At 43.9% G+C, this 41,225-nt stretch carries 35 protein-coding genes; 15 read left to right on the top strand and 20 right to left on the bottom strand.

The window, feature by feature from the left end:
• Nucleotides 1-236 precede the first annotated feature (236 nt).
• From H4I94_RS14135 to ppx, 5 genes are read right to left on the bottom strand one after another with little or no spacing between them, the layout of a single operon-like run.
• On the bottom strand, nt 237-806 hold the full coding sequence (locus H4I94_RS14135) for a YggT family protein (RefSeq protein WP_131273848.1): 570 nt from the start codon (nt 804-806) through the stop codon (nt 237-239).
• 27 nt (nt 807-833) lie between these two features.
• Nucleotides 834-1,664 carry a pyrroline-5-carboxylate reductase gene (gene proC / locus H4I94_RS14130; protein WP_131273849.1) on the bottom strand — a complete coding sequence of 277 codons (831 nt, stop codon included), beginning with the start codon at nt 1,662-1,664 and terminating at the stop codon, nt 834-836.
• Nucleotides 1,665-1,692: 28 nt separating this feature from the next.
• Entirely contained in the window at nt 1,693-3,042 is a 1,350-nt protein-coding gene (tilS, locus tag H4I94_RS14125; protein WP_261183506.1) for a tRNA lysidine(34) synthetase TilS, read from the bottom strand.
• Complete coding sequence (locus H4I94_RS14120; RefSeq protein WP_131273851.1) at nt 2,979-3,803, bottom strand: acetyl-CoA carboxylase carboxyltransferase subunit alpha; 825 nt, start codon at nt 3,801-3,803, stop codon at nt 2,979-2,981. The genes tilS and H4I94_RS14120 overlap by 64 nt, the downstream gene beginning before the upstream one ends.
• A 50-nt stretch (nt 3,804-3,853) precedes the next feature.
• Complete coding sequence (gene ppx, locus H4I94_RS14115) at nt 3,854-5,374, bottom strand: exopolyphosphatase (RefSeq protein WP_092820881.1); 1,521 nt, start codon at nt 5,372-5,374, stop codon at nt 3,854-3,856.
• A 261-nt stretch (nt 5,375-5,635) separates the two neighbouring features.
• Here ppx and trxA point away from each other — a divergent pair, with 261 nt between their 5' ends.
• The 3 genes from trxA to H4I94_RS14100 all read left to right on the top strand — a co-directional run bounded on the left by trxA (nt 5,636) and on the right by H4I94_RS14100 (nt 8,228).
• Nucleotides 5,636-5,962, top strand: coding sequence for a thioredoxin (trxA, locus tag H4I94_RS14110; RefSeq protein ID WP_092820879.1), 327 nt, complete (start codon nt 5,636-5,638; stop codon nt 5,960-5,962).
• Nucleotides 5,963-6,290: 328 nt separating this feature from the next.
• Nucleotides 6,291-7,559, top strand: coding sequence for a transcription termination factor Rho (rho, locus tag H4I94_RS14105; protein WP_005007569.1), 1,269 nt, complete (start codon nt 6,291-6,293; stop codon nt 7,557-7,559).
• Between the two features lie 420 nt (nt 7,560-7,979).
• Nucleotides 7,980-8,228 (top strand): hypothetical protein, encoded by a 249-nt coding sequence (locus tag H4I94_RS14100; protein ID WP_092820877.1) that lies wholly within the window; start codon nt 7,980-7,982, stop codon nt 8,226-8,228.
• Between the two features lie 177 nt (nt 8,229-8,405).
• On the opposite strand, the gene H4I94_RS14095 is transcribed toward H4I94_RS14100, so the two are convergent.
• The 3 genes from H4I94_RS14095 to pheS form a co-directional block, all read right to left on the bottom strand.
• A complete protein-coding gene (locus H4I94_RS14095) occupies nt 8,406-8,702 on the bottom strand; it encodes an integration host factor subunit alpha (protein ID WP_086197465.1) in 297 nt (98 codons plus the stop codon).
• On the bottom strand, nt 8,699-11,080 hold the full coding sequence (pheT, locus tag H4I94_RS14090) for a phenylalanine--tRNA ligase subunit beta (RefSeq protein WP_261183504.1): 2,382 nt from the start codon (nt 11,078-11,080) through the stop codon (nt 8,699-8,701). The genes H4I94_RS14095 and pheT overlap by 4 nt, the downstream gene beginning before the upstream one ends.
• A gap of 135 nt (nt 11,081-11,215) precedes the next feature.
• Nucleotides 11,216-12,196, bottom strand: a complete 981-nt coding sequence (gene pheS, locus H4I94_RS14085; RefSeq protein ID WP_086197467.1) for a phenylalanine--tRNA ligase subunit alpha — start codon at nt 12,194-12,196, stop codon at nt 11,216-11,218.
• A gap of 157 nt (nt 12,197-12,353) precedes the next feature.
• Between pheS and H4I94_RS14080 the strand changes: the two genes are divergently transcribed.
• The gene (locus H4I94_RS14080; protein WP_261183503.1) at nt 12,354-13,397 is read left to right on the top strand and encodes a hypothetical protein; all 1,044 of its coding nucleotides are present in this window, start codon (nt 12,354-12,356) and stop codon (nt 13,395-13,397) included.
• A 90-nt stretch (nt 13,398-13,487) separates the two neighbouring features.
• Here the strand turns inward: H4I94_RS14080 and H4I94_RS14075 are convergent, their stop codons facing one another.
• Both H4I94_RS14075 and orn read right to left on the bottom strand, forming a co-directional pair.
• Nucleotides 13,488-14,264 (bottom strand): tRNA threonylcarbamoyladenosine dehydratase, encoded by a 777-nt coding sequence (locus tag H4I94_RS14075; RefSeq protein ID WP_261183502.1) that lies wholly within the window; start codon nt 14,262-14,264, stop codon nt 13,488-13,490.
• A 147-nt stretch (nt 14,265-14,411) separates the two neighbouring features.
• Nucleotides 14,412-14,966 (bottom strand): oligoribonuclease, encoded by a 555-nt coding sequence (gene orn, locus H4I94_RS14070; protein WP_092820870.1) that lies wholly within the window; start codon nt 14,964-14,966, stop codon nt 14,412-14,414.
• A gap of 125 nt (nt 14,967-15,091) precedes the next feature.
• Here orn and rsgA point away from each other — a divergent pair, with 125 nt between their 5' ends.
• The 4 genes from rsgA to secB all read left to right on the top strand — a co-directional run bounded on the left by rsgA (nt 15,092) and on the right by secB (nt 17,425).
• Entirely contained in the window at nt 15,092-16,156 is a 1,065-nt protein-coding gene (gene rsgA, locus H4I94_RS14065; protein WP_261183501.1) for a small ribosomal subunit biogenesis GTPase RsgA, read from the top strand.
• Between the two features lie 94 nt (nt 16,157-16,250).
• Nucleotides 16,251-16,658: a rhodanese-like domain-containing protein gene (locus tag H4I94_RS14060; protein WP_092820866.1), complete on the top strand. Its 408-nt coding sequence runs from the start codon at nt 16,251-16,253 to the stop codon at nt 16,656-16,658.
• Between the two features lie 18 nt (nt 16,659-16,676).
• On the top strand, nt 16,677-16,931 hold the full coding sequence (gene grxC, locus H4I94_RS14055) for a glutaredoxin 3 (protein WP_086197473.1): 255 nt from the start codon (nt 16,677-16,679) through the stop codon (nt 16,929-16,931).
• Between the two features lie 38 nt (nt 16,932-16,969).
• Nucleotides 16,970-17,425, top strand: a complete 456-nt coding sequence (gene secB, locus H4I94_RS14050) for a protein-export chaperone SecB (protein ID WP_166169354.1) — start codon at nt 16,970-16,972, stop codon at nt 17,423-17,425.
• 157 nt (nt 17,426-17,582) lie between these two features.
• Here the strand turns inward: secB and H4I94_RS14045 are convergent, their stop codons facing one another.
• The 8 genes from H4I94_RS14045 to H4I94_RS14010 form a co-directional block, all read right to left on the bottom strand.
• The gene (locus H4I94_RS14045; RefSeq protein WP_131273857.1) at nt 17,583-18,389 is read right to left on the bottom strand and encodes an enoyl-ACP reductase; all 807 of its coding nucleotides are present in this window, start codon (nt 18,387-18,389) and stop codon (nt 17,583-17,585) included.
• A 173-nt stretch (nt 18,390-18,562) separates the two neighbouring features.
• Nucleotides 18,563-19,297 (bottom strand): Bax inhibitor-1/YccA family protein, encoded by a 735-nt coding sequence (locus H4I94_RS14040; protein ID WP_261183499.1) that lies wholly within the window; start codon nt 19,295-19,297, stop codon nt 18,563-18,565.
• 173 nt (nt 19,298-19,470) lie between these two features.
• A complete protein-coding gene (locus H4I94_RS14035) occupies nt 19,471-20,292 on the bottom strand; it encodes a TatD family hydrolase (protein WP_261183498.1) in 822 nt (273 codons plus the stop codon).
• On the bottom strand, nt 20,292-21,287 hold the full coding sequence (locus H4I94_RS14030) for an RsiV family protein (protein ID WP_261183497.1): 996 nt from the start codon (nt 21,285-21,287) through the stop codon (nt 20,292-20,294). Before H4I94_RS14030 ends, H4I94_RS14035 begins: the two co-directional genes overlap by 1 nt.
• A gap of 67 nt (nt 21,288-21,354) precedes the next feature.
• Nucleotides 21,355-22,179 carry a hypothetical protein gene (locus tag H4I94_RS14025; protein WP_261183496.1) on the bottom strand — a complete coding sequence of 275 codons (825 nt, stop codon included), beginning with the start codon at nt 22,177-22,179 and terminating at the stop codon, nt 21,355-21,357.
• Nucleotides 22,180-22,335: 156 nt separating this feature from the next.
• Nucleotides 22,336-23,928: a peptide chain release factor 3 gene (locus tag H4I94_RS14020; protein WP_092820852.1), complete on the bottom strand. Its 1,593-nt coding sequence runs from the start codon at nt 23,926-23,928 to the stop codon at nt 22,336-22,338.
• 124 nt (nt 23,929-24,052) lie between these two features.
• A complete protein-coding gene (locus tag H4I94_RS14015; RefSeq protein WP_261183495.1) occupies nt 24,053-26,122 on the bottom strand; it encodes a putative bifunctional diguanylate cyclase/phosphodiesterase in 2,070 nt (689 codons plus the stop codon).
• A gap of 356 nt (nt 26,123-26,478) precedes the next feature.
• Nucleotides 26,479-28,680, bottom strand: a complete 2,202-nt coding sequence (locus H4I94_RS14010; protein ID WP_261183494.1) for a carboxy terminal-processing peptidase — start codon at nt 28,678-28,680, stop codon at nt 26,479-26,481.
• A gap of 197 nt (nt 28,681-28,877) precedes the next feature.
• Here H4I94_RS14010 and nagZ point away from each other — a divergent pair, with 197 nt between their 5' ends.
• The gene (nagZ, locus tag H4I94_RS14005; RefSeq protein WP_261183493.1) at nt 28,878-29,900 is read left to right on the top strand and encodes a beta-N-acetylhexosaminidase; all 1,023 of its coding nucleotides are present in this window, start codon (nt 28,878-28,880) and stop codon (nt 29,898-29,900) included.
• Between the two features lie 187 nt (nt 29,901-30,087).
• On the top strand, nt 30,088-30,948 hold the full coding sequence (locus H4I94_RS14000; protein WP_261183492.1) for a class I SAM-dependent methyltransferase: 861 nt from the start codon (nt 30,088-30,090) through the stop codon (nt 30,946-30,948).
• A gap of 29 nt (nt 30,949-30,977) precedes the next feature.
• On the opposite strand, the gene H4I94_RS13995 is transcribed toward H4I94_RS14000, so the two are convergent.
• A complete protein-coding gene (locus tag H4I94_RS13995) occupies nt 30,978-32,309 on the bottom strand; it encodes an alpha/beta fold hydrolase (RefSeq protein ID WP_092820842.1) in 1,332 nt (443 codons plus the stop codon).
• Between the two features lie 303 nt (nt 32,310-32,612).
• Between H4I94_RS13995 and H4I94_RS13990 the strand changes: the two genes are divergently transcribed.
• The 4 genes from H4I94_RS13990 to pta all read left to right on the top strand — a co-directional run bounded on the left by H4I94_RS13990 (nt 32,613) and on the right by pta (nt 38,137).
• Nucleotides 32,613-33,878: a glutamate-5-semialdehyde dehydrogenase gene (locus H4I94_RS13990; protein ID WP_261183491.1), complete on the top strand. Its 1,266-nt coding sequence runs from the start codon at nt 32,613-32,615 to the stop codon at nt 33,876-33,878.
• 126 nt (nt 33,879-34,004) lie between these two features.
• A complete protein-coding gene (locus H4I94_RS13985; protein ID WP_092820838.1) occupies nt 34,005-34,406 on the top strand; it encodes a hypothetical protein in 402 nt (133 codons plus the stop codon).
• A gap of 313 nt (nt 34,407-34,719) precedes the next feature.
• A complete protein-coding gene (locus H4I94_RS13980; protein WP_092820836.1) occupies nt 34,720-35,940 on the top strand; it encodes an acetate/propionate family kinase in 1,221 nt (406 codons plus the stop codon).
• A 55-nt stretch (nt 35,941-35,995) separates the two neighbouring features.
• Complete coding sequence (gene pta, locus H4I94_RS13975) at nt 35,996-38,137, top strand: phosphate acetyltransferase (protein ID WP_261183490.1); 2,142 nt, start codon at nt 35,996-35,998, stop codon at nt 38,135-38,137.
• A 110-nt stretch (nt 38,138-38,247) separates the two neighbouring features.
• On the opposite strand, the gene H4I94_RS13970 is transcribed toward pta, so the two are convergent.
• On the bottom strand, nt 38,248-38,859 hold the full coding sequence (locus H4I94_RS13970; RefSeq protein ID WP_261183489.1) for a class I SAM-dependent DNA methyltransferase: 612 nt from the start codon (nt 38,857-38,859) through the stop codon (nt 38,248-38,250).
• A gap of 659 nt (nt 38,860-39,518) precedes the next feature.
• Here H4I94_RS13970 and H4I94_RS13965 point away from each other — a divergent pair.
• On the top strand, nt 39,519-41,045 hold the full coding sequence (locus H4I94_RS13965; RefSeq protein ID WP_092820830.1) for a fumarate hydratase: 1,527 nt from the start codon (nt 39,519-39,521) through the stop codon (nt 41,043-41,045).
• Nucleotides 41,046-41,225: the final 180 nt, after the last annotated feature.

Below are 41,225 nucleotides of genomic sequence, written 5' to 3'. Positions count from 1 at the left end.
TCTGTCCAACATGGTGTACTTTAGCAAGTTGTTCAAAATCCTGTCGCACAACAGGTTTAATTAGCTCATGAAATACGGTATTCTGATGTGACAAAACCTGAATCCTGGTCGTTAAAGTGTTTGTTTGCACTCATATTTTAACTGTTAGGACTCAGGTTTTTTTATTTAAAGCAAACTATGGGACAGCAGTGCTCCATCGAGTCCTTTTTTATTCGCCAAATTTTACTGTTTAAACTTTAAAGCCCAGTCAGAAGCACAATCGCCACTTCATTCATAATAATTTCGGCAATATACAGCGCCAGGAATGCAACAATTGGTGACAGGTCAATCATGCCCATATTCGGCAAAATACGGCGGAAAGGTGCCAGTAATGGTTCTGCCAGTTCTTGAATCACTTCAATATAAGGTGAGCGAGATTGAGTAAACATCACCACCCAACTTAAAATGATCGTTGCAAAAATCAGGTAACGGCAGAAACGGATCAGGTCCTGAATCATGGTGACAAAGGTTAATATCACCAGATGTACCGGACTGTTCGGCATGGCCCCTGAAAGATACATCACCCCAAAAATTTTGAGTAAATATAAAAGCACCACCAAGGCCAAGGCTGCCGAATTGACACGACCTTTTGCCAGGGTGGGAAAAATACGCCCAAATACATCGACAATTTTCGTCGCTTTCACAGTAGACATGACGACGGGATTATAAGCGTTCACCGCTGCAAGCTGCATGAGAAAACGGAAGAATACGAGCAAAATCGCTACGTTAATGATAATGCCAAAAATCAGCGCAGAGTTTGCACCCATACTGGAACTTTCCTAAATAAAAACGAGTTATTTGCTACTTTCACTTAGCTCTTGAGCAAGTTCTTGACTGCGCTTTTGCGCTGCAGCCAAAGCGGCCTGAATATTTTGAGAGATTTGCGCACGATCGAATACTTCCAGTGCAGCTTGGGTCGTACCATTTGGAGAAGTCACATTTTTACGAAGTTCTGCCGGTGTATTTGAACTGGTAATCGCCATTTGTGCGGCACCCAAGGCTGTTTGCAGCGTCAATGCAGTCGCCACTTTTTCATCCAGACCCAGGTTTTTCCCTGCACGAATCATGCTTTCCATCATATAGAAGAAATAAGCCGGACCAGAACCTGATACTGCAGTGACAGCATCAATCTGTGCTTCTGAATTGACCCAAATGGTTAAACCGGTTGCAGCCAAAACCTGGCTGGCCAATTCACGGTCCTGTGCATTTACAGCTTCAGTTGCATACAGACCATGGGCCCCTGTTTGTACTAGAGCCGGTGTATTCGGCATGACCCGAACAATACGGTTGGTATCTAGCAGGTTAGCGATAGTCGCGATTTCAGCCCCAGCCACAATCGACATCACCAGTTTGCCTTCCAGCAAGCCCTTGAGCGGTTTTAATACGCTGGCCAGGACTTGCGGCTTCACTGCAAAAAGGACAATATCGGCATCACGAATGGCAGCAATATTGTCATCCGTCACGTGTACATCTTTTTCTGTTAATAAAAGACGGACTTTCTCGACCGGATCAGAAACTGTAATACGAGTTGGCGGCAAGCCACGTGAAATCAGCCCGCCAATCAAGGCCTGGGCCATATTGCCGCCACCAATAAAACTAATATTACAATTTAAAGCTGCACTCATGGATTTATACTCGACTTAGAATTTTTAACTAAGAGATCAAATTTGGTTGCCATCCACCGATTTCACAATACTCAGATTGAGCTAACCAAAACCCTTTTGGTGTAAAAACACCAAGCATAACATTATCTATGCTTAATATTTGAATTCTATAACGCTGCCAGGGAAAAATTTGTGCTTCCTGAATGGCTTTTTTTAACGGCCAAGCCCCCACTCGTCCATACAAATGAATTTTTTCGCCGCCTTGACGCATGACCAGATCCAGTTTTTGACCCAGCAATGCTGTTGACAGGCCTACTTTTGCAGTTTCAGCCAGATAATCACCTGAAAGCGTTTCAACCTTTTGTCCTAACTGCAGCAAGATTGTCTGTTTATTAGCAATCGATTGATTTTTTTCAGCCAAATATTCTGTGGTACTTAAGCGGAAAAGTTTTTGCTGATAACGCACATAATAATATTGATTCCAGTGCAATGCAGCCTGTGCATCAGATTTAGACTCAATGACTTCATGCAACAAGCGTTGCACCATCTCAAAACTTGGGCGATAAGTATCTTGCTCTTTCATCCAGGCAGAGAGCAGTTGCCTTTGTCTCGCACTTGATAATTCAGCTAATTTTTTTAAATCCAGTTCAGTGGCCGATCCGCAATGCTTTAAATCCTGCTGTAAAACGTCCAGCAAAATATCTTCCGCATCCTGCATCAGATAGCTGGTGCGGCTGAGTGCCTGCTGCATTTTCGGATAGCGTTTTTGCAACAGCGGCCACAGTTCATGACGGCACCAGGCCCGATCGTAGTGGGTATCCAAATTGGTGGGATCTTCAATATTTTGCACACCCAGCTGGGTTGCCCATTGGCAAATCTGCTCACGTGAAATATCAAGCAGCGGTCGCCAAATGGTAAATTGCTCTCGTACATCGACCTGTTTCATCGCAGCGAGCCCATGCACGCCGGCACCGGAAAGCAGACGCAACATCAAGGTTTCGGCCTGATCCTGCTGATGATGTGCCAGAACCAAAATTTCATTGGATTTTAGATGTTTTGAATACGCTTGATAACGTGCGTTACGTGCCTGATGTTCCAGGTTGCCGTCTTGCACTTCAACCGCTTCAACAATACACGGTACATTCAGCGCTGCGCATTGATCAGACACAAATCGTCCCCAATCTGCACTGATACTTTGCAACTGGTGATCGACATAGATTGTACGGATTTTTTCAGGAACTAAATCAGACATCAGATGCAAAAGCAGCATGGAATCCATGCCACCGCTACATCCAATCAAGAAAGTGCTTTCAGGAGGAAAGCACTGGATTTGCTTTAAGACGCCAGACCGGAATTGTCGCTGCCAAACTTCATTAAACGCTGGTAACGTGCTTCGCATCTTTCATCCGCATCCATCGATTGCAATTCTTCTAAAGCCTGTTGTAACACATCTTTAAGATCTTGCATCACTTTTTCAGGCTGCAAATGCGCACCTTCACCTTCATCAACTACGTATTCAACAATACCGAGTTGTTTTAATTTCTCTGCAGTTAATGCCAGGGCTTCGCTGGCTTGTTCCGCTTTCTCTGCTGTTTTCCATAAAATGGATGCACAACCTTCAGGAGAAATCACTGAATAAATACTGTGAGACAGCATGATCACACGATCCGCCACACCAATACCAAGTGCACCGCCTGAACCGCCTTCACCTAAAACGGTGGCAACTACCGGAACTTTCAGGCTAGAAAGCTGTGCAAGGCTGGTGGCAATCGCTTCCGCCTGACCACGTTCTTCCGCACCGACCCCTGGATAGGCACCCATGGTATCGATAAAAGTAAATACCGGCAGGTTGAAACGTTCAGCCATGTCGAGTAGACGCTGTGCTTTACGGTAACCTTCGGGATTACTCATGCCGAAGTTGTGTTGCAATTTTTCACGGGTGCTGCGACCACGATGTTGCCCAACAATCATCACTGGCTGACCATTAAAACGTGCCAAGCCACCGATCATCGCACCATCGTCACCAAATACCCGATCTCCATGTAAAGCATCGAATTCAGTGAAAATTTCACCAACATAATCCAGGAATTGCGGACGTTCCGGATGACGTGCAATTTGAACCGTTGTCCATGCTTTAGATTGAGCAGCTTTATTTTTCATAGGTCGACCATTATCCCTAAATTAACAATACCTTGTTAACCAATCACTTGTTAATAGATAAATTGTTCCGACTGAATATTCAATTCAATATCCCAATGCTTAAACTGCACCTGTTCATCATGCAAGTCTGCTACAAGCAAAGGCCATTGTTTGGCATCGCCAGAAACGCTGAGTTGCCATTGTTGCTCATTGATGACACTTAATTCAATGGCAGGAAGCATCTCATCGCTACGACTATGATTCAGTAAAACAGCTAAACGCAGCAATAGACATAAGTACACAAGTTTGCTACCACCGACCTTTGCAACATCTACGCGCGCATCGCCACGAAGTTTACGACGATGATGAGCGACCAAATGTGACAAATGGTTTTGATCAATTTGCGAGAAACCGGGAATATCCGAATGTTGCAATAAATAAGCCCCATGGCGATGGTAACCACTGTGACTGATCGCCAGGCCAATTTCATGCAAACATGCAGCACGACGCAGTAAGTCACTGTCATCACTGGTTAAATTTAGCGATTGTGCAACGCCATTAAACAATTGCTGTGCGGTATTGACTACACGTTCAGCCTGTTTGCTATCGGCGTTATAGCGTCCCATTAAGGCATGTACAGAACGGTCGCGAACGTCTTCATGCTGGAAACGGCCCAGCAAGTCATACATCACGCCTTCACGTAAAGCACCATCTGAATAGACCAGTTTATCCAGACCCAGCACATCAAATACGGCATATAAAATGGCAATCCCTGCTGGCAAAACTGCTCGACGGTCTTCTTTCAGGCCATCAAATTCCATTTCAGCCACGTGCCTATATTTAAGCAACTTGTCTTTAAGTTTTTCCAGGCCTTCACGGGTGAGTTCTTCTTTTTCATTGCTCCAGCCCATATTCACCGTAATCTGACGGCAGGCTTTAATCGTTCCGCTTGAACCCACTACCGTATCCCAACCTGCAGCTTTATAGGTATTGGCAATCCCTGAAATTTCTTTACGTGCAGCGGTCACCGCCTTATCAAAAACTTTCTGGTTAATTTCGCCATCCATAAAATAGGCTTTCGTAAAGGCAACACAGCCCATTTGTACAGATTCGGTATGAATCGGTTCGAATGCTTCACCAATAATCAGCTCGGTCGACCCCCCGCCAATGTCAATCACCAGACGGCGGCCGCTATTGGCCATGGTATGGGAGACCCCCAAATAAATCAGACGGGCTTCTTCACGACCAGCAATAATTTCGATCGGTTTAGGTAAAATGTCAGCAGCTTTCTGAATGAATTCATGACCATTTTTAGCCTGACGTAAAGCATTGGTTGCCACAATACGCAAACGGTTTGGCTGCACTGAACTTAAACGTCCGACAAAACGTGCCAGACAGGCCAACCCACGTTGCTGAGCCGCTTCGGTCAAATTTTTATTTTCATCTAAGCCAGCTGCCAATTGTACTTTTTCTGACATCGAAGCCACTTTTTTTACTTCGCCATGATCTACACGTGCAATTGCCAGGTGAAAGCTGTTCGACCCCATATCGATGGCAGCAAGTAACTCTTCATCAATCAAAAAATCAGACATTATTCAAACAAACCTATAAGAATTGTGCTTAGAGTAATTCACATGCATGCAATTTAAAAGCCATTTATCAGTTCAACTGAACCAGTTTTTAATTTTTTTAATACCGTAAACCATTGTAGGACACGATAATCAATATCGTGAGCATCAATTAGACAAACTCAATATAATGATTGAAAATTTACATATCCCCCTACATAGTTAAACGAGGCTATGTAATACTTATAGTTATAGAACTAACTTAAAATTTATTTGGAGCATTCCATGTCTGGCAATATCGTAAATACAACTGATGCGAACTTCGAAGCTGACGTTTTACAATCTGACATTCCTGTACTGGTCGATTTCTGGGCAGGCTGGTGTGCACCTTGTAAAGCCATTGCACCTGTACTTGAAGTATTGTCTACAGAATTTGAAGGCAAAGTAAAAGTTGTTAAAGTTGACGTAACTGCTTGTGAAGCGACTGCCGTAAACTACAATATCCGAAACATTCCTGCACTATTGATGTTTAAAAATGGTGAAGTTGTCGCTCAACAAGTCGGTGCTGCGCCAAAATCTAAATTGACTGCTTTTATTGAAGAAAATATCTAATTTAAAACAGCTTGATTGAATCCAATACGCTATCGCCCGATAGCGTATTTTTTTCGTCTATAAATTGACAAAAATACGATTAGCTCTTATATTGCTTGTTCAAGGAATACAGGATTTCTGATCCGTCATTTTCTTACAAGACACAACACATAAGATCGCCGCTCGGCAACAGAAATTGTTTTTACACTTTTCTCTTCGAAACAATGAATCAGACCTCTGAATTGTTATTGTGCAAATACAATTGCGTTACGTTTATTGCGTGTAAGCGGCTGAATGTTGCTCCCTTTTCTCATCTCTATCCCAGAATTTTAATTCTATCTGACCCCCTATGAATTTAACTGAACTCAAGAAAAAACCGATTGGCGAACTCATCAAGATTGCCGAGTTTATGGGCCTGGAAGGAATGGCCCGTAACCGTAAGCAAGACATCATTTTTGCCATCTTAAAACGCCACGCAATGAATGGCGAAGAGATTTTTGGTGATGGTGTTCTGGAAATTCTGTCTGATGGTTTTGGTTTCCTCCGCTCAGCAGCGGGCTCTTATCTTGCAGGCCCGGATGACATTTATGTCAGCCCATCGCAAATTCGCCGCTTCAACTTACGCACCGGTGATACCATTACTGGCACAATTCGCCCACCTAAAGAAGGCGAACGCTATTTTGCTCTTTTAAAAGTTAATCAAATCAACTACGACACACCTGAAAACTCGCGTAACAAGATCCTGTTCGAGAACTTGACCCCATTGTTCCCGACTGAACAATTGGTCATGGAACTGGGTAACGGTACCACTGAAGACTTAACTGCACGTGTCGTTGACTTGGTTGCGCCAATTGGTAAAGGTCAGCGTTCGATTATTGTTGCACCGCCAAAAGCGGGTAAAACCATGTTGCTACAGAACATCGCGCAATCGATTGTTCGTAACAACCCTGAATGTTTCCTTATCGTCCTTCTAATCGACGAACGTCCTGAAGAAGTGACTGAAATGGAACGTACGGTTCGTGGTGAAGTAATTGCCTCAACCTTTGATGAATCTCCAGCCCGTCACGTACAAGTGGCTGAAATGGTGATTGAAAAAGCCAAACGACTGGTAGAACACAAGAAAGATGTGGTGATCCTGCTGGATTCGATTACCCGTCTGGCGCGTGCTTATAACACTGTAATTCCTTCATCTGGCAAAGTGTTGACCGGTGGTGTGGATGCGCATGCGCTTGAACGTCCAAAACGCTTCTTCGGTGCTGCACGTAACATTGAAGAAGGTGGCTCTTTGACGATCATCTCTACTGCCCTGATTGAAACAGGCAGCAAGATGGATGAAGTGATCTACGAAGAATTCAAAGGTACCGGTAACCAGGAAATTACGCTTGATCGCCGCATTGCCGAAAAACGCGTGTTCCCTGCAATGAACATCAAAAAATCCGGTACTCGCCGTGAAGAACGCTTGATGAGCGAAGATAACCTTCGTAAGGTCTGGATTCTGCGTAAATTGCTGCATACTCAAGATGAATTGGCAGCCATGGAATTCTTGCTGGATCGTATGAAAGAAACCAAAACCAATGATGATTTCTTCGATCAAATGAAGCGTAAAGCGACCAACTAAACGGGTCATTATTGTTTTTCCATAAAAAGGCTATCTCTCGGGATAGCCTTTTTATTTGGTTGACTTTATTTACATAAAGCTACAATCCACCCTTTTCTTTGTAAAGTTAATAGACAAGTTAATTATTCTTAAAAATATTAGATCTATAAAACCATAATTTTTAGCAAGTTATTTAGTATTTATCCAATATAAATCTTCCAATTGATTGTTATTTTCTGTTAAAAAAATGCTCATTTTTTATCTTTTTTTGCATTTTTTAATAAGCACCTAGTAGTAATTCAAAATGCGCAGTGATAGCATATTCGCAGACCAGTTAGACTGCCTCTGCATTGTTACTGCCTAACAAATTTTAGGAAGAATAAAAGCACTCAACAGGCTAACATAGGTTTTTTTTAATCTCATATTTTAGAGAGTGATGCCATGTTATTCAAAAAAATCGCTATTGCTGCTGCAGTTGCTACTACTTTAGCTTTCGTTGGTTGTGCTAAAAAAACTGAAGAAGCTCCTGCTGCTGATGCTGCTGCATCTGAAGCTGTTGTAGCTGCATCTGAAGCTACTGCTGCTGCTTCTGCTGCTACTGTTGAAGCTGCTTCTGCTACTGAAGCTGCTGCTTCTGCTGTTGACGCTGCTCCAGCTGCTTCTGAAGCTGCTGCTTCTGCTGCTAAATAATCTTTACGATTATTCAGTAAAAAAGAGAGCCAATGGCTCTCTTTTTTTATGACTAAAATAAAGGTCAATCAAATCATATTGAATAAAAATATCCAATTTTCAAACAATACGCTTCCTTGCCTATCCTAGATAGAAAACCAGAATCCTTTAAAAAAACTTAAAACAAAAAAAAGCAGATCAATCGATCTGCTCATTTCCTACGCGCTGACGGAATTTCTGTCCTGCGCGGAATGTGACTACACGGCGTGCTGAAATTGGAATTTCCTCGCCGGTTTTCGGGTTACGGCCTGGACGTTCACGCTTGTCACGCAACTCAAAGTTACCGAAACCCGAAAGTTTAACCTGTTCACCCGAGATTAGCGCCTGGCTAATCTCATCGAAGAACAATTCGACCATTTGTTTAGCTTCACGACGGTTTAAACTCGTGAGCTCACTTAAATGATCAGCCATTTCTGCTTTTGTTAGTGCTGTCATGAAGCCCTCAATGTCGCTTGGTAAGTGTTTTCCAACACTTGAAGGATATTATCCATACCTGATTTAATTTCAGCATCTTCCAATGTACGGCTTGGATGCTGCCACAGAAGGGCAAATGCCAGTGAGCGTTTCCCTTCTTCTACTCCTTGTCCAGTATACACATCGAATAACCATGTCGAGTCTAGCAGCTCCCCACCTGTTTTTTCGATAAGTCCCTGAATTTCGCTAACATTAATCTTATCATTAATTAAAAGCGCAATATCACGTCTTACCGATGGAAAACGTGATAATTCTGTAAAATTAGATACATAAGTTTGCAAAACAGCCTTTTGATCAAGTTCGGCAACCCAAGTCATGCCCAAGTCGAGTTCATCTTCCAAAGAAGGATGTAAACGACCGAGATAACCCACAGACTGACTATCTACTAAAATTTCAGCCGACTGTCCAGGATGTAACCAACTACGCTCTGAACGAACATATTCAACTTTAACCCGTCCTGCTGCCAAAATTTCCTCAACTTCACCTTTTAAGTCAAAGAAATCCATTGGCTGAGCTTTGCCATGCCAAGATTCAGCTGTTTTGGCACCCACTGCAATTAAAGCCAAAGTCGGGATCTGTTTAAGATCATGAATGCTTTGCGCATTTTGATAGTCAAAACGTAGTCCTAACTCAAAGAAACGCACACGGTTTTGCTGACGATTGATATTGTATTGCACGCATGGAATCAGGCTGGATAACAGTGTAGAACGCATTGCTGCCAATTCACTGGAGATTGGGTTCGCCAACATCAACGGATTTACCGTAGGATTCAGCTGTTTTTCAAGTTTGGCATCGGCAAAGCTGAAACTGATCGCTTCCTGATATCCTAAAGTCACCAGGGTTTGACGAAGTTGAGCCACTTCAAACTGATCTTGATGTTTGGCAAGTTTCACGTCAATCACAGGCAGGCTGATTTTAATATTGTCATAACCGTGAATACGGGCAACTTCTTCAATCAGGTCTTGATAGATTGCCATATCATAGCGATGTGATGGAGGAACGACGCTCCATTGACCTTCAGCTTTAACTGTCACATCACAGCCCAAACGCGTCAAGGCATCGGCAATAAAGTCAGATTCAACCTTATAACCCAATAACTGATCCACCTGAGCTTGATTCAGTTCAATCGCTTCACGTTTTGGTAAAAGCTCGGTTTTTTCTGCCACGGTAATTGGACCAAACTCACCACCCGCCAGTTCAGCAATCAACTGTGATGCGCGGTGCATGGCAATAAGCGGCAATTCAAAATCTACACCACGTTCATAGCGCTGAGATGCATCAGTATGTAAACCAAAGCTACGCGCACGGCCCGCAATATGTAAAGGCGCGAAGAAAGCAGATTCTAGGAAGATTTCCGTAGTTTCATCAGTCACAGATGAAGACAGGCCGCCCATGATGCCCGCAATCGCCAATGCCTTTTCATCATCAGCAATCACCATCACGTCATCAGATAGCTCAACTTCCTGTTCATTGAGTAGAACCAGTTTTTCGGCAGCAGTGGCTTGACGTACATGGACTGAACCTTGAACTTTTCCGCCATCAAAAGCATGCAGTGGTTGACCCAGTTCAATCAGTACATAGTTGGTAATATCCACCAAAATGCTGTGCTGACGGATACCTGAACGGGCAAGCGCACGCTCCATCCATTCTGGTGTAGGGGCTTTGGTATTGACGTTTTTGATGACACGACCTAAATAGCGTGGGCAGCCTTGAGTTTCCACAACGACTTTTTTCTCGTCAGTAATGCTTGCAGCCACTTCTGTGATTTCAGGTGCAGTCACAGGCAATTGGTTAATTACCCCAATCTCGCGCGCGATACCGCGAATACTGAAACAGTCACCACGGTTTGGCGTAATACTGATGTCAATCACGTGATCGTCCAGATCCAGATATTCACGGATGTTGACACCAACAGGTGCGTCGCCTGGAAGCTCTAACAGACCATCAATTTTATCTTCAAGGTCAATTTCAGAAGCACCACACAGCATGCCTTGTGATTCGATACCACGCAGTTTGCCTTTCTTGATTTTAAAATCGCCCGGCAATACTGCACCAATGGTCGCTACAGGGGCTTTCATGCCTGCACGTACGTTAGGTGCACCGCAGACAATCTGTAAAGGCTCACCCGAACCGATATTTACGGTAGTAACTCGCAAGCGGTCTGCATCTGGATGCTGTTCTACAGTGAGTACTTCACCGACAACCACACCGGTAAATGGTTTTGCAGCTGGCGCCAGCTCATCAACTTCCAAGCCCAGCATGGTGAGTTGATCGGATAAAGTTTCGCTATCAACCGCCGGGTTTACCCAGGTGCGCAACCAATTTTCGCTAATTTTCATTTATAAAAACCTGTAATTTCAATCTCTAGAATCCCCCTCTGACTCTCCCTTTTTCAAAGGGGGAGAACCCCTATCTTTTCGCGGAGTCCCTCTCCTTTGAAAAAGGAGAGGTTAGGAGAGGATTAAATAAAAGCCTTAAGCAAATTGGCGTAAGAAACGCACATCATTCTGGTAGAACATACGCAAATCATTAATGCCATAACGCAGCATGGCAAAACGCTCTACACCTAAACCGAATGCAAAACCTTTATATTTTTCAGGATCGATGCCTGCTGCTTGAAGGACATTCGGATGCACCATACCGCAGCCCAAAACCTCTAGCCAGCGACCGCGTTCATCCATAATATCCACTTCGGCACTTGGTTCAGTGAACGGGAAGTAAGATGGACGGAAACGTACGGTTAAATCTTTTTCAAAGAATTCGTTCAGCAAGTTCACCAGCAAACCTTTCAGTTCAGCAAAGCTGGTATTTTCAGCCACGTATAAACCTTCAATTTGATGGAACATTGGCGAATGGGTCTGGTCCGAGTCACAGCGGTATACACGCCCCGGGCAGACAATACGGATTGGCGGCTGATTCTTTTCCATGGTACGTACTTGCACACCTGAAGTGTGGGTACGAAGCAAGTGGTTGGCATCAAAATAGAAGGTGTCATGCATGGCACGTGCCGGGTGATGCCCCGGAATATTCAACGCTTCAAAGTTGTGATAATCATCTTCAACTTCAGGGCCTGTCGCAACCGTGAAACCAGCTTTGGTAAAGAATTGGCAAATGCGTTCCTGCACTTGAGTCACAGGGTGAATACTGCCCACACTTTGACCGCGACCCGGCAAGGTAATATCGATCGTTTCGCTGGCGAGTTTTTGTTCTAGTGCAGCTTTTTGTAATTCCGCCTGGCGTGTTGTAAGTGCGCCAGTGATGGCTTCACGGACCGCATGAATTTTCGCCCCAAAAACTTTACGTTCTTCAGGATCCATTTTACCCAGTGCCTTGGATTGTTCCGCGAGCTGGCTTTTCTTCCCTGTAAATTGCACTCGTACTTGATCGAGTGTAGCAAGGTCCTCTGCTGCTGCAATCGCAGCGAGCGCTTCAGTGGTCAGGGCTTCCAGTGACATAGTAACTCTCAAAGCAACAATTTAAAAATATAATAAAACCCCATATTCTAACAGTTTTTGAGCGCGTTGATGAAGTTCCCTGTAGAGGAAAAATTAGATTGGCAACCATATTTAGAAAAAGTATAAGATAAAGCCAATATTTATGAGATCAATAACAATGGCACTCGATCAGATTTGGAAACAGCAGCTTACTTTGGTGACCTATGGCAATGAATACCTCAGCCAGAATCTGAGCTTTAATCATTGGGTGCAACATGCCATTTTTAACCAGCACAATTTGCGTTTCCGGGATCTGCTGTCACAACATTTACTGGCCCAACATTTTCAAATCTGGCTGGAAGGTCTAAAAAGACAGGGAACGCTGCGCATCAGCCTGCACAGTTCCAGTCTGCTCAATGATGAACAGAACCCCAATGCCAATGTTGAACTGCTTGCCATTCCGCATTTTATTGTCAGCCATGAGCACAATAAGAAAACCGCCTGGATTTTCGGCAAGGAATTGGCGGAATGGTATAACGCAGATCATGACTATGCAGCGCCTAAGCCACAACAGGAACAGTGCCGTCAGGAAACTTTCTGGCGTTTCGAGCTGAATTCAAAACTGGCAAAACGCATCGATGCCGATTTGCAACAGCCGAATTGGGATGACATTCAAGTTTATACCAATAACGAATTATTTGACAGCAAATTTGCACAGGGCTTTACCGAGCCTGCGAATCGTGATTTTCCGTATTATGGAATGCCGCAAACGGCAACGGAAAATGCCGATGGCTCCCCATTGCCGGAAAGTAAATATCTGCCTTTATTGCCAAGCGATTATCAGGCAGATTATGCGCATACCACACTGCATCGCCTAGAAGCCTTGTCGGCTCTTATTCAGCAAAAACAGCAACATCCCTATCATGCAGATGGCAGTGAACTGACACCTGAAGAACAGCTGAATCTACGTCATTTCTCGCAAAAGCTGGATGATTTAACTGCAAAATTTATAGCCAAAGTTGCCAATCATTATCAGTCCGCACGATTGACCAAAGTTGAAGTGGCCAATCCACTAGATGGCGCGCCAAGCACTCCGCCTACCCCCCCACAGGTGAAAAGCCATCCTGCGCATGCCTCGCATAAAGTCGGTACATCGGGCGTGATTAAACTGATTTTGCTGACCATTGTCATTTGTGTACTGGCTTATTATTTTGGACTTTAATTTTTATAAGGTTTCAAAATCTGGATGAACCCGATCACATCACATCGGATTCATCCTTTTTATAAACTTCTAATTTTTATCGTGATGAGGTCATTGCAATTTTTTAGGCTTTTTCAAGGCCAGTTTCTTTAACACTTCTGATACCGCTACCATGGCAAAACTTGAAGTGACCACCACTGCCGAGCCATAACCGCCACAGCGCAGGCCTGCACTGGCACAGACTTCTGCGCCCGAGAACGGATTATCAATAGAATACACACAGCTAATGCCAAATTTTTCTTTGGGCTTTTTACAGATGCCTTTGGCACGTAGCTGGCTGCGCAGTTTCGCCAGCATTGGGTCCTGTTCGGTTTTAGACAAATCAGCAACCCGAATTTTTAACGGATCCAGCTTGCCCCCTGCTCCACCCGATACAATCAGCGGAATTTTATTAAAACGGCAATGCAGCATTAACGCCAGTTTGGCTTTGACATCATCAATACAGTCCAGAACCACATCAGGGGTATTTTCTAACAACTCTTTGACATTGTCCGGGGTTAGATAATCATCCACCAGATTGATCTTGATCCGTGGATTAATCGAATAACAACGCTCGGCCATCACTTCTATTTTTTCCCGCCCCAAGGTCGAACTCATGGCCGGCAATTGACGGTTAATATTCGATGCAGCAACCACATCCATATCAATCAGGGTCAGTTCACCAATACCGGTACGTGCCAGGGCTTCAACCGCCCAGGAACCAACGCCGCCAATCCCGATCACCATCACATGGCTGTGTTCGTACTGACGAAACGCCTCATCTCCATAAATTTTTTCTACCCCGGCAAAGCGGCGCTCATATTCATCATCTTCAGGAAGATCATTCATTCGTCATCTAACAGCTAAAAAACACCGACGCATTTTATCAAATTCCGACTCAATTCGATAATCTATATCTTTCGCATCATTTAATAACTGTAGCAGACATAAAAAAAGAGGCTTTCGCCCCTTTTCTATTCATCTATTAATGCCGCTTCATTTATTCATAATAAAGAAGTATTCACGATAGTATTTCAGTTCGGCAATTGAATCTCGGATGTCATCCATCGCCAGGTGTGAAGCATTCTTTTTCAAGCCGCTCATGATTTCCGGGCGCCAGCGTTTTGCCAGCTCTTTCACTGAAGACACATCCAGATTACGGTAATGGAAGAACTGTTCCAGTTCCGGCATTAAACGGTGCAAGAAACGGCGGTCCTGACAAATGGAGTTACCGCACATCGGTGATGATTTTGGATTAACCCATTTTTTCAGGAATTCCAGGGTTTGCTGTTCGGCATCTTGTGCGGTCAATTTACTGCGGCGTACCCGTTCGATCAGACCCGATTGACCATGTTGACGCGTATTCCATTCATCCATCGCATTTAACACGCGATCCGACTGATGCACAGCCAGCACTGGACCTTCCGCCAGAATATTCAGGTTATCGTCAGTCACAATTGTTGCAACTTCAATAATTTGATCGTTATCCGTATCCAGACCTGTCATTTCCAGGTCAATCCAAATCAGGCGGGTATCAGGGGTGCTGCTCATAAATGTGCAATCTTATTGGGCTTAAAAACCGCTATAGTAGCAAATTTATTGCAACTTGGCTGTAACTCCTACCCCGCTTCATGCTATTTTTGCCATTCTTAGTCCATGCTTTTTTTAGGATATGAATGGCTTTAATTCGTAAACGTCGTTTAACTGAACAGCAGCAACGTCGCATTCAGAAACAACATCAAACACGTCAAGAAGAACTCGACACTTCAAATGATTTAGAAGGCCTGGTGGTGCAACATTATGGCCGTCAGCTTGAAGTGCAAGCCCTCTCAGCGCCCGAAAAGCACCCGAGTAAACCTATCGTTGCAGCAGGTGAACCAGAGCCTTTCTGGAAGCCGATTGAAGTCGGCAGCGTATGGCGCTGTCATACCCGGACCAATCTGGAAGCGCTGGTCACAGGTGACCGCGTGAAATGGCAGGCCGATCCGAATACCGGACTCGGTATTATTACCGCCATTCATCCACGTAAATCGCTATTGACCCGTCCCGACCGTTATCACAAGGTTAAACCTGTCGCGGCCAATGTCAGCCTGATTGTGATTGTATTTGCCTCCTTTCCGGAAGTTGCACCCAGTCTGATTGACCGTTATCTGGTGGCCTGTGCCGATGCCGAAATTCCAGCTTTACTGGTATTGAATAAAGCTGATTTAATTCAGGAAAATGACCCGATTCTAGACCTGGTCAGAGAATACCAAGATCTGGGATATGAGGTGATGCAATGCCAGTCTACCGGTGAGGTATCGGTTTCCGCTCTGGCAAAACGCCTGGCGGGTGAAACGGTCGCCTTTGTTGGCCAGTCCGGTGTCGGCAAAAGCTCGCTGATTAATGCCATTGTTCCAGAGGCAGCGCAAAAAACCAATATCATTTCGGAAAACTCGGCGCTGGGTCAGCACACCACCACCTCTACCCGTTTAATTGCCTTTGGTGAAGGCGCTGCCCTGATTGACTCTCCGGGAATCCGTGAATTTGGTTTATGGCATCTGGATCTGGCCAAAGTGCAGCATGGTTTTCCTGACATTGAAAATCTGCTCGGACATTGTCAGTTCAGGAATTGTACCCATAAGCATGAAAAGCAATGTGCTTTGCGTCAGGCCGTGGAATCTGGTGAAATCTTGCAGCGCCGTTTAGACAGTTATTTGCGTTTAATCGATGAAATTACTGAAGCGCAACAAAAAAATTAATTTTTCTTAACCCTTAGCCCTTGAAGCAGTGATTTTGATCGCCATATTTATAGGCTATACTCTACGCAATTTTGAAATTGTAATTAGGTGACTTGTGGAACGTTGGTTCGAATTTATGGGGAATCACCCCTTCTTGTTTGGAACGCTCGGGGTGTTGGTTGTTTTGTTCTTTATTTTAGAAGGGCAACGCAATGGCCGTAAAATTTCACCACAATCTTTAGGTATTTTAGTGAAAGCTAAAAATGCCATGCTGATTGATTTACGTGATGCCAAAGATTTCCGTGAAGGTCATATCAGCGGTAGCCGTAATATTCCCTATAGCCAGATTAGCAGTCATATTGAAGAGTTAAAATCTGCAGACCGTCCACTTGTGTTTATTTGCAATTTGGGTCAAATCGCAGGTTCAGCATTACAACAAGTGGGACATGCCGACAGTTACCGTCTAGACGGTGGAATCAACAACTGGAAAGTGCAAGGCTTACCCCTGATTAAAAGCAAATAATACGCTTGGAGATTTTGAATGGCTGAAGTAATTATTTATTCCACCACCGTATGCCCATATTGCATTCGCGCAAAGCAACTTCTTGAGCGTAAAGGCGTGGCTTATAAAGAAATTAACTTATCTAACGAAGCGCCTGAAGTACGTGTCGAATTGATGCAACGCACCAATCACCGTACTGTTCCACAAATTTTTATTAACGACCAGTTTATTGGTGGTTTTGATCAACTTTATGCTTTAGAGCGTGAAGGAAAACTAAACGAACTATTGGCTTAACATTTTATTAAGTCAGCTCTTCAATTAAGGATTAAAGAATGAGTGAACAACAAGCTCAACCACAATTAGCACTAGAACGTATTTATACTAAAGATATTTCTTTTGAAGTACCTGGGGCGCAAGTATTTACTAAAGAATGGCAGCCTGAACTCAATATCAACCTGTCTTCTTCTGCAGAAAAAATTGATGCAACGCATTACGAAGTGTCATTACAAGTCGTGGTTCAGGCCAATAATGCGGGTGATACGGCATTTATCGTGGATGTGACTCAAGCCGGTATTTTCCTGATTGACGGTGTTGAAGAAGAACGCCTTCCATATATTCTGGGTGCTTATTGTCCAAATATCCTGTTCCCGTTCCTACGTGAAGCAGTCAATGACATGGTCACTAAAGGCAGCTTCCCGCAATTGCTGCTTACGCCAATTAACTTCGATGCTGAATTTGAAGCAAATATGCAACGTGCTCAAGCTGCCGCTGCTGAAGGCCAAGCTTAAGCGCTTAAGCCTGAAAATAAAAAAGACCGCATTTGCGGTCTTTTTTATTGGCTTTTAAGCCCCTCTTTAATAAAGAGGGGTTTGGGGAGATTTAAGTATGGATAACTTTCCGAAATATAATCCTCCCCAACCCTCCTTTAAAAAAGGAGGGAGTTTTTTATTCACCATCCATCATCAAATCGGCGCTCATACCTACAGTATTAAAGCCGGCATCAACATACATAATTTCGCCAGTAATACCATTGGCCCAAGGTGAGCACAGGAACAATGCCGCATTACCGACATCTTCAATGGTCACATTGCGTTTCAGTGGCGCAACTTTTTCATTCAGGTCGAGCATTTTACGGAAAGACTTGATGCCTGAAGCAGCAAGGGTACGGATTGGACCTGCAGAAATGGCATTCACGCGAATACCTTCAGCACCCAAACTAGAGGCTAAATAACGTACACCCGCTTCTAACGATGCTTTCGCCATACCCATCACGTTGTAATTCGGCATTACACGTTCAGAACCTTGGTAAGTCAGAGTCAGCAAGCAGCCTTGGCGAGCCAGTAATAATGGTTTTGCAGCACGTGCCATGGCAATAAAGCTGTATGCACTGATGTCGTGGGCAATGTTAAAACCTTCACGGTCGGTAACATCGGTGAAATCACCATCTAAAGTATGTGCTGGTGCAAAACCGATTGAATGAACCACGCCATCCAGGCCATCCCAATGTTTTGCCAATTCTGCAAAAGCCTGGTCAATTTCAGCATCTACAGCCACGTCACAAGGGAAAACCAGTGTTGAACCGAATTGTGCAGCAAACTCATCAACACGTTTTTTTAATTTTTCATTCGGATAGGTAAATGCCAGTTCAGCACCTTCGCGATGCAAGGCTTGAGCAATACCAAATGCAATGGATAATTTACTTGCAATACCCGCGATGAGAAAACGCTTACCCGCCAATAGTCCTTGTGCCATGTGAATCTCACTCAAAATAATTTACCAGCATAATGCCAAGTCTGAAGCATTTGCGAAATTGCATAATGCGCCTTTTTTTAACATGTTGTGTAAAAACCATAAAAAATGCTCCACCATCGGGGAGCATTTCTGGATTGATCCTGCTATTGAGCTAGCTGTCATGCTGAAAAGGATTAATCATCCCCTTGCAACAATCCCAGCAAGCGTAGGAACGAGTAATACATCCACACCAAGGTTGCCAATAAGGCAATACCACACAACCATTCCATCGCTTTCGGTGCATACTGTGCAGCAGATGATTCGATCAGGTCAAAATCGAGTATCAGGTTTAAAGAAGCAATCACTGCAATGAATGCAGCAAAGCCAATCCCCAGCCAGTTGCTTTCAAAGATATAAGGGATACTTGAGCCAAAAGCCAACCCCATGACCATTTGCACCACAAATACAATGGCAATGGCAATCGAAGCAGACATCACCACAGCTTTAAATTTTTCTGTGGCACGAATAATCTGAAAGCGGTATAACCCAAACATGACCAGTGTGGTAACAAAAGTTGCCAGCAAGGCCTGCAAAGGTACACCTGGAAATTTCAGCTGAAATATGACCGAAATGCCTCCTAAAAATGCCCCTTCAAACAGCGCATAAGGAATGGCCAAGGTGGGTGCTGTGTTGGGCTTGAATGTGGCGATAAGTGCCAGGATAAATCCGCCAATCGCCCCCACCATGGCAGCGGCATAGGCAATGGATATATTCAGCGTCATAAAGCTATATAAAAAAAGCGATACACCGACTACAGCGGCAATCACGGTTAATAACACTGACTTCTGGATGGCGCCTTGCACCGTCATGGCCTGGTTAAAATCACTCTGGGTTTCGACCCGGGTTAAAATAGGATTATTACTTTGCATAATTTCCTCATTATTGTCGTTTAATTTTTAAAGGAGTATAGATAGCATTTAAGAACAGAAAATGAATCTTTGCAACTTTGCATAAAATATCGCTCAGACAGGCAAGCCAATTCATGGCAAAACATAGCTTAAGAACCCACATTGATGGATCAAATCTGGTTTTACAATGTTTTTTAAGATGTCAGCCTTAGGGCATCCAGGGAATTTTGCCAGAGTTGTGCGGCAAGAAAAGCCTGGTCCAGATTCAGCGATTGTGCCAATCCATCCAGCACATAGGGTAAATTGACTGGCGTATTGCGGCTTCGCTGTTCAGTGGAGCTTTGACAGCATAAGGGGGGCATATCCGGACAGTCGGTTTCCAGAACCAGATGTTCAGCACCTATAGCCTGCACCACCCGATGCAGTTTTTTGGCATTGGGATTGGTAATTTGCCCGGTGACACCAATTTTAAAACCCAGTTTAACAAAGGCCTTGGCTTCTTCTATTCCGCCACTAAACGCATGGGCAATTCCACCCAAGCTAAATTGTTGCTGTTTTAATAGAGCCAGCGTTTCTGCATGCGATTTGCGGATATGCAATAACACCGGCTTATCAAACTGTTCCGCCAATTCAAGCTGCGCAGCAAAAAAATCTCGTTGTTTCTGAAACATGTCTGGCTGCTTGTGCTGTGCCAAAAAGGTATCCAGACCAATTTCACCCACCGCAACACAATCTTCTATTTTTAAAAGCTGTTCCAGATCGGCCAGATGCGAAATTTGATGCTGCTCAATATAAAAAGGATGCAATCCCGGTGCTAAATAACTTTGAGGAGCACCCTTTAACTGATTGAGAAAATGCTGCGTGTAGAGCAGATCCTGAAAGCGGGACTGGACAAAACCAATCAGAATCAAACGTTCTACCCCGACCGCCTTGGCTGCATGCGCCAGCTGTTCCCGATCTGCATCGAAATCGGGAACGTCAAAATGGGTGTGGGTATCAAACAGTGAATAAGACATTAAGATCGGGCTTTATTTGCGACAGCTGCACTTGCCGATGCAGCCTCATTTTTGACTTCCACTGGAGGCAAGTACTCTTTCTTCAGCACGCTTTGCAACTGTTCATACGGAATGGTCAAACGTGGCAATCCAACGACATAAGGCCCGATTTCATATTCGCCATATTGCAAAATCAGACCTTGAGTAGACAGGTAGAAATTGTCCGATAAGGTAAATTTCCACGCCTGTTCATATTCTTCAACGCTATTTGCCAACTTGGAATCAATAACCCAACGTTTAAACTCTTCATGGGCTTTCTGTTCCAGTACCGCTTTCTGCTTGGGCAGCAAAATATCATCCAGTGCGACCAATTTTTTCTTTTTCAGGTCAAAATTATAATAATACTGTGAGGATGAACCATGTGCTCCGCCCAGATAACTGCTGGAATTTAACACCACAGTTGCCAAAGGTTGGGCTGCATTGAGAATCTTCGGCTTGATCATCAGGCTAATCTGATGACTGGCACTTAACGCTTTCAGTTCTCTATCCAGCGCTAAAAAGGTCTGCAGATAAGGAGCTACCTGCTTTTCCAGTTTCTGTTTCGGTGTTTCAATAGTTTCCGATGCAGCAGCTTCCGATGCCTGGGCCGGGTTTGAATCTTTCGAATTTCCGCCAACTGCAGTCTCCTGCTGCCCTGCCTTCAAGGATTTCGGCGAAATATCTACACTTTGCTCCAGCTGCTTTAAAATTTGCTGATCGATAAATTCATCAATAAAAACCTGGTTACTGGAAAGACGCTCAATGCTGATTTCAGGACAGCTATTCCCATCACATTCAGGCAAATTTAAAGTCAGCTTTTCCGTGTCTCCCACCAATGTTAAAGCTTCGGCTTGAGCAGCTTGCGACTGGGTCACCTTGTCCTCTTTTTTAGGCTCAGGCTGTTTAGGTTGGCATGCACTCAAGGCCATTGCTGCCGCAACGGCACTGAGGGTAAAGATCGTTTTATTTTTTAGCATCATCTGACCTATAAACTTAAATCGGGTAAATGGACGTTCACTTGATGTCTGGATTTATTCAGGATGACTAAAACATATGCTGATAAGCGTCAGCTTTCAATATCTGCTTGGTTTGTTCTTTGGTTAAATAAATATCCAGCTGGGCACCATCCTCCACAATTTCATGGGTGCGATAATGCAAACCGATGCCTTCCTGATCAAAGAACCAGTCCGCCTGCCCCCAATACAGTTTTTTTGGCGCTTTCTGTCTGGCTTCAGCCTTTTGTTGCTTTAACCATTTTTGATAAGCCTGCTGCACAATGCCATTCATGGCGGTTTGCTGCTGAGGTTCCAGAATATCCAGCAAAGTCACCACCTTCTGTTTTTTACGGTCAGCCACAAAGAAGTAATATCGCTCTTTTACTTTTACTTCTTCTTGCGTCGTATCGACTCCTAACTGCATGAGCACATATTGATTCCGCTGATAGGCAATTCGGGTATACATTGACAGTTCGTAGGGCTTATTTTTGGCAAATTCAGCCTGCCAGGCATCCGACTTTTTCACATAGGCATTTACGGCCTGCTGCAGGCTCATGTCCTGTTTTAAACCAATTTGATCTTGAATGACCTTGGACTGGCTCTTGGCAATCCAGTCATTTAACCAGGCATCTTCGGTATGTACCGTTTGAATACTCAGGTCTATACAGTTCTTGGTTTCGCAAAAAGGCAAGGCAATTTTTGCCTGCTGCTCCTGAATATTTAAATAGGGCAAGACATCCGCCTGCTCGGTTTTAAATACCGAAGTTGGCGCTTGCTGCTGATCTGGTTGTTTGGATTCTTGTTTTGAAGCATCACAGGCACTGAGCATCAGACCAATGACGATTACCGATGCAGCCCCGAGTTTCCCGTTCATGCTGACCACTCTTTTTCTCAAGTAATTCATCTATCTTTATGATTCTAATAGGGCAGCTGACACTTCGTCTATGTTTGCGACAATACATATTGATGAAATGTCATCCACCCCCTAAAAAAACAGCTTCATAAAGAAGCTGTTTTATTTTAAGTGATTTTAGTGTTCGCGAGTGGCGCGGAACTGGATATCCGGATAACGCTCCTGCATCAGCTGCAAATTCACCCGGCTTGGGGCCAGATAAGTCAAATGACCGCCCCCATCCACTGACAGCTGGTCATGGGCTTTTTTCTTGAATTCATTGAATTTCTTCTCATCTTCACAAGATACCCAACGTACCGTATTGATGCTGACCGGTTCATAGATGCAGTCCACTTTATACTCTTCTTTCAGACGGTATGCCACCACTTCGAACTGAAGTACACCCACCGCACCAACGATTAAGTCATTGCTGTTCTGCGGCATGAAGACCTGGGTTGCGCCTTCTTCAGACAGCTCTTTCAGGCCTTTTTGCAGCTGTTTCGACTTCAATGGATCTTTCAGGCGAACACGGCGGAACATTTCCGGAGCAAAGTGTGGAATACCGGTAAACTGCAGTTTTTCACCTGAAGTAAAGGTATCCCCAATCTGGATGGTGCCGTGGTTATGCAAACCAATGATATCGCCCGGCCATGCTTCTTCCAGGTGCTGACGGTCACCGGCCAGGAAGGTCAAGGCATCGCTGATACGCACGTCTTTATCAATACGCACGTGCTTCATTTTCATGCCTTTTTCGTACTTGCCTGAACAGATACGCATGAAGGCAATACGGTCACGGTGTTTCGGGTCCATATTGGCCTGAATCTTGAAGACAAAACCGGTAAAACCTTCTTCAGTGGCATCCACTTTACGGTCTTGGGTCGGATGTGCTTTAGGTTCAGGTGCATAGTTGCTGAAAGCATCCAGTACATGGTCGACACCAAAGTTACCCAGCGCCGTACCGAACAGGACTGGAGTTTGACGGCCTGCCAGGAATGCTGCATGGTCCAGTGGCTCATTGGCCATTTGGACCAGTTCCAGCGATTCTTCAAATGCTGCCCACGCCAATTCTCCGACTTTTTCACGCAGGTCGGCATGCTCATAGCCATCACGCACTTCAATATCGGTAATCACTGAACCAAAACCGGCTTTGTAAACGTAGAATTTTTCTTCCAGAAGATTATAAACACCGGCAAAATCGCGGCCGGTACCCAGTGGCCAGGTTAATGGGACACATTTGATTTTCAGGACGTTTTCAATCTCATCCAGCAGCTCCAAAGGCTCACGGATTTCACGGTCCATTTTGTTGACGAAAGAAATGATGGGGGTGTCACGCATACGACACACGTCCATCAATTTAATGGTCCGTTCCTCGACCCCTTTCGCACCGTCAATCACCATCAGTGCAGAGTCCACTGCGGTCAGGGTACGGTAGGTATCTTCCGAGAAGTCCTCATGCCCCGGGGTGTCCAGCAGGTTGATCATCTTGTCTTTGAAGGGGAACTGCATCACCGAGGTGGTGATTGAAATCCCACGCTCTTTTTCCATTTCCATCCAGTCAGAAGTGGCTGCACGGTCCGATTTACGGCTTTTCACCATACCTGCAACCTGAATCGCCTGCCCCCATAACAGCAGTTTTTCTGTCATGGTGGTTTTACCGGCATCGGGGTGGGAAATAATGGCGAATGTACGTCGCTGAGCGACCTGCGCCGCTAACTCATCTTTAAAACTCATGGAAAATACCTACTGCAGAACCGCAGTGCTCAAGATCAAATACGATCAATATGAAAAATTGGCCATATTGTAGCAGATCATAAAACTTTTGAAATGAACTAAACCTGTTCAACCCGCATCAAGCTTAAGTAAATAATGCCCTGTCCATGGTTTCCAGACGGTTCACATCCATCGGTATTCCTAACAAAAAGCCCTGCAATTGCTGACAGCCCAAACGGGTCAGAATGTCTGCCTGCAAAGGTGTTTCGACCCCTTCTGCCGTGACCACCAGACCCAGTTTTATGGCCAGCTGGATAATACTGGCCAGAATGATCTCATCTTTTGAACCAACGGCCAGATCCCGGATAAATTCCCGGTCTATTTTCAACTCATCCACCGGCAGGTTCTTCAAATATAAAAAGCTGGAATGCCCGGTTCCAAAATCATCAATGGCCAGTTTAATTCCCATCTGACGTAATCGCTCAAAACTCCGAATGGTAGAGTCAACATGATGCATGGCTGTCGATTCCGTAATTTCGATGGCTAAATGATTGGGATTAATCTGATATTGAGCAAATAATTTTTCCAGCGTTGAAAACAGGTGCTTATGTTCAAATTGCACAGCGGATAAATTCACCGCGACAGGGAAATAATTAGCACCTTTTTGCTCCCAGATGTGAATCTGTTTACAGGCCTGTTCAAGCGCCCAATAGCCCATCTGGATAATCAGCCCGGTTTTTTCAGCTCCCCCGATAAACATGTTTGGCGTCAACATTCCCAGACTTGGATGATTCCAGCGGATCAGGGCTTCTACACCGCAAATAGCATAATCCCGGGTGGTAAATTTAGGCTGATAAAACAGAACAAATTGTTGTTCTTCCACCGCTTTATATAAATCATTAATCAGCTTGGTCTGACTTTTGGTTTCCTGCTGGTCCACGCTGTAACTAAATACGGAATAGGTGTTTCTGCCTTGATACTTCGACATCAGCATGGCTGCATCGGCATTAATCAGCAGATCCTGCAAATTATTGCCATGATCGGGGTACAGGGCGATGCCAATGCTGCTGGAAATATTAATTTCTTTACCGGCAATCAAAAAACTGTCCTGGATTTGCTCCAATAACTGCTCGGCCTTTTCAACTGCATGTTCAAGGGTGGCCTGTTCCAGCACCATCAAAAACTCGTCTCCGCCTAGACGGAGCAGTTTTTCATTTGGTTTCAGCTTGTGCTGAATGCGGCTGGCCAGTTGCACCAGCAACTGATCCCCCACATGATGTCCAAAGACATCATTCACCGCTTTAAAGCGGTCTAAATCAATATAAATAAAAGCAATTTTATCATCGCTATAACGATGGTCCGTAAACAAAAAGTGTGAGTATTCAGCCAGGAATAAACGGTTGGGTAATTTGGTTAAATTGTCCTGCACGGCCTGATTGGCCAATTCACGATTGGCTTTAGAAAGCTGTATATTGCGAACTTCGAGTTTTTGTTCCAGTATGGCAACACAAAATGCTGCAAGAAAAATTAAACTAGTGACTAAAATCACACTCAATAAAATTAATCCTTGCTCGGTTTGATAATGTGTAACCATCTGATCTGCAACAATGGCATGAAAAAAAATTGCCCCCATACCCATATAGTGCATTGCAACTATGGTCAGCGCCATCATGCATACCAGGGAAATTTTGATCAGCAGTTTTTGCTGTACTGCATTTTTATATTTAAAGATGAGCCAAAATGTTAAACCTGAACCTGCTATTGCCATTAAAACGGAAAAAATCGTCAGCAAAGGATCATAATAAATTTGGTGCTGATCGAAAACCAGTGCCATCAGGCCGGTATAGTGCATCCCGGCAATACCCATTCCCATCAGTACCGCACCTAACACAAGCCGGCCAAAGGGTAAGGTTTCCCGCGTGGTCAACCAAATGGCAAAGGTCGATGCGATAAATACAATAAGATAGGAAACAAAAGTAAGGCCATAATCAAAAGAGTAATCTGCCGGGAAATGACAAGCGAGCATGCCGGCAAAGTGCATACCCCAAATTGCAGCCCCGAGCGTGAGACCACTAATAATGAGAAGCATTTTTTCATATTTCTGACTCAAGCCACGGAATAATAATTGTTCGAGTGAGACTGTAAAATAGCAGGCTAAAATAGCAATAATTATTGAAACAATTACCAGGCTAAAATCATAATGTATATGAACCATATTCAGTTCCGTAAAGGTTATCTTTCTTGTTTTAATCCACGTGATTCATACTCTTTATACAATCAAAAAAATTTCTATCTTTAAAGAGTAATTATAAAAACAATCAATTAAAACAAGAATCTAATACTATTCTATTTTGGTCAAGTGATAATTACTCTATTCTTTTTTATTTCTAATTTATTCATTTTACAAAAGAAACATAGTTCAACTTTTTTACCGTTATCCGTACACCGTTCATATTTTTAGAGCAGTTTAAAAATCATTTCGCTATTTGCTCACATCCCCATAAAAAAACCAGTCAGATCAACTAACTGGCTTTTTTGAATATTTAAATGAAAAATACCGAATTACACACCCTACTGGCGAGCTGCCTGAGTGGATGATTGCAACTTTGCATAATCCAATAAAATATTGGCAGATTCTTTAACAAAAGTTTCTTCTTCAGGCAAGGCAGGTCGTTGTGTAGCTTTCATTTTCGCACGCGACTCGATTAAAGCATCCATTGAGGCTTGATAACTTTCCCAGTTGGCATAAGGCTTTTGCCCCGTCAAGCTACGGCGCTGATTTTCCGCCTCTAAAGTTTTCTGCTCAAGTGCATTCAACTCGGCTTTGCGCAGGTCAATATCCAGCACTACACGCTTTTGCTCATCGGTTTTTTTCGCAATCGCTTTACGTTGCTCCAGATATTTAAATTGTGGATCAACATTGACACGCTGTTGGGACATTTGCGCCAAAGTTTGCACATAAGGCTGTACCGAACCTTCACGCTTAAATGGGGCAGTTGGAATAGTATCCCATTTCAAGGCATTCTTCGCCTTACGCTCACCAAATTCTTCATTGTAGATATCGACCAGCTTGATGTCAGGTACGACCCCTTTATTTTGGGTACTTCCCCCGGTCACCCGGTAGAACTTACGCTGGGTCAAGGTTGCCTGACCATAGGCCAAGGTATCCAGTTGAACCTGAGCCGTGCCTTTACCTGTGGTGGTACTGCCAATTACGATACCGCGCTCATAGTCCTGAATAGCGGCAGAATAAATCTCACTGGCCGAGGCTGAGGCCAGATTGATCATGACTGCCAGTGGACCGGCATAGGTTTGTGCACCACCATCGTTGTCTTCAAACACGCTGACATTGCCATTACCGTCGCGAATTTGCACCACTGGGCCTGACTTGATAACTTGCCCGAGCATACGTGCAACTTCTTCAAGCGAGCCGCCGGGGTTATTACGCAAATCGATAATAATCCCTTCTACATTCTTGGCTGCCAGACTCTTTAAAGCATTGTTGGTATCTTCAGAAACAGAACGATACTCCGTACCTGCACGACGCGCTCGATAATTCAAATAAAACGACGGAATTTCAATCACACCAAAGGTATGATTTTTACCATCACGTTTGATCTCTACCGTACGTGAACGGACCCCTGCATCTTCTTCCTGAATCACATCACGCACCAGGCTGACTGTACGTGCCTGCCCCATGGACGCACCCGCGCCCAATAAACGCAGGCTGACCTTGGTTCCACGCTTGCCTCGAATCAGGCCGACCACTTCATTACTGGCCCAACCGATCACATCCACCATTTTATCGCCGTCTTGCGCCACACCAATAATGCGGTCTCCGGGTTTAATTTGACCTGATTTACTGGCCGGCCCACCTTCAACAATGCTTTCAATCTTGGTGTAATCTTCATTGCCGCGTTCAGGACGAATCGAAACCCCAATCCCTTCTAGCTGCAAGGTCGTCTGACGGTTCAATTCCATTGCATCTACTGGCGGGAAATAGTTACTATGCGGATCATAGGTCAGCATCATCGCATTCAAAGTCTTGTCGAGGACATCATCACTTTTTACACGGCTGGCACGTTCAAGCTGGCGAGTATAACGCTTAGTCAGGGTTTGAACCGGCGTTAGGTCCTCAGGGCTTGCCAGATCCTGGCCATTGGCCAGCGTCGGATCTTCTTTTAAGGCTTTTTGCTTCGCAGCCTCTTCTTCCTTGCTGATGGTCAGGTTAATCAGCTGCGACACCAGCATTTTTTTCCAGTGTTGCTGCTGCTCTGCGGCAGTCTTGAAATAAGGTGCTTTTTCACGGTCAGTTTCAATATAGACATTACCTTGTTTCAGATTTTGCGGCTTTTTCAACTCTGCCAGCATAAACTCATAAAACTGTTTTAAACGGTCACGATATTGGGCATGAATTAAATAAGGTCCAGATAAATCCCCTGCTTTTAATGCAGCACCGAAATTTGCACCATAATTTTTCTTATATTGTTCAACTTCAGGGGCTAAAAACAATGAATGGTCTGCATCCAGACTATCTAGATAAAAATCCAGAATACGATTAGAGGTTGCCGCATCGAGACGCTGATTTAAATAATGCTGACGATCAACCAAAGTCGCCAATTGGCGCGAAACCAACGCCTGTTCTTGGGTAGGTTGAATCGATTGAGAAACTGCCTCTGTATTATTAGCTGCAATTGCCTCGTTCATTACATGAGAAAAGAAAAATCCTCCAGTCGCAATTGCAACTGCACAAGCTAATGTCTGAAGTTTCATAAATAATTCGTACTTCCTTGGTCTTTGACCAATATTACAACGTCATTTTTCAACATGAATCGAGTATATTCAAAATCTTAAACAACTTAATATGTATGTCGTGTAGTTTTATCATATTCTGTACTGTCAAAATGTAGCAAATCATTGCAGAATTCGGGTATTGTTTTTCTTTATAAAATTCCAACACGGACACCGATATGATTGGCGCATTGATGCTAGACATCGCTGGCACAGAACTTACTCAAGAAGATATTGAACTATTACGAGCACCGCAAGTAGGTGGCATGATTTTATTTTCACGAAATATAGAATCACCACAACAAGTTCGCGCCTTAACCGATCATATGCGTCGCATCAGACCGGACATTTTAATTGCCGTTGATCAGGAAGGTGGCCGGGTTCAGCGCTTGAAACAGGGCTTTACCCTGCTTCCAGCCATGGGACGTTTAGGTGAGCTTTATCTGACCGAACCTGAAAAAGCAGTTGATTTAGCCGAACAGTGCGGCTGGCTGATGGCCACCGAAGTGCTTGCCGTAGGGATTGATTTCAGTTTTGCACCGGTACTGGACTTGAATGATGTCAGTGATGTGATTGGCGATCGTGGATTTGCCAAAAATATTGATGATATTGTTCCACTTGCCAGCACCTTCATCAAAGGGATGAAACGTGCGGGCATGGCCAATACCGGCAAACATTTCCCGGGTCATGGTTCGGTCAAGGCAGACTCACATGTAGCCGCACCGGTAGATTCACGTTCTTATGAGGAAATCTATCACAAGGACATGCAAACCTTTATCCAGCTCATGCCGCAACTAGATGCCTTAATGCCTGCGCATGTGATTTATGACCAGATCGATCCGAATCCTGCCGGTTTCTCGCCCTACTGGATTCAAAATATTTTGCGTCAGCAACTCAACTTTGATGGCGTGCTGTTCTCCGACGATTTAACCATGCAGGCAGCATGTGTTGCTGGGGGTGCCGATGCCCGCATACAGGCTGCACTCAAAGCCGGATGTGATATGGGTCTGGTCTGTAATGACCGCTTAGCAGCATGTACAGCACTAGAAGGAATTCGTGATTTACCTTTACCGGACCAAGCACGTCTGGAGCGTATGCGAGGAAAAATCCCAGAGATCAGGGTTGGGCAAACTCTGGACTTGGGAGCAGAATGGCAAAAAGTTCGTGACACCATCGAAAACTTTAAGAAATCATTGAATTAATTCGACAAAAGGAACACGACAAGGTGTTCCTTTTTCTTTATGATAAACAGAAATAAAAGTGCCGTTTACTGTATTTTGCTTATCTTTTAATTAATTCAACATTTAAAATGAGCAGAATTGACTCGCAAAGAAAATAAATAATGCGCTTTAGATTAAAAACTAAAAAAACAGATAAGGTCAGGATGACATGACACAACAACTTTCAGAACATCGACATATTTCATTTACTGCCCATTACACCGGTTACATCTGGTATACCATGGGCATTTCTCATCCGGTTTTTGCAACCTCTAAAGGGAAAATGCTCGCCAAGCTGGTACATCCTTTAGAAAGCTGGGCTGAAAAATTTGTTGGCGGCAGTATGCGTACCACCTTAAAACAACGCCACCGCATGATTGATCAACATCTCACGCAACTGATTGAACAGCACCCCGATTTGCAGGTACTTGAAATTGCCAGCGGGCTTTCTCCGCGTGGCTGGAATTTCCGGCAGAAGTTCCCCCATATTGATTATCGTGAACTTGATTTACCCGATATGGCAAAAGTCAAAACCCAAGCTTTAAAACAGATTGATGCCAATAGTCCGGAAGTTTTATCCGTGGATTTATTCACGGCTGATTTTGAACAGGCTTTTCACGTATTCGATCCGAATCGCCCACTGGTGGTGATAAGTGAGGGCCTGATCAACTACTTTAATAAAGACATGTTATTACAACTGCTTCAAGCCATTTACCGTTACGGTCAAAATTTCAAGGAACTGCACTACCTGACCGATATTTATCCAGAACCGGTCAAAAACAGATTGGCCAATTTTATTTGGGCTAGCAGTAAATTACTGAAATGGATGTCCAAGAGTGCATTTAGTTTTCATTTCATTAACCCTCAACAAGCGCAGGATTTTTTCCAGCAAGCCGGTTTTGAACAGGTCAGTATTGTACAACCGCAACAGTATTTTCAAAATCCGACTGTGCCCTTCCTCTCTGGTGAAGAACATTTGGGTGATCTGGTCTGGATGATTCATGCAAGCAAAAAAAACAGCGTTATATAACGCTGTTTTTATTTGAGCTTAACCTTAAATTAACTGACCGATTCCAAAACCGTCATCACTGCTTTTTGTCGTTGTACATAACGCAATAACCGTTCTGCTACATCAAAACTGCCATGCTTGAACAACGCCCGAACTCGTGTTGAATGAACCTCAAAAATTAAGCATTCAATTTTAAACTGACCTTCTTCATCTTCCAGATGCAAGGCCAAATCACGCGGGTATTGTTCAGCTTTTTCTGCCAAACCTGGCGTAAACTCAAGTAAAACACCAAAAAAGTTTAAATCCACAATACGGGTAGGCAACTGCACATCTGAATGACGATGCGTTAATACGGTCATCGGCTTCTGTACGGCAATACGTTCTTCACCACGGCGCTCCAGGGTCAGCAACTGGGCACGTGTCATCGGGATGACCCCTTCTACATCTTGAATAGATTGTCCCTGCAGGAATGTTGCAAACAGCCCCATGGTTTCTTTACGGCGCTGTAATTGTGGCACATGGTCGGCATTTGCAATCATTGCAAATTCCATATCTGGACATTGCAAAGCAAAATTGGCATTTTCATGCGGCAAGGTAAAACTGTCGTATTGCCCACATGCCACCAGTACTTTACATTGCGGAATAGGAACATCGGTTAAACGTAACAAGCGGCTACAGTTGATTTCATAGCGGTCTTGCTCGGTTGCGGTAAATTCAGCCATCTGTTTAAAGAACAAACGCTTTGCTGTCGGTGACATGCGGGTTTGATCGATTTTGGCATGATTCACCAGATACAGAATCACTGCCTGGCCAAACTCGTCCATGCGCTGTTCATTCATTAAATGCAAAGATTCTTCCAGCAGCATACGCCAGCTTTTACGCGTTTTTTGCATCACGCCCATCAGAATCATGCGATCGACCAGTTCCGGACGTTGCACGGCAAAACTTGAAGCCACAACCGAACCCAGTGACATGCCCATCACTGAAACTTTGGATAAATTTTCAATATCGACCCACTCCCCCAACATTCGCGCCAAGTCAGGCAATTCCAGTGTTCCTGCAGAAATGCCGGTATCGCGATTGGTAATTTGCTGATTGGCGCCCATGGAAGGCAGGTCAATTAAAATGATCGGGCCAGCACTAAGTAATTGCTCCACACAATATTTATAGGAATTAAAATTTTGGAAAGCCCCTCCAATAATAACAATTGGAGTGTTGTGGATGGTTTCTGGTTGAGCAATGGCCATGTATTCAATTTTCCAGCCATCAATCCAGGTGGTACGTGCGGGTTCTTTAAAACTGTTCCTATGGTAAAGATCAAAAAAACCAAAACTTGCGTTTGATTCTTCTACATCCGAGTCCATTTGGATCATGGAATTCATATCCCTTCCTCCATTCTTGCCTTATTGTTATTTTGCAAGAAAATAAATATAGAATTTCTGCGTCATGCTGCGTCCATTCTTCGCTGTAATTATCAGACTTCACTGTCTTTATCTTTTCATAATATACAGAGGATGCTTGCCCAAGCAACTGATTCCATGACCACTTATCTAAATTTACCTAGAAAAGGATTTCAAAATATTAACAGCCTGAAAGTTTCAGGGACTTTTTTCCAAGCAGATGCTTCATTGTCGGGTTCCAGACTGTTACTATCAAAGATGTAATTTCTAAGTGATCAAACCGCTATGCAAGATTCGATTGAACAATATATGCAAACGGTAGGACAACAGGCACGCCAAGCTTCTCGCGTGTTAGCAAGCGCTTCTACCCAAACCAAAAACAATGCCTTATCTGCAATTTACACTGCATTACAAGACAGTGAAGCTGCAATTCTGGCTGCCAACCAAATTGATATGACCAATGGTCGAAACAATCATTTGGACAGTGCATTACTTGATCGCTTAGAACTTACCCCCAGCCGCTTTAAAGGCATGCTGCATGGCTTGAAAGATGTCATGAGTCTGGTTGACCCGATTGGGGAAATCACTGACCTTGCTTACCGCCCTTCAGGCATCCAGCTTGGGAAAATGCGGGTACCTTTGGGTGTCGTCGGCATGATTTACGAGTCGCGTCCAAACGTGACGCTGGAAGCCGCCTCACTGGCCTTGAAATCAGGCAATGCTATTATTTTGCGTGGCGGTTCGGAAGCCCTGCAATCCAACAAGGCAATTGCTGAAGCGATTCAGCATGGTCTAAAGACTTCGGGTTTGCCTGAAACTTCGGTACAGGTGATCAATACGGCTGATCGTGCCGCAGTTGGACACCTGATTACCATGTCTGAATATGTGGATGTGATTGTTCCACGTGGAGGCAAAGGCCTGATTGAACGGATCAGCAATGAAGCACGTATTCCAGTGATTAAGCATCTGGACGGCAACTGCCATGTCTTTGTTGAAGCACAGGCCGATTTGCAAAAAGCCCTGCCGATTGCATTGAATGCCAAGACCCATCGTTACGGCGTATGTAATGCCATGGAAACCTTGCTGGTGGATGAGAAAATTGCCGAAGATTTCTTGCCAAGCATTGCTGAACTGTATGCAGAAAAACAGGTGGAACTGCGTGGCTGCCGTGAAACCCAGCGCATTCTCGGTTCAAGCATCAAACCGGCCAGCGAAGAAGATTGGTACACTGAATATTTAGGCCCGATTTTGGCGGTTAAAGTGGTCAGCGGGATTGATGAAGCCATTGATCATATTAACAAATATGGTTCACACCATACTGATGCCATCATTACCGAAAACTTCAGCCTGGCGCGTCAGTTCCTGGCCCGTGTCGACTCAAGCTCAGTGATGATCAATGCCTCTACCCGTTTTGCCGACGGTTTTGAATATGGTCTGGGTGCTGAAATCGGCATTTCAACCGACAAGATTCATGCGCGTGGCCCGGTCGGTCTGGAAGGCCTGACTTCGCAAAAATGGGTGGTATTTGGGGACGGTCAAATTCGCCAATAAGTTCTCTATTTAAAGAATCTTTTGGTGTTCAGTTTCAGGCATGAGGCTGAACACAGCGACTACACTATCCCCATCTTAAATTTTGTAACATGATAAAAATAATGAGAAAGATATAAGGGAAATCGCATGTTTTATTATTTAATCATTTGTACATTTTTACTGGCATTACTGGTTTCTTTTGCAGTAATGAAAATTTTTTCCAATTCTATTAATGCCATTCTGGCACGTATCATTCACGACCCGATTCATGAAGCCTGGGCAAAATACACCAAATTTGCCGGCATGGTGGTCGGCACATCTTCCGGCATTCGTATTTACGATATGGAAAAATACATCACGCCCCTGACCTATACAGAGAATGACAAGAAAATTGTGATTGAACTGACCCAAGAGCGCTGGGTACTGGAAATTTACCGGACCATTATTGAAACCTTACAAGGTCTGGCCTGGATGATGCTGGTCTTTTTTATGGTGGCATTGATTGCCTATGTCATTGTACGCTGGTCAGAAATAAAGTATCAAAAGTAAGCAATAATACAACAGGAATGCCCTGCTCAAAATACATCATGCGTGCCATTCTAGCTTTGGAAATGGGCTTCTAGTAAACATTTTATGATCGAGTACTATTTTATTAATAAATGAAATCTATTAACTGATAAATTTTAATTATTATTAGTTATTGGGTCGATAGTGCTTAAGTCTAATCTCCTAAAGTCTATCTAGGACAAAAAAAAATCGCATGTTAAAACATTATCACTGATCTAAATTGCATCAATAAACAAAACTGCGTTCAGATCAACGTTATGGATGAATATTTCAATTAAAATTTGGGTAAGAAAACGTGTCTACATCAGTATTAGTAATTAACTGCGGATCTTCTTCAATCAAATATGCGTTGGTTTCTGAGCGCCGTGAAGACCGTATCTTTGGTCTCGCAGAAAACCTGGGGGCTGCTGACGCCCGTATTAAAGGGATCACTGCGGGCGGTGAACCACTTGAACTATCCATTCCACATGCTGATCATGAAAAGGCACTGGAAACCATCTTAGAACGCTTATCTCATTATAATCCACAAGCGATTGGTCACCGTGTGGTACACGGCGGTACATTGACCAAAGCAGAATTATTAAATGAAGAAATTGTAGAACGTATTCGTGCAGCAACACCACTTGCGCCTTTACACAACCCTGCGCATTTGGTCGGTATTGATGCCACTATGCGTTTGTTCCCGGAACTTCCACAAGTGGCAGTTTTTGATACCGCATTCCACCAGACTATGCCAGCACATGCTTACCGTTATGCATTGCCAAAATTCCTGTATACAGAACACAATGTACGCCGTTACGGCTTCCACGGTACCAGTCACGCCTATGTTTCTGAACGTGGTTCTGAATTGGCTGGCAGCTTGAAACAAGGTGGCTGGTTGACAGCTCATTTAGGCAATGGCAGCTCGACTTGTGCCATCTGGAATGGACAAAGTGTAGACACTTCAATGGGCTTAACCCCGCTTGAAGGCATTGTGATGGGCACCCGTAGCGGTGATGTCGATCCAAGTTTGCATAGCTTCCTGGCTGCAAACCTGGGCTGGGATGTCTATAAAATTGACAAGATGCTGAACAAGGAAAGTGGCTTGCTCGGTTTATCAGACAACCTTTCAAATGACATGCGTACCCTGATTGAAGCATCAGAACAAGGCAATGAAGATGCAACGCTGGCCATTGAAGTATTCTGCTACCGTCTGGCTAAATCTCTAGCTGCGTTAAGCTGTGGCTTGCCGCGCCTTGATGGCCTGTTCTTTACCGGTGGTATTGGCGAAAACTCGGCCTACATCCGTGAAAAGACCATGGCTTACTTACCTCATTTCGGTTTCAACTTAAGCAAAGAACAAAACGATAATTTGAAACGCGGTACAGAAGGTCGTATTGATGCTGGCACAGGCCCTCAAATCTGGGTCATTCCAACTGATGAAGAAGGCCGTATTGCTAAAGAAACTGCGCACGTTGTAGAAGAGGTGAATCAGTCAGCTGCAAAAAAGCCTGAATGTGAGGCTACGATTGCTTAAGCAATTGTAGTCTACGTATGCTTTCAATAAATCCCTTTATGATTTAGAAAAAATGATGAAAACAATACTTTTGGTTCCTACAGAAATTGGTGTTGGCTTAACGTCTGCATGTCTTGGTTTAATTTATGCACTGGAATGCCAAGGCGTAAAAGCAGGTTTTCTAAAGCCTTTCTCTCAAGAATTACAGCCTGAAGCAGACCGCACCACTGCCCTGTATCATCACCTGTTCAAGCATGAAACCGTTGAACCGATTTCCTATGCGGCCCTGACTGAACGTTTAAAAAATGATGAAAATGACGAGCTGCTTGAAGATGCAGTACGTTTACACCGTGAAATTTCCAAACATCACGATGTCATTATTGTAGAAGGCGTGCTACCAAACGGACGCGATCCTTTTGCGACAGAACTCAATGCCACTCTGGCAAAAGCGCTTGATGCCAAAGTGATTATTGTCAGCAATGCCGACATTAACAACGCAGCAAAAACTGCGGCAAAAGTTGATAACCAGTTACGTTTCTTTGGTGGTGCGACTTGCGAGCGTACTGCAGGCGTATTGTTCATGCGTACCAAAGGCTTGCCGGAAGATTCTGCACAAATTCCTGTTACGCTTGATCCAAACCTGCGTTTAATTAGCGATACCAACCGATTTGTGAGTGCGATTCAAACCACGTACCCAATGATTGGTAAAGACTGTATGCCAGTGATTGGCTTAGTTCCATTCAGCAACACTTTAAGTGTGCCACGCATGTCTGACTTGGCTGCACATATTTCAGCTGAATGGATTAACCAGGGCGATGCAAAACAGCGCCGTGTATTACACAGCAGCTTAATTGCGTCCAATATTGAACACGAAATGCATAAATTCGTGGCAGGTGAACTCATCATCAGCGGTTCTGATCGTGTTGATGTCTTGCTTGCAAGTAGCTTGGCAAGCAGTAATGGCATTCCACTTGCAGGTTTGGTTTTAACTGAACATCAGGCACCAAGCACTCAAGCTTTAGAATTCTGTCAAACAGCAATCAAAAATGGTTTGCCAATTTTACACACCAAATTGAGTACTTTTGACACAGCACAACAATTGCTGAACTTAAGCAATGAAATTCCGGTAGATGATACCGAACGTGCTGAGCAGGTGACCCGTTTCGTAGCCAGCCATATCAATGCAGACTGGTTGACGCAGTTAATCAGCGATGCACATAAACCACGTTTGTCCCCTTCTGCATTCCGTCATGAACTGGTACAAAAATCAATTGCAGCGAAAAAGCGCATTGTTCTTCCTGAAGGAGATGAACCACGTACCATTCAGGCCGCAGCAATCTGTCAGTCTCGTGGAATCGCCCACTGTATTCTGCTGGCAAAACCTGAAGTTGTGGTTGAAGTAGCAAAAGCACGTGGAATTGAATTACCGCATGATCTGGAAATTCTTGACCCAGACCTGATTCGCGAGAATTATGTCGAAAAAATGGTTGATCTACGTAAAGGCAAACTCAACGAGTTACAAGCGCGTGAACAGTTACAAGACACGGTAGTTTTAGGCACCATGATGCTGGCCCTTGATCAGGTGGATGGCCTGGTATCAGGTGCAGTTCACACGACAGCCAATACGGTTCGCCCTGCATTCCAGTTAATCAAGACCGCGCCGGATTACTCACTGGTATCTTCTGTGTTCTTCATGCTGCTGCCAGATGAAGTCTATGTTTACGGTGACTGTGCAATTAACCCGGATCCGGATGCTGAGCAACTGGCTGAAATTGCGATTCAGTCTGCCGATTCAGCCAAAGCCTTTGGCATTGACCCGCGCATCGCGATGATTTCTTATTCAACCGGTACTTCGGGTGCAGGTGCGGATGTAGAAAAAGTGGCGAAAGCGACTGAAATTGCCAAGCAACGCCGTCCAGATTTACTGATTGATGGTCCATTGCAATATGACGCAGCTTCGGTTGAAAGCGTAGGTCAGTCTAAAGCACCTGGTTCACCAGTTGCAGGTCGCGCGAATGTATTTATTTTCCCTGACCTCAACACAGGTAACACTACTTATAAAGCAGTTCAACGTTCAGCAAATGTAGTGAGCGTGGGACCAATGCTGCAAGGTTTAAATAAGCCGGTGAATGACTTGTCACGTGGTGCATTGGTGGATGACATTGTGTTCACTATTGCATTGACTGCCATTCAGGCAGAGCAACAAGCGGCTCAATAATTCGTAAATTTAAGTTTTCCAAACCATCTGATTGAAAAATCAGGTGGTTTTTTTATGATATTTCAAAATTTAACTCATTATTCATCGACATTTGACTAAGCATGACTTAATCAAAACTTTTGCGCCAACCACACCGTATGTCCGGCACAGTCGGGATCTTCCGCGACCATCTTTATTACTTCAAAACCATGCTGTTTTAATAAGGTACGATATTCTTGCTGTGACAAACTGGCATGATACAGTACATCACCAAACATATCCCCTATCGCCTCACCTGCAGCAGGCCCGCTAGTAAACATTAAAACCGTGCTCTGCTCAGCAAACCTAGAAAACTGAGTAAACATTTTGCGCTGATCATGCTGAGTCAAATGAAAAAAACTGTCCCAGGCCAAAATACCCTGAAATTTTTGTTCTAGCTCTATCTGACGCATATCTGCCTGAATCCAGTGCTGTTCAGGAAAGTTTTGCTTAGCCATTTCAATCATGACATCAGAACTATCTACCCCGACTACGGAATGCCCTTGTTCAATTAAATAGGCAGCAATCGGCTTGCCTGAACCACAACCTAAATCCAGTATTTGAGCATGTTCAGGAATCAGCGAAAGAAAATAATTGAGCCATGCTTTTTCATACAGCAACTGGCCGCGTAATTCCGTCCACGCACGTGCATGTTTCTTATAAATTTTAATGATATTTTTCGCAAACTCAGATTGATCTTTCATGAGCTGATTTTCTAAAGGTGAATCTTAATAGTATAGGCAAATTTAGATCCAGATTTGAAGATTTGAAGATTTGAAGATTTGAAGATTGGAAGATTTGAAGATTTGAAGATTGGAAGATTTGAAGATTTGAAGATTGGAAGATTTGAAGATTTGAAGATTTGAAGATTTGAAGATTTAGCATGTCTTTATTTTGAGAAAATTTAAAGCAAAAAAGAAGATAAAGCCTATGCCTCATCTTCTTGCTGACCGGAACCCTATCACTGCACGACATAAAGAAAAATCAATGACTCGAACAATTGAAAGAAGTCTATATTTATCAGATGAACTTTTATGCGCTTATTACATAAAAGTTTTGCGACAAAATTGTCTTACCTAACCTCATTTAAAAAATGATCAGACTTAACTTTTATTTTTCAGAAATTTCAAACAAGAAATAAGTTAAAAACCGGTTAATCAATAGTTTAAACGTCATATTCACCCGGAAGAATAATTGCCCTTTGTCATCTTTATGACAGAAATCACTCAAAAAACAACAGTTCACCTGAGCTGAAATTCACCATTAAACTTTCGGCCAAAAAGCATTCAAAATACCCACAAAACCTGCTTTTTATCTTATAATTTAGCCCGCTAGCTAACAGCCCGCTCAAGAGATATTTGATATGACAACTATTATCAAGCAAGATGACTTGATCACATCGGTAAAAGATGCGCTTCAGTTCATTTCTTACTATCATCCACAAGACTTCATCCAAGCGATGAGCCGTGCCTATGATCGTGAAGAGAACAAAGCCGCAAAAGATGCTATTGCACAAATCTTAATTAACTCCCGTATGTGTGCAGAAGGCCACCGTCCTATCTGTCAAGATACCGGGATTGTGAACGTATTTCTTGAAGTGGGTCTAGACGTTAAATTTGATTTAACCATGAGCCTAGACGATGCAATCAACGAAGGTGTACGTCAAGGTTATCTGGAAAGCTCTAACGTACTTCGTGCATCAGTTTTAGCTGATCCTGCATTTGGCCGTAAAAATACCAAAGACAACACACCTGCGGTAATCCACTACAAACTCGTACCGGGCAACAAAGTCGACATTACTGTTGCTGCCAAGGGTGGCGGTTCAGAAAACAAATCTAAACTTGCCATGCTGAACCCCTCTGACTCTATCGTGGACTGGGTACTGAAAACTGTTCCAACCATGGGTGCAGGCTGGTGTCCTCCTGGTATGCTCGGTATCGGTATTGGTGGTACTGCTGAAAAAGCCATGATGCTTGCCAAAGAAGCATTGATGGAAGAGATCAACATGGACGAATTGCTTCGCCGTGGTCCACAAAGCAAAATGGAAGAACTTCGTATCGAGATCTTCGAAAAAGTAAATGCATTGGGTATTGGCGCGCAAGGTCTAGGCGGCTTAACCACTGTTCTTGATATCAAAATCAAAGATTACCCATGTCACGCTGCGGGTAAACCGGTGGGTATGATTCCGAACTGTGCTGCAACTCGTCATGCACACTTCCAGTTAGACGGTTCAGGTGTTGCACATATTCAAGCACCTAAACTTGAAGACTACCCTGCTGTCACTTGGGATTCTTCATCTTCTAAACGTGTTGACCTGGACAACATCACCCAAGAAGAAATGAATTCCTGGAAACCAGGCGATACCTTATTACTTAACGGTACCATCTATACCGGTCGTGACGCTGCGCACAAACGTATGGTGGATATGCTGAACAACGGTGAAGAACTTCCTGTAGACCTTAAAGGCAAGTTCATTTACTACGTTGGCCCTGTCGATCCTGTAGGCGACGAAGTGGTGGGCCCTGCTGGTCCGACAACTGCAACACGTATGGACAAATTCACTCGCCAAGTGCTTGAAGCGACTGGCTTGTACGGAATGATTGGTAAAGCTGATCGCGGTCCTGCTGCGGTTGAAGCCATCAAAGACAATAAAGCAACTTACCTGATGGCTGTAGGTGGTGCTGCTTACCTGGTATCTAAAGCTGTTCGTGAAGCTGAAGTTGTGGCTTTTGCTGACTTGGGTATGGAAGCTATCTACAAATTCAAAGTTGAAGATATGCCTGTATCTGTAGCGGTTGATGTCAATGGTACTTCTATTCACGCGACTGCGCCAAAAATCTGGCAAGCGAAAATTGGTAAGATTCCAGTGGTTGATGCTGCTGCGAACTAAGATTGCACGCTAAAAAAGCACCCAAATGGGCACTGCTGTCCCATAGTTTACTTTAAATAAAAAAACCTGAGTCCGAATAGTTAAAATATAAGTGCGAACAAACACTTTAACTACCAAGGACTCAGGTTTTGTCACATCAGAATACCGTATTTCATCAGCTGATTAAACCTGTCATACGAC

Source organism: Acinetobacter sp. T_3_1 (assembly GCF_025377055.1).
Taxonomy (GTDB): domain Bacteria; phylum Pseudomonadota; class Gammaproteobacteria; order Pseudomonadales; family Moraxellaceae; genus Acinetobacter; species Acinetobacter kookii.
This window is presented reverse-complemented; position numbering and strand designations above follow the sequence as displayed.

Bases quoted from the DNA above. Each gene is read 5' to 3' on its own strand.
- H4I94_RS14135 (WP_131273848.1), bottom strand. From the start codon at position 806: ATGGGTGCAAACTCTGCGCTGATTTTTGGCATTATCATTAACGTAGCG.
- proC (WP_131273849.1), bottom strand. From the start codon at position 1,664: ATGAGTGCAGCTTTAAATTGTAATATTAGTTTTATTGGTGGCGGCAAT.
- tilS (WP_261183506.1), bottom strand. From the start codon at position 3,042: ATGCGAAGCACGTTACCAGCGTTTAATGAAGTTTGGCAGCGACAATTC.
- H4I94_RS14120 (WP_131273851.1), bottom strand. From the start codon at position 3,803: ATGAAAAATAAAGCTGCTCAATCTAAAGCATGGACAACGGTTCAAATT.
- ppx (WP_092820881.1), bottom strand. From the start codon at position 5,374: ATGTCTGATTTTTTGATTGATGAAGAGTTACTTGCTGCCATCGATATG.
- trxA (WP_092820879.1), top strand. From the start codon at position 5,636: ATGTCTGGCAATATCGTAAATACAACTGATGCGAACTTCGAAGCTGAC.
- rho (WP_005007569.1), top strand. From the start codon at position 6,291: ATGAATTTAACTGAACTCAAGAAAAAACCGATTGGCGAACTCATCAAG.
- H4I94_RS14100 (WP_092820877.1), top strand. From the start codon at position 7,980: ATGTTATTCAAAAAAATCGCTATTGCTGCTGCAGTTGCTACTACTTTA.
- H4I94_RS14095 (WP_086197465.1), bottom strand. From the start codon at position 8,702: ATGACAGCACTAACAAAAGCAGAAATGGCTGATCATTTAAGTGAGCTC.
- pheT (WP_261183504.1), bottom strand. From the start codon at position 11,080: ATGAAAATTAGCGAAAATTGGTTGCGCACCTGGGTAAACCCGGCGGTT.
- pheS (WP_086197467.1), bottom strand. From the start codon at position 12,196: ATGTCACTGGAAGCCCTGACCACTGAAGCGCTCGCTGCGATTGCAGCA.
- H4I94_RS14080 (WP_261183503.1), top strand. From the start codon at position 12,354: ATGGCACTCGATCAGATTTGGAAACAGCAGCTTACTTTGGTGACCTAT.
- H4I94_RS14075 (WP_261183502.1), bottom strand. From the start codon at position 14,264: ATGAATGATCTTCCTGAAGATGATGAATATGAGCGCCGCTTTGCCGGG.
- orn (WP_092820870.1), bottom strand. From the start codon at position 14,966: ATGAGCAGCACCCCTGATACCCGCCTGATTTGGATTGACCTGGAAATG.
- rsgA (WP_261183501.1), top strand. From the start codon at position 15,092: ATGGCTTTAATTCGTAAACGTCGTTTAACTGAACAGCAGCAACGTCGC.
- grxC (WP_086197473.1), top strand. From the start codon at position 16,677: ATGGCTGAAGTAATTATTTATTCCACCACCGTATGCCCATATTGCATT.
- secB (WP_166169354.1), top strand. From the start codon at position 16,970: ATGAGTGAACAACAAGCTCAACCACAATTAGCACTAGAACGTATTTAT.
- H4I94_RS14045 (WP_131273857.1), bottom strand. From the start codon at position 18,389: ATGGCACAAGGACTATTGGCGGGTAAGCGTTTTCTCATCGCGGGTATT.
- H4I94_RS14040 (WP_261183499.1), bottom strand. From the start codon at position 19,297: ATGCAAAGTAATAATCCTATTTTAACCCGGGTCGAAACCCAGAGTGAT.
- H4I94_RS14035 (WP_261183498.1), bottom strand. From the start codon at position 20,292: ATGTCTTATTCACTGTTTGATACCCACACCCATTTTGACGTTCCCGAT.
- H4I94_RS14030 (WP_261183497.1), bottom strand. From the start codon at position 21,287: ATGCTAAAAAATAAAACGATCTTTACCCTCAGTGCCGTTGCGGCAGCA.
- H4I94_RS14025 (WP_261183496.1), bottom strand. From the start codon at position 22,179: ATGAACGGGAAACTCGGGGCTGCATCGGTAATCGTCATTGGTCTGATG.
- H4I94_RS14020 (WP_092820852.1), bottom strand. From the start codon at position 23,928: ATGAGTTTTAAAGATGAGTTAGCGGCGCAGGTCGCTCAGCGACGTACA.
- H4I94_RS14015 (WP_261183495.1), bottom strand. From the start codon at position 26,122: ATGGTTCATATACATTATGATTTTAGCCTGGTAATTGTTTCAATAATT.
- H4I94_RS14010 (WP_261183494.1), bottom strand. From the start codon at position 28,680: ATGAAACTTCAGACATTAGCTTGTGCAGTTGCAATTGCGACTGGAGGA.
- nagZ (WP_261183493.1), top strand. From the start codon at position 28,878: ATGATTGGCGCATTGATGCTAGACATCGCTGGCACAGAACTTACTCAA.
- H4I94_RS14000 (WP_261183492.1), top strand. From the start codon at position 30,088: ATGACACAACAACTTTCAGAACATCGACATATTTCATTTACTGCCCAT.
- H4I94_RS13995 (WP_092820842.1), bottom strand. From the start codon at position 32,309: ATGAATTCCATGATCCAAATGGACTCGGATGTAGAAGAATCAAACGCA.
- H4I94_RS13990 (WP_261183491.1), top strand. From the start codon at position 32,613: ATGCAAGATTCGATTGAACAATATATGCAAACGGTAGGACAACAGGCA.
- H4I94_RS13985 (WP_092820838.1), top strand. From the start codon at position 34,005: ATGTTTTATTATTTAATCATTTGTACATTTTTACTGGCATTACTGGTT.
- pta (WP_261183490.1), top strand. From the start codon at position 35,996: ATGAAAACAATACTTTTGGTTCCTACAGAAATTGGTGTTGGCTTAACG.
- H4I94_RS13970 (WP_261183489.1), bottom strand. From the start codon at position 38,859: ATGAAAGATCAATCTGAGTTTGCGAAAAATATCATTAAAATTTATAAG.
- H4I94_RS13965 (WP_092820830.1), top strand. From the start codon at position 39,519: ATGACAACTATTATCAAGCAAGATGACTTGATCACATCGGTAAAAGAT.